69 protein-coding genes (1 of these 69 running past the window's edge) are annotated in these 52,559 nt (G+C 64.2%); 12 read left to right on the plus strand and 57 right to left on the minus strand.

Features of this window, described 5'->3' with window-relative positions; all coding sequences use genetic code 11:
- On the plus strand, positions 1–625 hold a 625-nt coding region (locus tag GPA27_RS13340; RefSeq protein ID WP_169141116.1), incomplete at its 5' end, for a pyridoxamine 5'-phosphate oxidase family protein.
- A gap of 153 nt (positions 626–778) precedes the next feature.
- Here GPA27_RS13340 and GPA27_RS13345 read toward each other — a convergent pair.
- The 55 genes from GPA27_RS13345 to GPA27_RS29490 all read right to left on the minus strand — a co-directional run bounded on the left by GPA27_RS13345 (position 779) and on the right by GPA27_RS29490 (position 46,406).
- Positions 779–2,104 (minus strand): MFS transporter, encoded by a 1,326-nt coding sequence (locus GPA27_RS13345; protein ID WP_169141117.1) that lies wholly within the window; start codon positions 2,102–2,104, stop codon positions 779–781.
- A gap of 304 nt (positions 2,105–2,408) precedes the next feature.
- The gene (locus GPA27_RS13350) at positions 2,409–3,653 is read right to left on the minus strand and encodes a M24 family metallopeptidase (protein WP_169141118.1); all 1,245 of its coding nucleotides are present in this window, start codon (positions 3,651–3,653) and stop codon (positions 2,409–2,411) included.
- Between the two features lie 186 nt (positions 3,654–3,839).
- Positions 3,840–4,928 carry an ABC transporter ATP-binding protein gene (locus GPA27_RS13355; RefSeq protein WP_169141119.1) on the minus strand — a complete coding sequence of 363 codons (1,089 nt, stop codon included), beginning with the start codon at positions 4,926–4,928 and terminating at the stop codon, positions 3,840–3,842.
- Between the two features lie 8 nt (positions 4,929–4,936).
- Positions 4,937–5,791 carry an ABC transporter permease gene (locus GPA27_RS13360; RefSeq protein ID WP_169141120.1) on the minus strand — a complete coding sequence of 285 codons (855 nt, stop codon included), beginning with the start codon at positions 5,789–5,791 and terminating at the stop codon, positions 4,937–4,939.
- Positions 5,788–6,630 carry an ABC transporter permease gene (locus tag GPA27_RS13365; RefSeq protein ID WP_169141121.1) on the minus strand — a complete coding sequence of 281 codons (843 nt, stop codon included), beginning with the start codon at positions 6,628–6,630 and terminating at the stop codon, positions 5,788–5,790. Before GPA27_RS13365 ends, GPA27_RS13360 begins: the two co-directional genes overlap by 4 nt.
- 60 nt (positions 6,631–6,690) lie before the next feature.
- Positions 6,691–7,845, minus strand: coding sequence for a polyamine ABC transporter substrate-binding protein (locus GPA27_RS13370; protein WP_169141122.1), 1,155 nt, complete (start codon positions 7,843–7,845; stop codon positions 6,691–6,693).
- A gap of 141 nt (positions 7,846–7,986) precedes the next feature.
- On the minus strand, positions 7,987–8,814 hold the full coding sequence (locus GPA27_RS13375; protein ID WP_246261092.1) for a hypothetical protein: 828 nt from the start codon (positions 8,812–8,814) through the stop codon (positions 7,987–7,989).
- 487 nt (positions 8,815–9,301) lie between these two features.
- A complete protein-coding gene (locus GPA27_RS13380; RefSeq protein WP_169141123.1) occupies positions 9,302–10,072 on the minus strand; it encodes a creatininase in 771 nt (256 codons plus the stop codon).
- 223 nt (positions 10,073–10,295) lie between these two features.
- A complete protein-coding gene (locus GPA27_RS13385) occupies positions 10,296–11,792 on the minus strand; it encodes a purine-cytosine permease family protein (protein WP_246261094.1) in 1,497 nt (498 codons plus the stop codon).
- 234 nt (positions 11,793–12,026) lie between these two features.
- Complete coding sequence (locus tag GPA27_RS13390; protein WP_246261096.1) at positions 12,027–12,923, minus strand: creatininase; 897 nt, start codon at positions 12,921–12,923, stop codon at positions 12,027–12,029.
- Positions 12,924–13,157: 234 nt separating this feature from the next.
- A complete protein-coding gene (locus GPA27_RS13395; protein WP_169141124.1) occupies positions 13,158–14,180 on the minus strand; it encodes a GlxA family transcriptional regulator in 1,023 nt (340 codons plus the stop codon).
- Positions 14,181–14,267: 87 nt separating this feature from the next.
- Positions 14,268–15,137, minus strand: coding sequence for a formyltetrahydrofolate deformylase (gene purU / locus GPA27_RS13400; RefSeq protein ID WP_169141125.1), 870 nt, complete (start codon positions 15,135–15,137; stop codon positions 14,268–14,270).
- A 470-nt stretch (positions 15,138–15,607) separates the two neighbouring features.
- Positions 15,608–15,847, minus strand: coding sequence for a hypothetical protein (locus GPA27_RS13405; protein WP_169141126.1), 240 nt, complete (start codon positions 15,845–15,847; stop codon positions 15,608–15,610).
- 3 nt (positions 15,848–15,850) lie between these two features.
- On the minus strand, positions 15,851–16,219 hold the full coding sequence (locus GPA27_RS13410) for a DUF1353 domain-containing protein (protein WP_169141127.1): 369 nt from the start codon (positions 16,217–16,219) through the stop codon (positions 15,851–15,853).
- A 23-nt stretch (positions 16,220–16,242) separates the two neighbouring features.
- The gene (locus tag GPA27_RS13415) at positions 16,243–16,395 is read right to left on the minus strand and encodes a hypothetical protein (RefSeq protein ID WP_169141128.1); all 153 of its coding nucleotides are present in this window, start codon (positions 16,393–16,395) and stop codon (positions 16,243–16,245) included.
- A gap of 9 nt (positions 16,396–16,404) precedes the next feature.
- Complete coding sequence (locus GPA27_RS13420; protein WP_169141129.1) at positions 16,405–16,866, minus strand: D-Ala-D-Ala carboxypeptidase family metallohydrolase; 462 nt, start codon at positions 16,864–16,866, stop codon at positions 16,405–16,407.
- Positions 16,863–17,195: a phage holin family protein gene (locus tag GPA27_RS13425; protein WP_169141130.1), complete on the minus strand. Its 333-nt coding sequence runs from the start codon at positions 17,193–17,195 to the stop codon at positions 16,863–16,865. The genes GPA27_RS13420 and GPA27_RS13425 overlap by 4 nt, the downstream gene beginning before the upstream one ends.
- 14 nt (positions 17,196–17,209) lie before the next feature.
- Positions 17,210–17,986: a phage baseplate protein gene (locus GPA27_RS13430; protein ID WP_169141131.1), complete on the minus strand. Its 777-nt coding sequence runs from the start codon at positions 17,984–17,986 to the stop codon at positions 17,210–17,212.
- A complete protein-coding gene (locus GPA27_RS13435) occupies positions 17,987–18,856 on the minus strand; it encodes a hypothetical protein (protein WP_169141132.1) in 870 nt (289 codons plus the stop codon).
- A 1-nt stretch (position 18,857) separates the two neighbouring features.
- Complete coding sequence (locus tag GPA27_RS13440; protein WP_169141133.1) at positions 18,858–20,744, minus strand: hypothetical protein; 1,887 nt, start codon at positions 20,742–20,744, stop codon at positions 18,858–18,860.
- A gap of 3 nt (positions 20,745–20,747) precedes the next feature.
- Positions 20,748–20,960 (minus strand): hypothetical protein, encoded by a 213-nt coding sequence (locus GPA27_RS13445; RefSeq protein WP_169141134.1) that lies wholly within the window; start codon positions 20,958–20,960, stop codon positions 20,748–20,750.
- Positions 20,957–21,964, minus strand: a complete 1,008-nt coding sequence (locus GPA27_RS13450) for a hypothetical protein (protein ID WP_169141135.1) — start codon at positions 21,962–21,964, stop codon at positions 20,957–20,959. The genes GPA27_RS13445 and GPA27_RS13450 overlap by 4 nt, the downstream gene beginning before the upstream one ends.
- 4 nt (positions 21,965–21,968) lie before the next feature.
- Entirely contained in the window at positions 21,969–22,622 is a 654-nt protein-coding gene (locus GPA27_RS13455) for a hypothetical protein (RefSeq protein WP_169141136.1), read from the minus strand.
- A 4-nt stretch (positions 22,623–22,626) separates the two neighbouring features.
- A complete protein-coding gene (locus tag GPA27_RS13460) occupies positions 22,627–23,076 on the minus strand; it encodes a hypothetical protein (RefSeq protein WP_169141137.1) in 450 nt (149 codons plus the stop codon).
- Positions 23,076–28,007 (minus strand): phage tail length tape measure family protein, encoded by a 4,932-nt coding sequence (locus GPA27_RS13465; protein WP_169141138.1) that lies wholly within the window; start codon positions 28,005–28,007, stop codon positions 23,076–23,078. The genes GPA27_RS13460 and GPA27_RS13465 overlap by 1 nt, the downstream gene beginning before the upstream one ends.
- A gap of 35 nt (positions 28,008–28,042) precedes the next feature.
- Entirely contained in the window at positions 28,043–28,309 is a 267-nt protein-coding gene (locus tag GPA27_RS13470; protein WP_169141139.1) for a DUF1799 domain-containing protein, read from the minus strand.
- Positions 28,310–28,356: 47 nt separating this feature from the next.
- Complete coding sequence (locus GPA27_RS13475) at positions 28,357–28,743, minus strand: phage tail assembly chaperone (protein ID WP_169141140.1); 387 nt, start codon at positions 28,741–28,743, stop codon at positions 28,357–28,359.
- A 93-nt stretch (positions 28,744–28,836) separates the two neighbouring features.
- The gene (locus GPA27_RS13480) at positions 28,837–29,484 is read right to left on the minus strand and encodes a phage tail tube protein (RefSeq protein WP_169141141.1); all 648 of its coding nucleotides are present in this window, start codon (positions 29,482–29,484) and stop codon (positions 28,837–28,839) included.
- Positions 29,485–29,562: 78 nt separating this feature from the next.
- The gene (gene gp17, locus GPA27_RS13485) at positions 29,563–29,919 is read right to left on the minus strand and encodes a tail completion protein gp17 (RefSeq protein WP_169141142.1); all 357 of its coding nucleotides are present in this window, start codon (positions 29,917–29,919) and stop codon (positions 29,563–29,565) included.
- A complete protein-coding gene (locus GPA27_RS13490; protein WP_211164987.1) occupies positions 29,916–30,437 on the minus strand; it encodes an HK97 gp10 family phage protein in 522 nt (173 codons plus the stop codon). The genes gp17 and GPA27_RS13490 overlap by 4 nt, the downstream gene beginning before the upstream one ends.
- Positions 30,434–30,766: a phage head closure protein gene (locus GPA27_RS13495; protein WP_169141143.1), complete on the minus strand. Its 333-nt coding sequence runs from the start codon at positions 30,764–30,766 to the stop codon at positions 30,434–30,436. The genes GPA27_RS13490 and GPA27_RS13495 overlap by 4 nt, the downstream gene beginning before the upstream one ends.
- Positions 30,766–31,338 carry a head-tail connector protein gene (locus GPA27_RS13500; protein ID WP_169141144.1) on the minus strand — a complete coding sequence of 191 codons (573 nt, stop codon included), beginning with the start codon at positions 31,336–31,338 and terminating at the stop codon, positions 30,766–30,768. Before GPA27_RS13500 ends, GPA27_RS13495 begins: the two co-directional genes overlap by 1 nt.
- A 61-nt stretch (positions 31,339–31,399) precedes the next feature.
- A complete protein-coding gene (locus tag GPA27_RS13505; protein WP_169141145.1) occupies positions 31,400–31,816 on the minus strand; it encodes a hypothetical protein in 417 nt (138 codons plus the stop codon).
- A gap of 64 nt (positions 31,817–31,880) precedes the next feature.
- On the minus strand, positions 31,881–33,332 hold the full coding sequence (locus GPA27_RS13510; RefSeq protein ID WP_211164988.1) for a phage major capsid protein: 1,452 nt from the start codon (positions 33,330–33,332) through the stop codon (positions 31,881–31,883).
- Positions 33,333–33,400: 68 nt separating this feature from the next.
- Entirely contained in the window at positions 33,401–34,051 is a 651-nt protein-coding gene (locus tag GPA27_RS13515; RefSeq protein WP_169141146.1) for an HK97 family phage prohead protease, read from the minus strand.
- 11 nt (positions 34,052–34,062) lie between these two features.
- On the minus strand, positions 34,063–35,280 hold the full coding sequence (locus tag GPA27_RS13520; RefSeq protein WP_169141147.1) for a phage portal protein: 1,218 nt from the start codon (positions 35,278–35,280) through the stop codon (positions 34,063–34,065).
- Positions 35,280–36,770: a terminase large subunit gene (locus GPA27_RS13525; RefSeq protein ID WP_256222942.1), complete on the minus strand. Its 1,491-nt coding sequence runs from the start codon at positions 36,768–36,770 to the stop codon at positions 35,280–35,282. The genes GPA27_RS13520 and GPA27_RS13525 overlap by 1 nt, the downstream gene beginning before the upstream one ends.
- A 176-nt stretch (positions 36,771–36,946) precedes the next feature.
- Positions 36,947–37,159, minus strand: coding sequence for a hypothetical protein (locus tag GPA27_RS13530; RefSeq protein WP_169141149.1), 213 nt, complete (start codon positions 37,157–37,159; stop codon positions 36,947–36,949).
- Positions 37,160–37,364: 205 nt separating this feature from the next.
- Positions 37,365–37,571: an HNH endonuclease gene (locus GPA27_RS13535; RefSeq protein WP_169141150.1), complete on the minus strand. Its 207-nt coding sequence runs from the start codon at positions 37,569–37,571 to the stop codon at positions 37,365–37,367.
- A 411-nt stretch (positions 37,572–37,982) separates the two neighbouring features.
- Entirely contained in the window at positions 37,983–38,561 is a 579-nt protein-coding gene (locus tag GPA27_RS13540) for a DNA-binding protein (protein ID WP_169141151.1), read from the minus strand.
- Complete coding sequence (locus tag GPA27_RS13545) at positions 38,561–38,755, minus strand: hypothetical protein (RefSeq protein WP_169141152.1); 195 nt, start codon at positions 38,753–38,755, stop codon at positions 38,561–38,563. Before GPA27_RS13545 ends, GPA27_RS13540 begins: the two co-directional genes overlap by 1 nt.
- Complete coding sequence (locus tag GPA27_RS13550; RefSeq protein ID WP_169141153.1) at positions 38,739–38,963, minus strand: hypothetical protein; 225 nt, start codon at positions 38,961–38,963, stop codon at positions 38,739–38,741. The genes GPA27_RS13545 and GPA27_RS13550 overlap by 17 nt, the downstream gene beginning before the upstream one ends.
- Complete coding sequence (locus tag GPA27_RS13555; protein WP_169141154.1) at positions 38,963–39,436, minus strand: hypothetical protein; 474 nt, start codon at positions 39,434–39,436, stop codon at positions 38,963–38,965. The genes GPA27_RS13550 and GPA27_RS13555 overlap by 1 nt, the downstream gene beginning before the upstream one ends.
- The gene (locus GPA27_RS13560) at positions 39,433–39,747 is read right to left on the minus strand and encodes a nuclease domain-containing protein (protein ID WP_169141155.1); all 315 of its coding nucleotides are present in this window, start codon (positions 39,745–39,747) and stop codon (positions 39,433–39,435) included. The genes GPA27_RS13555 and GPA27_RS13560 overlap by 4 nt, the downstream gene beginning before the upstream one ends.
- Complete coding sequence (locus GPA27_RS13565; RefSeq protein WP_169141156.1) at positions 39,744–40,193, minus strand: hypothetical protein; 450 nt, start codon at positions 40,191–40,193, stop codon at positions 39,744–39,746. Before GPA27_RS13565 ends, GPA27_RS13560 begins: the two co-directional genes overlap by 4 nt.
- Positions 40,190–40,777: a RusA family crossover junction endodeoxyribonuclease gene (locus GPA27_RS13570; protein ID WP_169141157.1), complete on the minus strand. Its 588-nt coding sequence runs from the start codon at positions 40,775–40,777 to the stop codon at positions 40,190–40,192. Before GPA27_RS13570 ends, GPA27_RS13565 begins: the two co-directional genes overlap by 4 nt.
- Before the next feature lie 28 nt (positions 40,778–40,805).
- Complete coding sequence (gene dnaB, locus GPA27_RS13575; RefSeq protein WP_169141158.1) at positions 40,806–42,137, minus strand: replicative DNA helicase; 1,332 nt, start codon at positions 42,135–42,137, stop codon at positions 40,806–40,808.
- Complete coding sequence (locus GPA27_RS13580) at positions 42,134–42,871, minus strand: hypothetical protein (RefSeq protein ID WP_169141159.1); 738 nt, start codon at positions 42,869–42,871, stop codon at positions 42,134–42,136. The genes dnaB and GPA27_RS13580 overlap by 4 nt, the downstream gene beginning before the upstream one ends.
- Positions 42,868–43,047 (minus strand): hypothetical protein, encoded by a 180-nt coding sequence (locus tag GPA27_RS13585; protein WP_169141160.1) that lies wholly within the window; start codon positions 43,045–43,047, stop codon positions 42,868–42,870. The genes GPA27_RS13580 and GPA27_RS13585 overlap by 4 nt, the downstream gene beginning before the upstream one ends.
- Entirely contained in the window at positions 43,047–43,976 is a 930-nt protein-coding gene (locus GPA27_RS13590) for a DNA-methyltransferase (protein ID WP_169141161.1), read from the minus strand. The genes GPA27_RS13585 and GPA27_RS13590 overlap by 1 nt, the downstream gene beginning before the upstream one ends.
- Positions 43,973–45,166, minus strand: a complete 1,194-nt coding sequence (locus tag GPA27_RS13595; protein WP_256222945.1) for a helicase-related protein — start codon at positions 45,164–45,166, stop codon at positions 43,973–43,975. Before GPA27_RS13595 ends, GPA27_RS13590 begins: the two co-directional genes overlap by 4 nt.
- 245 nt (positions 45,167–45,411) lie before the next feature.
- Positions 45,412–45,588: a hypothetical protein gene (locus tag GPA27_RS13600; protein ID WP_169141162.1), complete on the minus strand. Its 177-nt coding sequence runs from the start codon at positions 45,586–45,588 to the stop codon at positions 45,412–45,414.
- A gap of 5 nt (positions 45,589–45,593) precedes the next feature.
- Positions 45,594–45,719 (minus strand): hypothetical protein, encoded by a 126-nt coding sequence (locus GPA27_RS13605; protein ID WP_256222946.1) that lies wholly within the window; start codon positions 45,717–45,719, stop codon positions 45,594–45,596.
- Entirely contained in the window at positions 45,716–45,991 is a 276-nt protein-coding gene (locus GPA27_RS13610) for an XRE family transcriptional regulator (RefSeq protein ID WP_169141163.1), read from the minus strand. Before GPA27_RS13610 ends, GPA27_RS13605 begins: the two co-directional genes overlap by 4 nt.
- A gap of 178 nt (positions 45,992–46,169) precedes the next feature.
- On the minus strand, positions 46,170–46,406 hold the full coding sequence (locus GPA27_RS29490; protein ID WP_169141164.1) for a helix-turn-helix domain-containing protein: 237 nt from the start codon (positions 46,404–46,406) through the stop codon (positions 46,170–46,172).
- On the opposite strand from GPA27_RS29490, the gene GPA27_RS13615 reads away from it, so the two are divergent.
- Entirely contained in the window at positions 46,384–47,094 is a 711-nt protein-coding gene (locus tag GPA27_RS13615; protein ID WP_246261099.1) for a helix-turn-helix domain-containing protein, read from the plus strand. The two genes, GPA27_RS29490 and GPA27_RS13615, sit on opposite strands and share 23 nt — an antisense overlap.
- 106 nt (positions 47,095–47,200) lie before the next feature.
- Here GPA27_RS13615 and GPA27_RS13620 read toward each other — a convergent pair whose 3' ends face one another.
- Complete coding sequence (locus tag GPA27_RS13620) at positions 47,201–47,443, minus strand: hypothetical protein (protein WP_169141166.1); 243 nt, start codon at positions 47,441–47,443, stop codon at positions 47,201–47,203.
- Positions 47,444–47,489: 46 nt separating this feature from the next.
- The gene (locus tag GPA27_RS13625; protein ID WP_169141167.1) at positions 47,490–47,750 is read right to left on the minus strand and encodes a CCDC90 family protein; all 261 of its coding nucleotides are present in this window, start codon (positions 47,748–47,750) and stop codon (positions 47,490–47,492) included.
- A gap of 231 nt (positions 47,751–47,981) precedes the next feature.
- Here GPA27_RS13625 and GPA27_RS13630 point away from each other — a divergent pair, with 231 nt between their 5' ends.
- The 10 genes from GPA27_RS13630 to GPA27_RS13675 form a co-directional block, all read left to right on the plus strand.
- Positions 47,982–48,425 carry a zinc ribbon domain-containing protein gene (locus GPA27_RS13630; RefSeq protein WP_169141168.1) on the plus strand — a complete coding sequence of 148 codons (444 nt, stop codon included), beginning with the start codon at positions 47,982–47,984 and terminating at the stop codon, positions 48,423–48,425.
- Positions 48,426–48,443: 18 nt separating this feature from the next.
- Positions 48,444–49,019: a hypothetical protein gene (locus GPA27_RS13635; protein WP_169141169.1), complete on the plus strand. Its 576-nt coding sequence runs from the start codon at positions 48,444–48,446 to the stop codon at positions 49,017–49,019.
- Positions 49,020–49,199: 180 nt separating this feature from the next.
- Complete coding sequence (locus GPA27_RS13640; RefSeq protein WP_169141170.1) at positions 49,200–49,379, plus strand: hypothetical protein; 180 nt, start codon at positions 49,200–49,202, stop codon at positions 49,377–49,379.
- A 97-nt stretch (positions 49,380–49,476) separates the two neighbouring features.
- Entirely contained in the window at positions 49,477–49,671 is a 195-nt protein-coding gene (locus GPA27_RS13645) for a hypothetical protein (RefSeq protein WP_169141171.1), read from the plus strand.
- A 3-nt stretch (positions 49,672–49,674) separates the two neighbouring features.
- The gene (locus GPA27_RS13650) at positions 49,675–49,827 is read left to right on the plus strand and encodes a hypothetical protein (RefSeq protein WP_169141172.1); all 153 of its coding nucleotides are present in this window, start codon (positions 49,675–49,677) and stop codon (positions 49,825–49,827) included.
- Positions 49,824–49,994, plus strand: coding sequence for a hypothetical protein (locus tag GPA27_RS13655; RefSeq protein ID WP_169141173.1), 171 nt, complete (start codon positions 49,824–49,826; stop codon positions 49,992–49,994). Before GPA27_RS13650 ends, GPA27_RS13655 begins: the two co-directional genes overlap by 4 nt.
- 9 nt (positions 49,995–50,003) lie before the next feature.
- Complete coding sequence (locus tag GPA27_RS13660; protein ID WP_169141174.1) at positions 50,004–50,351, plus strand: hypothetical protein; 348 nt, start codon at positions 50,004–50,006, stop codon at positions 50,349–50,351.
- The gene (locus GPA27_RS13665) at positions 50,348–50,575 is read left to right on the plus strand and encodes a hypothetical protein (RefSeq protein ID WP_169141175.1); all 228 of its coding nucleotides are present in this window, start codon (positions 50,348–50,350) and stop codon (positions 50,573–50,575) included. Before GPA27_RS13660 ends, GPA27_RS13665 begins: the two co-directional genes overlap by 4 nt.
- A gap of 8 nt (positions 50,576–50,583) precedes the next feature.
- On the plus strand, positions 50,584–51,417 hold the full coding sequence (locus GPA27_RS13670; protein WP_169141176.1) for a recombinase RecT: 834 nt from the start codon (positions 50,584–50,586) through the stop codon (positions 51,415–51,417).
- Positions 51,414–52,559 carry the 5' portion of a YqaJ viral recombinase family protein gene (locus tag GPA27_RS13675; protein ID WP_169141177.1) on the plus strand. It continues 612 nt past the right edge of the window, so the window shows 1,146 of its 1,758 coding nt (coding positions 1–1,146); it begins with the start codon at positions 51,414–51,416; its stop codon lies off the right edge, out of view. Before GPA27_RS13670 ends, GPA27_RS13675 begins: the two co-directional genes overlap by 4 nt.

Here is a 52,559-nt window from a genome sequence, read left to right on the forward strand (position 1 = left end):
CCCCGAGCGCGCGCACTATGACAGCGACGCGATCGCCGCCATCGTCGACGCGACGATGATCTGCACCGTGGCCTTCCAGATCGACGGCGAGGTGCATGCCATCCCGACCCTGCATTGGCGCGAAGGGGAACACCTGTACGTCCACGGCGCCAAGGCATCGCGCATGCTCAAGGCGCTCATGCAGGGCGAGGCCTGCGTGACGATCGCCCTCGCCGACGGCCTGGTACTGGCACGCTCGGCCATGCACCACTCGCTGAACTACCGCTCGGCGGTGATTTACGGCCGGTTCGAACCGGTGATCGCCCCGGACGAGAAACGGCGCAACCTGCGAGCCTTCATCGACGGCCTTTACCCTGGACGCTGGGACACGCTGCGCCCGATCAGCGACAAGGAGCTGAACGCCACCAGCGTGCTGCGCATTCCGCTGGCCGAGACTTCGGCCAAGGTGCGCGACTCGGGCGTGAAGGATGACGAGGACGACCTGGGATGGCCAGTGTGGGCCGGAGTGATTCCGTTGCACACAGGACTCGGTACGCCGCGGATGGAAGACGATAGTACTGAGCGCAAGGTGCCGCCGACACGTTTTGGCAGTCCCCGGGACAACAACGACATGGAGGCTGCATGAATGGTCGCTCGACCCGCGGCAGAATGGGTTTCTCTGTGCGATTGGGGCGTCACCGGCGCCGAGCCGGTGACGTGGATCGAACATATGCAGTCGGCCTGCGCGTCGCTTGCCGGCCTGCGACCTGTGCTTCTCCGGCAGCGACGCGATTCCCGGTCAGCTTCTCGCTTCGATGAAGTCCTCGCCCGAGTGCGCGCGCGTTGCGAGGATCGCGACCAGCGACACGGCCGCGGCGCCGACCAGGTACCAGGCCGGCGCGAACGGGTTGCCGGTGTTCTTGATCAGCCACGTGCAGACGAACGGAGCGGTGCCGCCGAAAAGCGTGTTCGCAAGGTTGAAGCTCAACGCGAAGCCGCTGTAGCGCACCGAGGTCGGGAAGCTCTCGGCGAGGAAGCACGCGAGGGTGCCGTCGTTCATCGCGAGCAACAGGCCGAACATGATCTGGATGGCCAGCATCATCTCGAAACTCGCACCCGGCAAGGCCTGGAACAGCGTGACGCTCATGGCCATGAAACTCACCGACGCGAAGATCAGCATCGTCTTGCGCCCGAACATGTCGGAGAGCTTGCCCATCAGGAAGATGAACCCGATGTAGGCCGTCAGCGCGATCGTCGCAGCCCGGAACGACGCTGCTTCGCTGAGGCCCTGCTCGGTGCTCAGATAGGTCGGCATGTAGGACAGCAGCACGTAGAAACCGACCGCGTTGAGGCTCGCGACGCCCAGCGCGACGAGCACCGTCCGGCGGTAGCGAGTGAGCAGCAGCCCGATCGGCGCAGCCTCCTTGTGCGCGTGCTTCGATTCCATCGCGCGGAACGCCGGCGTGTCCTCGAGGTTGGTGCGGATCCAGCGGCCAATCAGTCCGAAGGGCGCGGCGAGCAGGAAAGGCAGGCGCCAGCCCCACGAGTGCATCTCCTCGGTCGTCAGCACCGTGTGCATCCATGCGACCAGCAGCGAGCCGAACAGCAGCCCGGCCGCCGTGCTGGCCGGGACCAGGCTGGTGTACAAGCCGCGCTTCTTCGGCGGTGCGTACTCCGCGATGAAGGCCGAAGCGCCGGCATATTCGCCCGACGCCGAAAACCCCTGCACCAGGCGGACGACTAGCAGGAGAACCGGTGCCCAGATGCCGACCATCTCGTAACTGGGCAGGAAGGCGATCAGGAAGGTCGATCCGGACATGATCAGGATCGACAGCGAGAGCGCATCGCGACGGCCGATACGGTCACCGATGTGGCCCCAGATCACGCCTCCGATCGGGCGCACGAAGAACGAAATCGCGAACACGGCGAAGGTCGACATCAGTGCCGTCGCGCGGTCCTCGCTGGGGAAGAACACCGCCGCGATGATGGTGGCGAGATAGCCATAGGCCGCGTAGTCGAACCATTCGACGAAATTGCCGATGAAGCTTCCGGCGGCGGCGCGACGCACGAGTCGCTGTTCGCTATCCACGGCGAACCCGCTCAGTACGGCTTGTTGTGTATTCATGTTGTCTCCACGAAACCAGGTGTGAATCCGTCCGACGCGCACGGCAAGCCACGGCGGGCCCGAAAGGCACGGGCGCGCGGAAGGTTGAATCCGGGTGGGCAGGCAGCGTCGGCCCTGCCGCGGCTGTGCGGCACGGAAGGCGGGTCGTCAGCGACCTCTTGGGAATCGACGCGAAGGGGGCTCTAGGACGAGACCCTGCGGCTTTTTTTCATGAACGTGTCTCCGGTGTGATCGCCGCCCTCTTGCGGGGCAGTCAGGTGTTTTGGCGGCCTGCCGCGGGCGCGGCAGGCCGGTTTCCGTCGTCTTAGCGGCGGATGATGTTGTGCTCCGGCCCGTACTTGAAGCCGGTGATGTTGTCGGCGCCGTTCTCGGTCACGACGAGGATGTCGTGCTCGCGGTAGCCGCCCGCGCCGGGCATGCCTTCGGGCAGCATGATCATCGGCTCGATCGACACGACCATGTTCGGCTCGAGCACGGTGTCGATGTCCTCGCGGAATTCGAGGCCGGCCTCGCGGCCATAGTAGTGCGACAGCACGCCGAAGGAGTGGCCGTAGCCGAAGGTGCGGTACTGCAGCAGGCCGTGCTCGGCGAAGATCTCATTGAGCTGGGCGGCCACGTCGCAGCAGCGCACGCCCGGCTTCACGAGCTTCAGGCCGGCCTCGTGCACCTTGACGTTCACCTCCCACAGCTTGAGCGAAGCGTCGTCACAATGATCGTAGAACATCGTGCGCTCGAGCGCCGTGTAGTAGCCGGAGATCATCGAGAAGCAGTTCAGCGACAGGATGTCGCCCTTCTGCACCTTGCGCGTCGTGACCGGGTTGTGCGCGCCGTCGGTGTTGATACCGGACTGAAACCAGGTCCAGGTATCCATCAACTCCGAATCCGGGAAGCGCGTGGCGATCTCGCGCACCATCGCCTGCGTGGAGGCAAGCGCGACTTCATGCTCGGGCACGCCCTCACGCACCGCTGCGGCCACCGCCGCACCGCCGACGTCGCACACCTGCGCGCCCTGCTTGATCAGCGCGATTTCCTCGTCCGACTTGATCATGCGCATGCGCATCGTCGGCGCGCCGATGTCGGTCAGCGTGACATTGGGCAGCGCGGCCTTGAGCTTTTCCAGGCGATCGACCGGGATGTGATCGTACTCGACGCCGACACGGCCCTTGTTGGCGATTTCCTGCTGGATCGCGCGGAAGTAGTTGTCACGACGCCAGTCGGTGTAAACGACGTTGTAGTCGCCCACCGTGCGGCGCCACGGCTGGCCGCCGTCGATGTTGGCGCTGATCGACACGACCTTCTCCTGCGTCACGACAAGGCCGTAGGGACGGCCGAACGAGCAGTACAGGAAGTCGCTGTAGTAGTTGATGTTGTGCATCGACGTGAACAGCACCGCGTCGATGTCATTTGCCGCCATGTAAGCGCGCAGCTTCGCCTGGCGGTTGTGGAACTCCTGAACGGAGAAGGTGTGCTTCACCTTTTCGCCGTTCTCGATGCGCAGCAGGTCCTTCATCTCCGTGATCGACTGAATGCCGGTAACCAGATTCGTCATGTCCATCCGCTCCTGTTATATGTAGTGGGGTGTTCCGGATACCATCGCCGGCTGCGTGAAAATTCGCGCATCAGCAACGTGAGTCCATGCTAAAGAAGGGGCGGGGCCACCAATTTCCGCACTTCGACGGGCGTTTGCGTGAAAACGACGACGGCGAAAATGAGCACGGAACGCGGCCCCCTGGGGTCAGGCGGCGCCGCCGAAAAAATGCGCCGCAGCGGCCGGCCAGGACGCCACGACCGAGTCGCCCGGCTGCATGCCGAGGCAGTCGTAGGTCCTTTCGGGCAGGATGACCTTGAGGTCGTCCTCGATGCCGGGCACCTCGAGGAACAGCGTGACCATGTTGCCGATGAACTTGTGGCTCAGGAAACGCGCACGCACGTGGTTCTCGTGCCGCGGCTCGTCGCCGATCGCGATCTGGTCGGCATTGACGTAGAAGTCCGCGTGCGCGCCGTGCGACCCGGCGAAGTTGCCGCGCGACACGCTCATTCCCCCGGTGGCCGTGTTCAGCCGCACGGACTGTTCCCCGACTTCCGCGACGCTGCCGCGCAGGATCGTCACGTTGCCGATGAATTCGGCGACGAAGCGGTTCGCCGGGTGGCGGTAGATCGCCTGCGGCGAGCCGATCTGTTCCACCTTGCCGCGGCTCATGATCACGACGCGGTCGGCCATCGAGAAGGCCTCAGTCTGGCTGTGCGTGACATACACGAAGGTGATGCCCAGCTCGCGCTGCAGGGAGCGCAGCAAGGCCTGCATGCGCACGCTGAGGTGGGCGTCGAGGGCGCTCAGCGGTTCGTCGAGCAGCAGCACCTTGGGCTCGGTGACGAGCGCCCGCGCCAGCGCGACCCGTTGCCGCTGGCCGCCGGAGAGCTGCATCACGTTGCGGCTCGCGAACTCGCCGAGTTCGAGCTTGTGCAGCCACGCCAGCGAGCGCCGGTCCCGCTCCGCTTTCGCGACGCCGCGCATCTTCAGGCCGAAGCCGACGTTGTCGAGCACGCTCAGGAAGGGGAAGAGCGCGAGGCTCTGCCACACCAGCGGCAAGTCCCTCCCCCAAGGCGGCAAACCCTTCTGCGACCGGCCCTCGAGGCGAATCTCCCCCTCGCTCGGCTCTTCTAGCCCTGCGAGCATGCGCAGCATGGTCGTCTTGCCGCAGCCGCTCGAACCCATGATCGCGAGAAACTCCCCCTCGCCGATGCTGAACGAGGTGTCGGTCACCGCCGTGTAGTCGCCGAACCTCTTCGATACGCGATCGATCTCTACCAGTGCTTCACTCATGATCACTCTCACAAAGACAAACCGTTGTTGGAGACCAGCGCACCCGCTGCCGGCTGGGCGGGGCCGTCGGCGGCGGCGCGTTTCGCCTTGCCCATTCCGGAAAACGCCATTCCGATTGCGACCAGGAAGATCGAGGAGGTAAATACCGCTGTGCCGATCGCGTTGATCACCGGGCTGACCTGCCCCTGTAGGAACACCAGCACGCGCACCGGCACCGTCTCGTTCAGGCCCGACACGAACCACGCGACGGCGAACTCGTCGAAGGACACCGCCGCGGTGATCAGGAAAGCCGCGACCAGGCTCTGCTTGCAGAAGGGAAGGACGACGTACCACAGGGTCTGCGCCGGCGACGCCTGCAGGTTCCACGAGGCCTCTTCCAGCGCGCTGTCCATCTGCGCCAGACGCAGCCGGATCATCGCCATCGCGAAGGGCAAGGCGATGACGACATGGCTGATCAGCACGGCCCAGACCTCCCCGGCGAGGCTGATGCGGGAGAGGTAGGACAGCATCCCCAGGCCCATGATGACCGCGGGGATCGTCGGCGGCAGCAGCATCAGCAGGCTGAACAGCGACTTGCCGCGGAAATCGAAGCGGAAGTCGCAGTAGGCCGCGCAGAAGCCGAGGATCGTCGACAGCAGCGCCACCGGAATCGACACCATCACGCTGCGCTGGAAGGCCTCGATGACCAGCGGATCGGTGAAGGTTCCGCCATACCACTCCGTCGTGAATCCTTTCAGCGGCAAGGACGGGAAGCGGTCCGCGTTGAAGGAGAACACCAGGCTGGCGGCGATCGGCGCCAGGATGAAAAGGAAGGTGTAACCGGTATAGGCCCACCCGAACCAACGGCCGAGTCTCAGCATCATTTGCGCCTCCCGTAGGCGAGCCGCACCGCCGCGAGGGAGGTGACGACGAGGGTGAGGATCATCACGATCGCCACGACCGCCGCGCGCGGCCACTGCTGGCCGGATTTGGTGGTGTCGATGATCAGGTTGCTCAGCGTCGGCGGAGCGCCGCCGCCGAGGTAGGTCGGCGCGACGAAATCACCGAAGGCGAGGATGAACGCAAACAGCGCGCCGACGACCAGCGAGGGTTTCGCCAGCGGCATGATCACCTCGAACAGCGTCCGCACCGGCCCGGCGCGCAGGTTATGTGCCGCCTCGATCAGATTGCGGTCGATCTGCGCCAGCCCCATCGTCTGCACCAGCGTCACGAGCGGCAGTGCCAGCGTCACGTAGCCGACGAGCGAGCCGAAGTCGGAATTGAGCATCGGCAGCCCGTCCAGGCCCACGAGCGCGAGCAAGGCATTGACGATGCCGTTGTCGGCCAGGAAGGCCTGCCACGAATACACGCGCACGAGGTAGCTGGTGAAGAACGGCACCACCAGGAACATCAACGCGAGCTTGCGCGTGCGCTCCGACACGGTGAACGCGAGGCTGCAGGCCGCAGGGAAGGAACAGCAGGTCGTGACGACCGCCGCGCCCAGCGCTAGTGCCCAGGTATGGCCGTAGGCCGACCAGAAGGAACTGCGGCTCAGCATGAAGTCCCAGTTCTTCAGGGTCATGTCCGGTTCGAGCCGGAAATTGACGACACTCCAGAACGAGATGACGAAAAGGAAAAGCAGCGGCAGCAGGAAGAAGGTCAACTGCCACAGCAGGGGTGGCAGCAGCAGCGGCCACCGCCGACGGCTGGTATTGGACGACATGGTGATGGCTCCGGGATGCCGCCGGACGGGCCCGAGGCCCGCCCGGCGAAGCGGGAAGGGTCAGGCTTTTTCCTTGTACTCGGACCAGAAGTCGTTCCAGTCCTCGATACTCTGCTGCACCGGCAACTGGCGGAAGACGATCTTCCCGGAGCGGATGTCGTCCATGACGCTATGCCCTTGCAGCACCATGCCCTGCCGGCGCGCCTCGGCCGGGTCGCTCTGCGCCAGCAGCTCCCAACCCTTGCGGTTCGGAATCAGCGCCGGATACGCCGCCATCTTCGCGGACTTCACCTGCCCCTGCGCGGAGGTGATGTACTGGATGAAGGCTTTGGCGAGATCACGGTTGCGCGTGCCCTTGCCGATCGACAGGGACTCCGTCCATTGCAGGCCGCCCTCGTCGGGAACGACCGAGCTCACCTTCGCCCCCGAACGCGCCAGCGTGCCGGTGATCCAGTCGCCGATGCCGCACACCAGCTGGAGTTGCCCGTTCTTCAGGCCGCTGAAGGTGCCGCCGTAGTCGAAGAAGCCCGCAACCTGCGGACGCAGCGACTTCATCACACCCTTCAGCTTGGCGAACTGATCCCCTTCCAGCCTGTAGGGCGCCTTGTGGCCCGCGTACAGGCTGATCTCGCCCATGTTCGGCAGATACCAGTCGAAGTGCCCCACCTTGCCCTTGTAGGCTGGATCCCAGTACACCTTGAACGAGCGTGCCTTGCTCTCCGGCACCGCATCCGTGTTGTAGGCGACGCCGAGGAAGCCGAAGCGGACCATCACCGCGTACAGATCGTTGCCGTCCCAGTGCCCCGGAAACTTCTGGAACTCAGGAAAGTAGTCGTCGAACGCGTAGTCCTTCGCCTCGAGCCGCTCGAGGTAGCCCGCCTTGCGCAGCTGCGGCACGTACTCCGCGTCGGACAGGATCAGGTCGTAGGTACCGGCCGGCGACTGCGAAATCAGCGCCAGCATGTTGTCGCCGCCGGTGTAGTACTTCGGCTTCACCTTGACGTTGTACTTGGCCTCGAACTCGGCAACGATGTCCGGTTCGGCATGTCCGTACCACGCCAGCATCGTCAGGGTGCGCGGCTGGCCGGCGGTTTGCGCACTGCTGCTCGCAGACACGAGCGACAGCGGCAAGGCGCTGCCCACTGCGAGGGCGCTGCTGCCCTGCAGGAAGCGACGGCGGAACGGCGACAGCAGGCTCTTGTCTTCCTCTTTCATTTCGGTCTCCTTTGGCACGAACGGATCGGCCGGTCGTGGCTGCTGAGGCAGCTCTCCTGACCAGACGACAAATCTTCGGAATACATTGCCGATCGGCCCCCAACCTGCATGCGGTGGCGGCCGATCGAGCTCAGCGGAAAATCAGAAGTTCCAGCGCACCTGCAGCGTCGGCGTGGTGCGCGAGTACGTACCGCCGCCTTCGCCAGGCGTCTTCTTGTACGTCGCGTATTCGTGCCGATAGCCGATGTCGAAATGCTTGTTGAGTTTCAGCCACAGGTCGGGCTGAACGAAGACGGTGGTGTCGCGCTGCTTGTTGTTGAAGTTCACGAGCAGCAACGGCGACCAGGTGAATTTGAACCCGCCGATCTCGAACGGCAGCATCGCGAAGGTGCGCCAGAACAGCGTGTGGATGTCCTTGCCGCCGTCGCCCGTAAACCTCGCGCTGCGGGCGTAGAAGTCGGTTTCGAAGAAACTGAAACCGGGCACTTTCAGGTCGAACGCAACGCCGAAATTGTTCGCACGGAAGTTCGCATAGGAGCCCCGCTCGAGGCGCGCCGCGAGATTCACATCGGCAATGAATCCGAACGAGAGATTCGCGCCGGTGATCTTGGAGAGACTCAGTCGCGGGTTCCACACACCGAAGTACTGGTCCTTGGTCTGCTCGCCGAAGGACCCTGCGCCGAAGCCAAAAAAGCTGCCGACTTCCTTGCCGTGATAGGTATCGAAGAAGAAATAATTGTCGCCGTATTCGTGCACGCCGAAGTGCTCGAGACGCACCGTCGTCAATTTCTTGTCGGCCGTGCCGGTACCGAATACGGGGTCGAATTTCGATTCCGTCGTATAGCCGACGGTAACGTTGGTGTTCTGCCAGCTTTCCGTAGCGAAAGCACTTTTCCCTGCGACCATCCCTAGAGCAACGCAGCAGCCCGCAACAAAGGCGGTGCCGGATTTCCGTCCAATGCTCTTCATTCGCTTTCCTTTGGTGTTAATTCATTGTTTTGATTACCGGGGCGTGACTGCTCTTGCAGTTCTCGATGGCCATCCGGGATGTATTGGCTCGACATGCGATTCGATCTGCGCAGATCCCTCCTCTATGAATTCGAGTCGCCAGGCGCCTGCGGCGCACCTCGACTGATCCGACGATTTGTTGCTGTACTTTTCTGGATCAGGTGGCGACAAGTATGGAAATGCGCAGCCCCGACGCATTTCCTGATATCGACAAGCCTTATCGTGCTGACGACATCGGGCCGGCTGTCGAAAATCAGCGAATAAATGGAAATCGATTACCAGTCCCTGATTCAGCGGAATGGCCTCGATGCCGGCTCCATGCGATCACGACGAATTGCCGATGGGTAAGCGGCGTGAACGACAATCGGCCCTGTCTTCGTCGTCGCATGACGCAGACAGGGCCGATTTCAATTCAGCGACAACGCCAGGGCGGCGCGCCGCCGCGGGATCACTCGAAGGCGGACATCAATTCCGTGCTGATGCCGTCGACACAAACCTTCAGCAAGGTTTCCCCATGCTGTGCGCTCGCGCGCTTCGCCGACGATAGGCAACCCGAAGCGGGCGTCCATTCGGGCTTGATCGGGAAGAAGTCATAGGGCGGGAACTGCGCCGGTGCATGGTCGCAGACCTTTTCCATATCGACGAGCTGCGGATGCAGATGGAGCATCAACGAGGTCTCCAGCACACCCCCGTGTTCGACCGCCCAGCCGGGAAACTCGCCCTGGTAAATCGCGTCGATCGCCTCCTGGGTCACGAAATCCCAATACGACAACACCACGGTCGAGAAATCGCGGATGCCGTCCCAGCGCAATTCCCGCTGCGCCAGATCCACCCCTTCGACGATGAAGGCAGAATTCTCATAGTGGCCATTGACCAGCACCGTGCGGCGCACACCATGACGTGCAAGCTCCTTGAGCACATCGCGGATCGTGCAGGTCACTGTCATGCCGTCGAGGCTCGTCGTGCCGGGCATGTGGTTCCCTCCGCCGCTCTTCTGCTGCGACTTGTATCCGTAGGCGATCGGAGGTGCGACCAGCGCGCCGATACGGTCGGCCACGCGCTCCGAAATGGCCGTGGGCAGCAACACATCCGGGTTCATCGACATGTGGGGGCCGTGCTGTTCGAGCGCTCCGACCGGAATCAAGACCGGGGTCCTGCCGTCGCGCACCCGCGCATCATATTCGGGCCACGTGAGCTCGGAAATGTGGACGCTTTTCATCGAATCGTCTCCTTCGGGTTATTGGCCCGATGTCGCTCGCTTCCCCGCGAACGCCCACCGGGCCACCATGTCAGTCCATCGCGCTCAGGCGTGCTTCGATACGACCTTCTTCCGGAGCACGCCGTTCATCGCCATCATCCGCAGATAGGTGACGGCCGTCGTCGCGGCGGCGGGTAGCGAAGCGGTCGTACCCTTTCCTAGACGATAGCAAGGGTATTTCAACTCAGGCTCGGCTCCTTGCTACTTGTATCCCTGCTACTTGCTCCTTTGCTACTTGCTCCCTTGCTACTTTTCCCCTTGCTACTTGTGAGTAACGCAGCGCGTACCGCCGGCCCAGCAAATAGTAGAGAATTGCAGAGCTCAGGCCACCGGCGAGCCAGGATAGATCGACCCCACCCATTGCCACGGCAATGGGGCCTTGAAACAGCGGAATGATTCCGTACATGAAAAGGTATGTGCATCCCAGGCCGCCAAAGAATGCCACCATCGCCGCCGGATTGAATTTTCGCATGTGCTTGGATTCCGGCCCCTCGAAGAGGAAGTCGAAATTCTTGGTATTGCGTTCAAAGACGAAGCAATGCACAGCCATGATGCCGCCCCAGGCGGCAACCCATGCCACGATGGAGATCAACCACGCATCAAGCGCGTGTGCGAAGTTGTCCTGTTTCATGAATAGCATGACCGCCAACATTGCGAAGATGCCAACCATGATCGACAGCTTGTGCCTGGAAATCTTGATATCCATGGCCTGAGCCGCCACGCCAAATGTATAGAGGTTGATGATGTTGGTCGCAATTGGGCCGTGAATGACGAGCGCCAGCACAGGGATCGCGAGTACCCCGAAGTTGGAGACGATCAGTGCGCCCGGGTCAGCGCTTCCACTCTTCGTTGCCAGGGTCGCGCCGAGCACACCCAACCACACCACGGGGATAAACTGACCAAGGGTACTGGCAAGATAAAGGCGCGTCTTGCACACGGTGATCGAAACAAAGCGCGAATAGTCCGGTGCATACGTGAACCAGCCAATGCCCCAGCCAATGCCGATAGCGGTCATCACAGCACTCATGGCTGCGAGTCGCGGCATGCCGGTCAGCACCTTGCCTTCGGGTCCTGCGTAGGCCCAGTTAATATCGAACTGAGTCCAGGCAACAACGCTCATCGCCACCAGCACCAACACCGTAGGCGGCACAGTCCATTTTTCGAAGGCTGCAATTGCCTGATACCCGATGTAGCAAATGACGACTTGGGTGGTCATGATGATCGCTGCGGTTGACAGGCGCCACCAGAAATTTTCCGCGGTCGGATCCACCCAGCCAAGCTGGCCGAAGAGTGCCATCACCAGATCAAGAATGATCCAGGTATTCACCGCCGACCAACCGACTGCCAACAATGCCTGGATGGCGGCCGGCAGGTACGCTCCATACCGACCGAAGGCGGCACGGGAAAGCACCATTCCGGTGACGCCGGTTCGTTGCCCAAGCAGCACAAAGGCGCCAAAGCCAAGCATTCCGAGCAGGTTGCCGACCACCAGGACGGTAATCGTGTCTGCGAGCGAGAGTCCGAGGTTTATCCCGAGTGCGCCCAGAATCCAGTTGATGGGAGCAACGTTTGCCCCCGACCAGATCCAAAATTGCCCCCAAACGTCTTTGGTTCGCCGATGCTCGGGGATCGGTTGCAGCATCTCTTCAAGGTCAGCGGTGTCGCTACCATGGTTACTCATTTTATATGTCTCCAATAATTCTTATAACTCGCGTGTTGCATCTGGACGACATCAGCGGTCCGACTATAGGAATCGGTGAGATCGCCCCGCGGTGACAACAGTGAACTTTGGTCGAGACCTCCTTAATACGAAACGGTTAGGCCCGAGCGAGTGCTTCTTCGACAGCCTCAAGAATAAGCGGGTTCATGGCGCGCGCTACGCGACTTTCGGCGTTCGGCGCAGGGCCGCCGGCATTCAGTCGAACGCGCGCGCGAGTTCGCGGCTGATGCCGTCGACGCAAACTTTCAGCAGCGTCTCGCCATGCTGCGCGCTCGCACGTTTCGCCGACGACAGACAACCGGATGCAGGTGTCCATTCCGGCTTGATCGGAAAGAAGTCGTACGGGGGAAACTGCGCCGGCGCGTGATCGCAGACCTTCTCCATATCCACCAGGTGCGGATGCAGATGGAGCATCAGCGAGGTTTCCAGCACGCCGCCGTGCTCGACCGCCCAGCCGGGAAACTCGCCCTGGTAGATGTCGTCGATCGCCTCCTGCGTGACGAAATCCCAATACGAGAGAACCACCGTAGAGAAATCGCGGATGCCATCCCAGCGCAATTCGCGTTGGGCCAGATCAACCCCTTCGACGATGAATGCCGAATTCTCATAATGGCCATTGACGAGAACCGTCCGCCGTACGCCATGACGTGCAAGTTCTTTCAATACGTCGCGGATCGTCGAGGTTACAGTGAGGCCATCCAGACTCGTGGTGCCCGGCATGTGGTTTCCGCCACCACTCTTCTGTTGCGACTTGTAGCCGTAGGCGATCGGGGGTGCGACGAGTGCGCGGATGCGGTCAGCGACGCGCTCGGAAATCGCAGTCGGGAGCAGCACGTCCGGGTTCATCGACATGTGCGGGCCGTGCTGTTCAAGCGCCCCGACCGGAATCAGTACAGGCGTCTTGCCGTCACGGACTCGGGCATCGTATTCGGGCCACGCGAGTTCGGAAATGTGAACACTTCTCGCTGTACCGTACTCCATCTTACTGCCTCCTTTGTAGTGGTCCTGCTGTCTTGTATTTGTTTTGCCGCTCCAGCCTCTCGGGGACTTCGCGGTGATGCCGGGCGCCTTGTTTACCGGTTCCTCGGTCATCCTGCACGGCTGGCGTGGTGCGTCGCAGAAGATCGCGCTCGGTACCGCCGCCAGACCGGCTGAATTTATGCCTATCCTAGTGACGGACAACCCGCGTCGATATCCGGCTGACGACAGTCCGTTTCGTGAAAACGACGAAAAAAAACCTCCGGCCAGGACCGGCAGGAGGCTTGCAACCCGGTCGCGCAACGACCGTGGGAGAGGGAGATCAGGAAGCGGCGCGCGTCCTGCCGGTCATTTCGACCCGGCCGCGTCCGCCGTATGGCGCCGCCGCTCGGCGCTCGGCGAGATGCCGAAGCCCGCGTGGTAGCGGTGCGAAAAATGTGCAAAGGACACAAATCCGCAGGCCATCACGATGTCGGCGATCGGCCGGTTGGTCCGCGTGAGGAGCTGGCGCGCGCGCTCGAGGCGGATCTGCAGGTAGTACTGCCGCGGCGTGCAGTTGAGCGTCTCGCGGAACAGGCGCTCGAGCTGGCGTGCCGAGAACTGCATGTGCGCCGCCAGCTCCTCCATCGACAACGGCTCCTCGATGTTGCACTCCATCAGCTTGATCGCCTCGACCAGCTTGGGATGCGACGCGTTGGAGACGTCGCGCAGCGAGGTCTTTTGCTTCTCGTCCGGGCCGCGGCACTCGTAGATCAGCAGCTCGGCCACCGCCTTCGCCACCTTGCGCCCTCCTCCGCCGAGGCCGATCAGGTGGATCATCATCTCCACCGGCGCGATGCCACCGCTGCACGAGCAACGGTTGCGGTCGACCTCGTAGATCTTGTTCGACACGACCAGACGCGGGAAGCGGTCGAGCAGCGCGTCCATGTCCTCCCAATGGATCGTGCTGCGATGTCCGTCGAGCAGCCCCGCGCAGGCAAGGAAATAGCTGCCCGTATCCACCCCGCCGATCGCGACGCCGCGGCCCGCAAGCGTGCGCAGCCAGCGCTGGATCGGTTCGGTGCCGGTAATCGGCAGCGGATTCGGGCCGACGACGAAGACGCCGTCGAGGTCGGTCGCATCGGCCGCCGCATAGTCGGGCTGAACGCAGATGCCGGCGCTCGAACGCACCGGCTCGCCGTCCATCGTGATCGTCACGAACTCGTACAGCTTCTTGCGCGCGACCATGTTCGCGAGACGCAAGGGATCGACCGCCGCGCCGAAGCCGATCAGCGTGAAATCGGGAACGAGAAGAAAGCCGAAGCGGATCGGCGCCTCGCCGCCGCGTCCGGCCCAGTGACCCGGCCCCTGGCCGGGAGTTGCGTTGCTCATCGGGATACCCTGAAAGTCGTAGTTTCTGTTCGAAGTCTATACGCACCGCCGGCGCCATCAAGACGCCGGCCGATGGTATCGACGCGATCAGGGCAGAACGACCGTACGGGTACCGTTGAGGAAGACGCGACGCTCGACGTGATACAGCACGGCCCGCGCGAGCGCCTGGCATTCCATGTCGCGGCCGACCGAGAGCAACTGTTCGGCGCTGTGCGCATGCGTCACACGGTCGACAACCTGCTCGATGATCGGCCCCTCGTCGAGGTCGCCGGTCACGTAGTGGGCCGTGGCGCCGATCAATTTCACGCCACGCGCATGCGCCTGATGGTAGGGCTTCGCCCCCTTGAAGCCCGGCAGGAAGGAATGATGGATGTTGATCGCGCGCCCATGGAGACGCTGGCAAAGATCGTCGGTGAGGACCTGCATGTAACGCGCCAGCACCACCAGCTCGGCACCCGACTCCTCGACGATCCCCATCAGCTTCGCTTCCTGCTGCGGCTTGGTCTCTGCGGTCACGGGCACATGGTGGAACGGCAGGCCATCGGCAGCGGCGAGAAATTCCAGGTCGGGGTGATTCGACACGACGCCGACGATGTCGATGGGAAGTTCCCCGATGCGCCAGCGGTAGAGGAGGTCGCGCAGGCAGTGATCGAGCTTCGAGACCATGATCAGTACTTTGGGCCGCTCGCACAGCGCGTGCATCGCCCAGTCCATGTCGAAACGCTTCGCCAGCGGCGCGAACTCATGGCGCAAAGTGGACACGTCGACCGCGCCCTCGGTTTCGCGGCTGAAGACGCAGCGCACGAAGAAGCGATCATTGAGGTCGTCGTCGAAGCACGAGAACTCGTTGATGTAGCAGCCCTGACGATCCAGGAAGCCGGAAATCGCTGCGACCTGCCCTGCAGCGCTGGCGCAGGCAACGGTCAGGGTCCAGCGCTTTTGTTGTGTGTTGTGCATGTCTCTCCTCCTGTAATGCGCACTCAAGTTACGTGAGCCGTCCGGAGGCCACTTGTCTGCACGCGACAACAGATCAACGGTTTTCGACGTCGCGCGCTCGCCCCGTCGCGGCTCCCGTCACGGCGGTTGCGTCCTCATTGACGCAGCGCTCGCGCGCGCCGTGCTCTTCGAAGACAATACGAGCTTTGCCGTCGTCGCCCGGATGGCTTCGCTTCCCGCCGACGGCGCGTCGCCACATCGAATGCCGCGGAGCAGACCCGGCCGGCTGAACTCCCAGCCTGACGACAGATGACGCAGGGCGATCGCGAAGGCGTCGACCGAATCAGACAAACTATTGAATGAAAAAAGAAACACTACCCAAGCCGCTTAACGACGACGAGTTCGCCGGACACACTCCGATGATGGTGCGGGGAAATGTCCAGTAACGGCGCGGCATTGCGCCGCGCACCACTCTGCACTTACGCCGGAATCTACGCTGCGCGGTCGTCCGTGCGAATCACGCCCCGGAACCACAGCGCCCGCCAAATCCGCCACGGCACCCGGCTCGGCTCCGTCGGAACGAAGTGCTGCACCGTCGCCGCATCCAGACCACCAGGCGGCGCCCACAGCACATGCGGCACCCACAGATAGCGCGACCGCCTGACGATGATGTAGCCGCCGTGGCGCCACCACTGGCGCAGGGCGTAGACGAAGCAGTTTCCCCGATCCATCGGTTACTCGCCGATCGCCGCGGCTGACGCCCCACCCGCGCGACGCGACCACGGCAGCCAGCCTCCGACTCGCACTCCGGCATACATCGCGTAGCGCTGCGCCAAGCCAACCCCGCTGTCCGCCATCGCGGCGAGGAACAGGCAATCGGATTGCGCACGGGTGAATTGCTGGGTTTCGTAGAGCCAATCGTGCAGGATTGCCGCGGCACGATGCGCGCCGTTGACCGGCATGACGGCATGCAGCAGGCGCGGGATGCTGGCCAAGTCCGTGACGAAGCCGGACGGCACGACGAGGTCGGCGCCGGACGCTGTCCGGTACCAGACCGGCGTCTCCAGTATCCATTCTCCGTCCTGCTCGCCCACTCGCAGCACCGGGACTGTCCTGAACGGCATCGTCACAGCCCCCACATCGCACGCCACAGCATCCGCTGCCAGGCGCTGATGATCTTCAGATTGCTGGCCGTGATGCTTTCGAACGCCTCGTGCCAGCGGCAGGCTTCGGAGACGGCTGGCTGCTGTGGCCGGATCGGAACGACGTTGAGTTGCACGACTGCCTCCTATGCGGCAACGATGCCGCGCTGGTACTTGACGCCATCCGGCCCGAAGTGAGCCGTCAGCACATCGCCGCGCGAGGGCTCGCCGACCTTGGCGATGCCGACGTGCACCCACGACCCTTCGAATATCAACTGATCGAGGGCGATGCCGGCCCCCTGGATGGCGCGCGCGACCTGCAGCGGCGTCATGCTGCGCACGACGATGTCGGCGGCGCGCCCGTCCATGTGCGCACTGGCGCGGCTGCCGCCGATGCGCTGGTTGAGCGCGGGCGACCGGTAGCCGCTCGTCACGGTCACGGTGCGATTGCCGACGGCGGCGCGAATGCGCTCCAGCACTTCGGCGAGCCGTGAGAGGTTGATCAGCGCGGAGCCGGGTGGCGTGTTGCCGATGCCGTGGCGCACCGCCTGCTGCGAGAACAGCAACTCTTCGAGGCAGAAGTGCGGAGTGAGCCGGGTTCTGTTCATTGATCCACCCCCAGCACCCGATCACGCCACCGCTCGTAGATCAGCATCGAGCGCGTGCCCATGTGGGCGGAGATCGCGACGAGCGCGGATCTTCCGTAGCCGGTGATTCCGGCGAGTTCGCACAGCATGTGGGTGCAGATGCCGACGAAGATGCACACGACAGCATCGAGGATCAGCGCTTGCAAGCTGAACGCCTCCCCCGACCGCACCTTCTGGGCGTACTGCGCAATCGTCGCCAGGGCGCTCAGGAACAGCGTCGAGATCCACGGCAAGACCGGCGGCAGGGAGTCGTAGAGCGATTGCCACAGACCAGCGTCTTTTTCGGGCATGGCGCCTCCCCTCGTCACGCCGTGCGCTGCCAGAAATACACGGCGAGGTACGGCATGCGGTTCTCGTGAGCAGCGCCGCTGCCCTCGGCGCTGATGGCGTGGGCGTGGTCGGCGCTGGCGCCTGCGGTCGTGAAGGTATGCGAATGCTGGCCGGCCTCGGCGATGCTGCTGCCGCCCTCGGTGATGCTGTTCAGCAGGCCGCCAGTGTCGTTGGTGCTAATCCTTCCAACGTCGATCCCGGCTCCATACTTGTAGCCGTTCAGGTTGAGGGTGTGCGAGTGCTGCCCATCGGCCGACGTCGTACCGGCGTGGTTGTGGTCCACGCTGGCGCCACCCGTCGCGCTGCCGTGGCTGTGCGACGGCATCTCGCTCGTGGTCAGCGTGTGACGCGCCTCGCCACCCGTATCGCCCCCCGCGTAGGTGTCGGTGCCCAGCGTGCCGACGCCGATCAGGGCCCGACCGGCAGCGGTCAGCGCCCAGGTGCCGCCCAGCCACGTGCTGGGGTTGGTGTTGCCCGCCGTGATGTAGATCGCGCCGACCGGAAAGGCATTGAGCAGCGGCACGCCGGCGTTATTCCCGGCGTCGATGGCCGATTGCGCCGCGGCGGCGGCCGAAGCAGCAGCAGCGGTAGCCTTGGTGACGATGAAGGCGGCCACATTGACCGTGTTCGTCAGCGCCGGCACGAACCGCACGCGGTGCCCGCCGCTCGCAAGGCCGGTCGTTGCGTTGCTGTCGTCCGTGACGGTCGAGCCGTCGCCGCCGACGGCTGAGGAAAACGTGACTGATGCCATTTACAGGATCTCCTTGAGTTCGACCGCCATGCGGCGCAGATTCAGGTACGGGTATTCGAGGGGCGTGAGCTGGCGCAACCTCGCGAGGAAGCTTTCCTGCCGTCGATAGGCGAGGTCGGCCGGATTCAGCAGGAACAGCACCTCGCCCCATACGTCCATGCGCCGCTGCAGCTCGAGCGCGCCCATCAGGGCCTCGTCTTCGCCCAGCGCATCCAGGGAGCCGCGGAACGTACGGTACGGCTGGCGCTTGTCGAAGTACTCGGCGCCGCCGGCCGCCTCTTCCACGGTGGTGCGGGAGTTCCACGCGAGTTCGACGCCATAGGAGAGGTTTCGCAGCGGCTGCCAACCGTCGGCGAAGAAGGCGCGGCCGATCTCGACGTACCCCGCGGGATTGCCAACGTCGTCGATGTCGACGCGCCAGTAGCGCGCATTGGTGCGTGCCGGCAGGACGTGAATCAGGGTCTGCCGGTAGCCGTCGATCATCTCGCCGCTCGGGCCGCCCATCCAGAAGCGGTCGTCCTCCCACTCCAGCCACGTGTCCGCCGGACCCCACGGCCCCATGCCGTCGGATGCGTAGAGCCAGCCCGAGTCGTACAGCACCGACGTGAAGGCGCTGTCGCTGGCACCGCGGACTCGGTACTTCGCCAGCACCGAGAGGTTGTGGTGGGCGAGCGCGACGACGCGAATGGGGTAGTCGATCGCGAGGGCCGCCCGGAACCACGTGTTCGCGGGGTCGTCGTCGAGCGTACGGGCGCGTAGCGCGAGGATCCGGTTCTGCATCTTCGTCACGGGCATCGTCGTCGCCCACCCGCCGCCGTCGATGGCCGCGGTGTCGATCCGGTTCGGCCACGCGAGCATCATGTTTGCCATGTCAGCCCCACAAGGTCAGATCGACGGCATCGCCGCCGAAGTCGAGTCTCATTCCAATGACGACGAAGAGCCTCCCGCCGTCCATGCCGTAGCGCGGCCACGTGACCCGCACGACGTCGCCTAGGTCGAGCAGGTCCGCTTCGCCGCCCGACAGCCGCGCGCCGACGAGGAAGGTGTCGCGCCGCTGCGAATGGAGCGCCAGCAGGCGCGCAGACTCGGCGGTGGCATCTGCGGACCAGACGATCGCGCTGTCCCGCAGCAGCTCGCCGGACAGGCGGTGCTGCAGCTTCACAGACGGATTCGCCGCAACCGCGGTGCGCCACGTCTGCGCGAGCCAGGCGCGCCGCTCGGCGCTCACCGAGCCGGCCAGGTCAGTCGCCTGGTCCGTGGCGTTGCGGTCGTAGCTGAGCGCCACACGCCACACCGGAACCTCGGCCTGCGAGGTGCGCTCGATGCTCGTGATCGACAGATCCGTGATCTCGACCACAGGCGTTCCGGTGGGCGTCGCGAGCCGGCCGATGCGCAGATAGTCGAGCCGATCGAAGCCGAACCACGCGCCCACGCTGGCCGCAACGCGCGCCATGACGCTCGCCGCCGACTCCTGCGCATCGACCACGATGCCGAGCTCGTAGGGCGCCGCCGCGTCGAGCGCGTACGCATCGACCATGTCGATGTTGGTCACGCCCATCCGGCCGGCAATGCGCACCAGCAGCGCACCGGCGTATCGGTCGGCCAGCATCGCCCCCTCAAGGGCGTCGCACGTCACCTGCCCCGTCGGCGCACCGCCGAGGCGGAAACACCCGCCGGCCAGCCATGCGCGATACTGCCCGGCGGCCGGCGCAGTCGCCTGCATGTCGGCCTCGCTGGCGTAGTCCGCGCCACGCGACAGGGCCGCGCCACGGTCATAGACGGCCGGCAGATCGGCCAGCGCACCGTCGTTCGCCTGGTAGATCAGGCGCGAGGTATTCACGGGCGCCGGGGCCATGTTGAAGACCCGGCCGTAGATCAGCGGCTTCGGGTTGCCCTTCAGATCCTCGCCGCCGTCGATACCGGCCGGCAGGACGTTGCTGCCGCCGTAGCGCGCGGTCTGCAGCGGATCGCCAAACAGCGCCATGCGGTCGCGCATCTTGAGGCGCACGGTCGTCGCGGCGAACTCCGGCTGCTCGAGCGTCGCCACGAGGCGCAGCGGGAAGTCATCCGGATAGACGCCGTCCTGCGGGCCGCGCCGGATCAGGATCTGCTGCCCGTCAAGACCATAGTCGAGCAGCCCGTCGAGGTGCCCCGTCGACGCCAGGATCACTTCGCCGAAGCTCGTCTGCGCCGCGCCCACGGTGATGTCGCGCTGCACGTAGCCGGGCTGCTGCAGGCTGGGATCGTACTGCGCATTCCCCGGTGCCTCGTTCGGTCGCGTGGCGTAGCCCATCGAACTATCGGTGTAGCGCAGCGTTTCTACTGTCACGCCTCCGCCGGCATCGCCGTTCAGCGACGCGCCATTGAGGTCGAAGCCGTTGACGACGGCGCCGGGAATATCGGCAAGCCCAGTAACGGCCCCGACCTCGACCAGATAGATCCACGACTCGTAATCGACCTCGGGCGACAGTCCCGGCGAGGACGAGATAGCGTCGAACCAGACGTCGGGCTGACCGCCGAAGAAGGCAATGTGCGCAGCCACCGGATTGACGGTCGGCAGGAGGTACCGAACGACCCACGGCTGCTCCGACCCGAAGGTCAGAAGACCCGCCGCCGGATCTACGATCGGCATGCGGTAGAGGACGACATCCGGCTGCGACGCCCCGAATACCAACATGCCAGCGGACGGGCTGACGCTGACAACGAGGTACTCGGGCCCGTTGAGCGTGACTCCGTTGAGGGTTTCGCCGTTCAACATGGCTCAGGTGCAGACGAAGATCTGCGGCTGCGTCGATGATGACGCAATGGCATCGACGTTCGGGCGCAGCACTTCGATTGCCAGCTGGCTGGTGCGAATCTTGACGTCCGTCTTGATGCGCAGGACCTCGATTGCCAGCTGGCTTGCGCGCGCCTTGACGCCGGTATTGGTCCGCAGGACCTCCGTCGCGACCTGCGAGATGCGCGCGACCGTCATGCGCTCACCAGCACGCCGACCTCGACGGCGTTGACCGTCGCCTCGGTCCAGGCGACGCTGCCATTCGGGTTGGTTTCATAAACCTGCCGCACATATCCCTGCGACGTGCCCAGTGCCGCAGCGGTGCCGTCGCCGTTGGTGCTGCCCGAGCGCACAAAGACCGCGGCACTCTTCGCGCCTGCATCGTCCTTGAGCATTGCGGCGCTGACCTGCACGCCGTACACGGTGCTGTTTGTCAGCGCGCTCAGGTCGCCCAGTGTGTAGCTATCTCGGTCGCCGACGTTCGCGCCGGCGTTGTAGTCGCTCGTGTTGGGCGCGGCTTCGTCGACCATCGCGTAGTGGCTGGTGCCGGTGGACGGGGTCCACTGGCTGTAGGTGCCGTCGCCGGTCGGGTAGATCGTATCGACCCGGCAGTCACCCAGAAAGTCGTTGTTGGCGCTGCCCGAGGTATCGCACACGTAGAAGTCATCGAACAAGCTAGTCGCATATTGGTTCGCGCGCAATGCGACCTCGTTGACGTAGGCATTGCTGCCGTTTTTGGTGTCCTGCGATGTGGCTGACAGCACGCTTGCGCCGTTGACCCGCACCTCAAACGAGCCGGTGGTGTCGTGAATGGTCGCCTTCAGCTCGATGTAATGCCAGGCCGACAGCGCAAATGTCGCGCTGGTCGTGCCCAGCACTGTGCTGCCGCGCACGACTGACAGGGTGGTGTCCATGTTGTAACGCATGAACAACTGCACCGTGCCCGCGTCGCGCAATTCGCAAATGGTGGTGCTACCATTAAGCGCCCCGCTCGGGTTGTATGCGAACCCAACCACCAGCGTGGCCGCGTTGCCGAGCCCGGACTTAACCATGCTGCTGGATGCATTGGCAGGAATCGCCGCCGCGCCGCCGGCGCGCCGCCCGGCCGCCGCGCTGATCGACGCCGAGGCGCTAGTCGTCCATTTTTTCGTGATGTCAGCCGTCGCGTAGTGGTCGAACCCGTCCACAAAAAGCAGTGTCATTTCGTTACCTCGTCCCGAAGATCGTCAAACCAATGTCCGCCAACGTCGCGTCCTGAGTCCCCGGCGCGACGATGTCGATGGAATCGCCCGCGGCAAGACTCGTCTGGCTCGCCATGATGAAAGTCGGCACCGTGCCCGCCGCCGCAAAGCGGATCGTGCCGACCGAAGCGCCGTTCTTCTGCACGTCGAAGTCCGTCTGTGCCGTCGCCGCCGTGCCGGCCTTGCCCTGGCTGCCGGCCATCGCCGCCGCGAGCGTCACCGTGATGCCGGTCGGGATGACGTGGCGCAGCAACAGCACGCTGGCTGCCGGCTTGCCGTTGTAGGTCGTGCCCATCACATAGGGCTGCCCCGCCTTCGGCTGCAGGTCACTCGCCGCCCCCGCCGTAAATCGCGCCTCGACCTTCGCCCCCGTCGAGAACGCCACCCCCGTCGTACCCTCCTGCGCCCGCGTCACCGTCAGCGTGTCGCCCGAGCGCGCGGTCAGATGCACGATCTCGATATTCACGCCATCATCAAGCGTGATGTCCTGCCAGTCGCCGCCAGAGGGGGAAGCGAACAGCGCGCCCTCGCCGGTTGCCACGGAAAGCGTTGTCGCAACGTCCGAAATGCCGCTCGCGAGCGTCGAGCGGGCGTTGTTCGTGAAAAGCCGGTTGCCCATACCGTCAGCTCCAGGTGAACCAGCCCGCGGCCGGTTGATTCAAGATGAAGGCGTAGCCGGCGCTGATCACCAGCTCGGCCTGTGTGGTTTCGAGATCGACGTAGGCGATGAGCGGGTCGGTCAGTGCGCCGACGGCGGCGTCCATGTAGAACACGGCCCACTTCGCCGCGGCATCCGTGCCAGTGAAGGGGATCGAGACGCCATTCGAGGTGAATTTCCCGACTCCGCCCGAGCGCGAAACCGCCGGGCTGACCAGCGCCACCCCGCCCGCCGTGTAGCTCGCATGCGAAAGCTCGTGCGCGACGATGTCGGCCAGCACGCTCTGCGTTGCCGCGTTCGGCGTCAGGGCCTGCGTGAAGAGCGCTACCTTGATGTTGCCGTTGTCGAGCGGGATGCCGTCGTCAAAGCACCAGCGCTTGAACTCGTCGAAATGCGTAATCGTTCCAGCAGCCATCAGGCCACCCTCCTGTCGTTGGTCATGCGCGCCTGCCGCGCCTGTTCATTGCCCGAGCGCTCCAGTCGGGCGAGCCGCTCATCGAGCGCACTCATGCCGGCGGAGAGCACCCGCACCACTACCTTCAGTTCGTCGATGATTTCCTGATCGCGACTGGTGGCCGCCTGCGAGCGGTCACCCGAGAGGAAGCCGCGCGTCTGCTCGGCCGTCCAATACCGCGCCGGCCCCGTCGCTTCGATCTCGGCGCCTTCCTCGCCCACCAGGCGCAGCCCGCCCGTGTGGAAGCCGCCGTCCGCGAAAGCCGGCATATCGACGCCGCCGGCAATCGCCGCGAGCTTGCGATCGGTCAGGGAAAGCCCCGCATCGACCACGCCCTGCACGCTCGCGAGGTCGGCGAAGTAGCTGGCGCCGCTCGCGAAATACTCCCGCGACGCATCCAGGAAGCTGCGACCCACTTCGGAGAGCTGCGCCAATGCGTCCTGATTGCCGATCGCGGCGAGGCGGCTCGTTTGCTCGAACTGCGTCTGCGCCGCGAGATAGGCGGACTCCGGCGAGAGGCCCGCCAGATCTCCGCCCGTGATCTCGTTGCGGAACTTGGTGAGATCGGCGCGCAGAGCCTCCCAGGCGCGGCCCGCTTCTTGCGCGGCGTCCGATACCCCCTTGAACGCCGGCACCAGCGCGAGCAGCTCGGCGCGCATCGTGCGGCCCGCCTCGGTCGATTGGTCCTGTGCGTCGATCAGGGTGCGCAGCGTGTCGGCGCCCTGCGGGACGGCCACGCCGAGATCCGCGAACTTGGCGGAGAGTTCGGTTTGCGCACGGGCGAGCTTTTCCGACTCGGGCACGAGCATGTCGTAGAGCTGCTGCTGCGCGACCTGCAGCTGGCCGAAGCCCGCCGCGAGCGGCGCGAGCTGCATGTAGAGCTTCTGGCCGGCCGCGGTCGTCAGATCGATGCCGCCGATGAGCGCCTTGAAACCGTCGATGCTCGTCGGCATGGACGCGCCCAGCGCATCGAACTGCATCACCATCGCCTTGACCTGCGCGGCCAGTGCGTCGCCAGCATCCATGCCGACCACCGCCTGCAGCTGCTGCGTGGCGGCGGCGATCTCGTTGAAGCCCGAGATCTGCACCTTCTCCTTCTTGCCCTTCGCGTTCGTGACGGTCTCGGTGCGGTTCAGGCTCTGCATCCAGGCCATCGCGGCATCGTCGGACAGCGAGGCCCCCAGGGTGCCGATCATGTCGGACAGCTCGTCCGTGCGGATGCGGTCAAGCACGTACTGCGTGAAGGCCTGCACGCCCTTGTTGCCCTTGGCCTGGCCGGAATCGACGAATGCTTGCGCGTCGGCGAACACGTCACCGCCGATGCCTTCGGTGATCGCCAGCATCCGCTCCCGCTGCCCGGCCGCGGCATACTTCGCAGCGACGCGCGTCGATTTCCACCCGTCCATGCGCGCGCGCACCGCCTCGATCTCGCGCGCGGACAGGAATGCCGCCATCGCGCCGTCGAAGGCCGCAATCGCTTCCAGAGATTTGCGGAAATCCTTGGCGTCGACGTCCTTCGAGTTGCTGTTCAGGCCGAGCTCGCCGAAGACGCTGGAGACCTTGACGCCGTCTTCCCAGTTCTTGTCGAACCCGCCGCCCTGCTTCGCCATCTGGAACGCAACTTTCGGGTCTTTCTTGTCTTGCATCAGGTCGCCGGCAATCGCCAGCACCGCGAGCGCCGCCCATCCCCACACGGGGATCGCAGCGAGGCCTGCGGAGGCGCCCGCCATTGCTCCGGCGCCGACCGACGTGCCGGCCGCAGCCGCCCCCATGCCGCCGGCAACCGCGCCGGCTCCGGCCATCCCCGCGGCGCCGCCTGCGACGCCTGCGGTGTAGCTGCCGGTCTGGTTGTACGCCCAGAGGCCGGTCCCAAGCCCGGCGGCGTATGTGCCCAGGGTTGAGCCATAGCCGCCCGCAGAGACAAGCTGGCCGCCCTCATACACGGGAGCGGATGTCATCGCGAACGGCGACATCGCTGCTGATCCGCTCACGACCCCGCTGGAACCCAGCGTGTTGTACATGTTGTACGCGGACGAGCCCATCTGGAACAGATTGCCGATCCCACTGGCTCCGCCGCCGACACCACCAAGCCCGCCGCCCATCCCGACCGCCTGCAGCACCAGGCCGGACATGCCCTGCGCGATCGGCTGGATGATCGGCCTCAGGACCAGCGTCGCGAACATGTTCTTCAGGGTGTTGCGGAAGTTCTCCGCGAAGTCCTCGCCCGACTCGAAGCCTCGCAGCAGCGCATCGGTCAGGGACTGCTCGATCTGCTGGGAGGTGCGCTCCCACTCCTCGATGACCACCTTGTTCGCGGTGTTGGTCTTCTCGACCAAGGCGTTTGCCTGTGCCTGCGCCTTCAGCTCCTCGCGCTTCGCTGCCGCTTCCGGGCCTTCGCCAAGATTCAGCTTCTCGATGTCCGCCAGATCCTTGGCGAGCTTCAGCTCGACGCGACGCTGGGCGATGATCTTGTCGCGTTCGACCTGACTGCGACCAAGCAGGCTCAGCTGCAGGTTGAGCGTGTTCGTCTCTTCACCGGCCGACCGCGACTCCTCCGCGAGCCGCATCGACATCTGCTTGAATTCGGCCTCCTGCAGCGCCTTGACGTAGCGCTCCTCGGCCGCGACCTTGCGCTCCAAGGAGGCGACATAGGCGGGGTCGAAGCGGTCCGAACTGTCCGCCTCGACGAGCTGCTGACGCATCAGGGCAAGCGTCGCCTGCTCGATGGCGGTCTTGCTCTTGCCCATCGCTTCGTTCGCCGCTTCCTGGCCGATCGCGCGCTCCATGATGGCGTCGGCGGACTTGCTGGCTGCGTCGATCTGCTTGTCGAGCTCGGTGCGCGCGTCTTGCAGCGCCTTGATGCGACGCTTCTCGACGTCGACGGCCTTCTCGGCTACGACGAGATGCTGTGCCTCGGCAAGTGCTTTTTCCTTCTGCGCGCGAGCGACGCCGTGAACGTCGGTGGCTAGCTCCTTCTGCAGCTTGATGACGAGCCGCTCGCCCTCGGTCATCTTGTCGGCGAGCTCGCCCTGCTCGCGTAGGCGACCGAGGTATTCTTCGGTAGCCGCGACCTTTGCGCGGATCGCGGCGACTTCGTTCTGACCGGTGCCGGCGGCGCCACTCTTGCCGGTTTCCTTGTACTTGTCCGCAATCGCGGCCAGGCGGTCACGAAGATCTTTTTCCTTCAGCAGGCCGGCATTGACCAGCTCGCGACCGCGAACTGCGGCGGAGATCATTTCCTGATCCCGCTTGGCAGACTTGTCCTTGTACTGGTCGGCCTCCTTCTGCCAAGCCATGCTCAGCTGGGTCTGTCGCTGCTGCTCTGCAGTGATCGCCGCGCCGCGCTGCTGCATGCGCTGCAGCTCCTGCAGGCTGCCTTGGCGCGCCTTCAGATCGTCCAGGCTCGACCCGAACAGCGACAGCGGGTTGTGCGATTCGATCTGCGAGGCGACGTCAGCAAGCTGGTCGGAGAGTGTCGCCGGTCGCCCGACGTTGAGCATCGCGTCCCATCCTGCCTTGGCGGCATCTGCAACAGCCGCCCACCCGCGTTCGATTGACCCAAGATTCCCAGTGACCTGTTTCGTCCGGTCGTCGAATGCCGTGGCGTAGGCGTTCTGCGCCGCCGCAGCCGCCTCTTCCGTGTGCCCCTGCTCCTGCAGGGCCTTGATCTGCTCATAGACGGCCGCGGTGAGGTAGCGGTACTTCTCGTTCAGCCGCTCCGAGGCCTCCACGGGCGCCTTGCCGAGTTCAGCGAATTCCTTGGCGGTTTCCTCGATGCTCTTCCCGACGGTGCGCTCCATCTGCACCGCGACACGGCTGAAGTATTCAAGGTTGCCGGCGGCCACGCGTCCGGTGCCAGCCATCTCAGCCAGCGCTTCCGCGGCCTTGCCCTGCGTGCCGACCACGTCGCCGATCCGCTCCGCCATGCCGGCCATCTGGCCAGCAGTCGTGCCGGCAACGTTGCCGGTCATGATCAGGGCGCGGTTGTAGGCGTCGGCTTCCTTGCTGCCCTGGTAGTAGGCCAGCGCCACCGCACCGGCCGCCGCGGCGAGTAGCGTGAATGGGTTGATCAGCCCGACGACGTAGCCGCCCAGTGCGCGGGCCGCGTTGCCCGTGCCGCCGAACATGTCCTTGAGCTGGCCGCCCTGCTGGATCATGACCATCATCGGGTTCTGGCCGGCAGCGATGGAGGTCCAGATGTCCGTGAACTGCGCCGGCACGCCGCGCAGCGCCCATGCGGTCTGCTTCGCCGCCGCGTTCATGTCGTGCGTCGATCGCTCTGCTGCGCGAATCTTCTGGATATACGGGTCGGCAGCCTGCGCGACGCCGAGCTGTGCCGCGCGCATTTCCAGCCACGCGGCCTTGCCGTCAGTGAGTTGCACCGACTGCCGCTTGAGCGATTCCAGCAGACGCGACTGGCTCGCCGACATCCGGTCGGCGCCGTCTGCAGCCGCCGTCGCGGCCTGCTTCTGCGCCGCAGCCGCCGATTGCATCTCGGCCTTGTAGCGCCCCCACTCCTCGGAGAGCTGCCGGATTGCGCGCGTATGCGCCTCGGCCTTCGTCGCCCCTTCGTCGCTGAATTGCTTCATCAGCGGGCCCATGCCCTGCTTGACGAAGTCGTTCCACGTCATCGATGCGCGCGCCGCCTCGTCGGCCGCAGCCGACACGCGCTTGATCGAGTCGGTAATGCTGCGGGTGGATTGCTCCACCTTCTGCGCAGCCGCCCCGGTGCCGGCGCCGATGCCGTCGACGCCCTTGGCAGCCTCCTGCCCCGCCTGCGCGACACCTTGCGCCATGTCGCGCGCGGCATCCTTGACGTCCTGGAAGCCGGCTCGGGCTTCCGTGGCATCAACTCCGATGCCGAGCTGGACTTTGCGCTGGTCAGTGGTCATGGCGTCCCAGAAATGCAACGAGGCCCCGCAGGGCCTCAGTCGTTGTTTTCGCGCATCACGGAGAGCGCTTCGCGCTCCAAGACACGCACATCATCAAACATGCGATCCCATTCCGGGCCGACATGGCCGGCGCGGTCCAGGAGATCGAACAGCACGAGGTAATTCAGCCCGGTCGGGCCGGACATCCCCACAGCCCACTGCGTATTCATCCGCACGAAGACTTCGACGGCCGGCCAGTTCTCGGGCCAAACCTCGACGTCGTCGCCTTCGTAGTCTTCCGGCCGGAGTCCGGCCGCTCGCATCTCTTCGGGGCTGGGGGGCCTCTCGTAGAGTCCTCGGGCGGCCTCCTTCAGTTTCCCAGGCGGCCCTCGACGGCCGCGGAGCGGTAGCGCTCCATCATCGACGTCACCGCCGCGGGCAGTTCGTCGGAAAGCTGCGTCAGCGTTTCGAGGCTGATCGGCTCATCGAGGTCCCAGCTGTCGAGCGCATCCATCAGGTACTCGGCGTTCTTGCCCTTCGTTTTCTCCATCAGCCGTTCCATGGAGAACTTGTCGTCGACCGGACGCTCTTCGCCGGCCTCTTCGAACAGGCGGTCGATGAACTGGCCGAATTCGGTACGCGTGCGGTACTTGAAGCTGCAGCTGATCGTTCCTTCGCCACCTTCGGGCATCGGAAAGGAGACGGCCATCGGCTTGAACGACTTCGGGCGCTGCCCCAGCTTGACTTTGTTTGCCATGATCTTGTAGTTCCTTGAGCGCTAAAAAGGCCCACCGAGGAGCGACCTCGCGGGCATGAAAAGGCCCGCCGAAGCGGGCCTCATGGCTACCTATCAGGCGGCGTAGCGGGTGATGCGGCCGTTGCCGTTGATGGAAACGACGTTGGTCAGAATCGCGCCGTTCGACATCTTCGGGTTTTCATTCAATGCCAGCGTGCAGGGCGTGAAGATCATGGCGCCGCTCTTGAGCGTCTTCTTCAGGACCGTGTCGCTCTGCACGTCGGTCAGCGTGCGCATTGCGGTGTAGGACGCAGAGCCGAACTGGTCGGAGTCGATCTCGAAGGACTCGATCACGGCGTTGAACCCGTCGTTGAGGTTCAGGTCGGTGTCTTCATCCATGAATCGCACGGTGACGTTCTTCGGATCGCCGCCCGACTGGCTCGGGTTCAGGTACTTCGGGATCTGGGTGAAGGTCGTGACCTTGCGCACCGTGCCGCCGCCCGAGCCCGCCGGGAAGAACTCGGTGTTCGTGGTGTCGATGCTCTCGGCGACGAACGAATCCGTGAGCACACTCTTGACGCGAACAGCGCGGCGATTCAGCCGGCCCCAGCCCGAGTAGATCTGCACGATGTCGTCCACGCTGTAACCGTGTGCAGTGCAGGACACGACGGCCTCGGCGGCGTTGCTGATGTCGCTGACGGTCTTCGCGGCGGCGAATGCCGTTGCAACCGAAATGATGGTGCCGGAAGGAAGGGTTGCCATGTTACGGGTCTCCTGAAAAACAAAAACCCGCACGAGGCGGGTATTGGGGGGGATGCCCTTGCGGGCGGAATCAATCGGTCAGCGGGCTGACCAGATGCTGAAGTCTTGAATCGTTCCGTACAGGTCCAGGTCAGGGTCATGCGTGGCGATCGGCGCCGACTGCGGCTCCGCCTGGAATGCGCTCGCGGCCCGGAGGGCGGCATCAACCTGCAGGGCAAGCGCCGCAGCGGAAGCCCGGGAGGTCGCCCAGACGTTGATCTGGAAATAGCCGTTTTGCTTGTCCGGCAGCTGGGCGTCGGTGTAGTTGATGACCTCGCCGCCGATCTGCTGGTAGGTGATGTACGGCCGCACCGTACTGAACGGCGCGACGTCGGGGAACACGCGCCCGCCGACGAAGCCCTGCAGCAGGGTGTAGATGTCCGCTTCGACGGTCACAGCACACCGATCCGGCGCAGTAGCTCATCGATTGCCGCCGCCTCGGCCTGCGGGAAATGGGCCTGTGCAGGACGCACGAACGGCCGCGCAGCCACTTGGCGCGGGACTGGCAGCGGGTGATTCTTGTCCGTGTGCCACTTGCCATCCTTGCCGAGGTACGTCGCAAACTTCTGCAGATGGCCGTACTCGACAAGATGGCCGTGCGGCGCCTTCGCGGCGTTCCAGCTGATGTGGTAGGTCGCGCGCCCCTCGCCGCTGTTGTCCTTCGAATACGCCTGGTAGATCGAGCGGGCGAGGTTCCCGCTGACCTTGCCGATCGCTGCGACGTTGCGATGCACGGCTTCATAGAGCACCTGTGCAGCCGCCTGCGCCGCCGGGCGCACCGCCTCCTCGACGTCGGTCGCCAGCGCGTCGATCATCCGATCGATTGCATCAGTGGGCATCATGATCGTGAGTGACGGCTTTCTCGCCGCGTAGCTGCGCGCGCGCCCCGCAGAGGTTCGGCTGGGCTTCGTCATCTCACCGCCTCGCAAACCAGATCCACGTACTCGCGCCGCACCTCGTCGGGCAGCGCCGCCTTGATGTCGTACACGACCGCCCCATGCATCACCCGCATTCCGGCGTCGACGTCGGTGCGGTAGCGGATACGGATCGACGCGCGCACCGTCGATGCGTCGGCGTTCGCCTTGATCGACTCCGATCCGCTCAGATGGAGGATGTTCGCCCAGACCTTGCCGTCCCCAGACGCGATCAGGTTTCCCCACGTCGTCAGCGGCTGGCCGGCCGCGTCCTGCTCCGCCGTCTGGCGCTGGATCGTCACCTTGCGATTCAGGCGGCGCGAATCCATCAGAACCCCCACACCTTGACCGTATTCAGCAGCGAGTCGCGCGCCCTTTCCTTCGCTTCGCGCTCAGCCGGCGTATGCGGATTCAACGGCGACTCGACCTCGATATGCAGCAGCATGGCGGCCTTGACCGCCTGCGGCAGCGCCGCGGCAGCGTAGCCGCAGTCGAAGCGCACCCGTACCGCATCCGGGATTTCCCGCGTCGCCGGCCACGCGCTTCCGTAGGTCAGCGCAACCTCGCGCGGCGGGACGCCGTACGGGCTGAGTGCGTAGGCGGATGCGGATAGCGTCTGCTCGGCTCCGGCCGTGTCCGTGTATTTGATGCTGGTCAAAGCCGTGACCGGCGGCATCGGCAGGCAGATCGCGCCGGCCGGGAACTCTTCAAGAGCCGCCTCCAGCGTGCGCGGCGCCAGCGCGAGGCCCGTGTAGTGCTCCGCGTATTCGCGCGCCGCCGTGATCAGCGACGTCAGCAACGCATCGTGCGACGTGTCATCGGAATCGACCTTGCACTGCAGGCGAGCTTCTGCCAGGGATACGGGCTCGATGGCAACGGCGGTGATGACCTTGAAATTCATGTGTGCGCGACCTCCGCAAAGAGGGCTCGTGGTGACACCCTCTTCACGCAGTGGCCTGGTATCAGGCCGGCGGGTTGGCAGTGGGCTGCAGGTTCGGGCAGATCACGCAGACCGCCGCCAGCAGCGACGCCGTCGCGTTGTTTGCCGGGGTAATGGTCAGACGGGTGTAGCGCTTCGTGCCCTTGTAGCCGAGCTTGAAGCACTTGTCGTCGTCGCTCTGAATGAAGCTGGCGAGCGCTTCGGTGCCGAGCAGATCGGCATCCGCAACGGCGGTCGCGCCGCTCATGTCGGAGGCGTCCGACTCCTCCAGCAGCGTCGTGAACTCGGCGCCAGCATCGCCCAGCGATCCGGTGGCGATGATGTAGGTCGCCGCGCTGACGTTCTGGTGATCGATGATCTGGCCGACTTGGGCGGTGTTGTCCGCGACCGAAGCAGGAGAGATAACCCGCTTCACGTTGATGCAGTTGAACATTTCCATGGTGATGATTCCTTGAAGAGGATGGGGCAGAAGGAGGCGCCACCCGCAGGCGGCGCCGTGCCGATCAGGCAGCGAACTTCAGGAACTTGACCGCCTCGAAATTGACCGCGCCGCCGCCGGTCCGCTTGGTGCTGTAGAACACCACGTAGGGCTTGGCGGTGAAGGGGTCGCGCAGCGTGCGGATGCCCATGCGATCGACGATCTGGTACGCCTCCTTGAAGTCGCCGAGGGCGAGCGACAGGCTGTCCGTGGCCAGCGCCGGCATGTACTGATCGATGCGCACCGGGTAGCCGTTCAGGCGATCCGGCGTGCCGGCCTGCATGGAGGGCTCCCACAGGTAGCGATCGGTCGTCGCCTCCTTCAGTTTGCGGATCTTGGTCCGCACCTCGCGGCGCATGACGAAGTTCGCGTTCTGCAGGTACTGATCCTTGAACGCGCCGATCAGGTCGTGCAGCGGGTCACCCTTGGTCGTTGCGTTGAAGTCGCCGTTCGTGCCCGTCTTCACGTGCTCGAAAGTGCCCCATGCGCGGCTCGCGTCGGCAGTGGCTGCCGTGGCGTAAGACGCCAAGCCCATCGGCTTGCCGGCGCCGTTACCGGTCCAGAACGCGGTCCCCTCAACGCGTGCGAACTTGTCGGCGATCTTGCCGGACAGCCAGGCTTCCACGTCGGTGGCGGCGTCGTCGAGGATCTTCTGCGACGCCTTGGGCATGGCGTACATCTCGAAGGCCTCGATCTTCCATTTGCCGACGGTGGGCGTCGCGGAGTCGGAGCGAGTACCCAGTTCGGACACCCACCCGGCCGCGGCCTCGTCGTTATCGACGATGCCCTCGATGTCGTTGGTGCTGATGGTCTGCACCGATGCGAGCTGGCGCATCACCGACTGCTCATAGACCTTGCCCACGACGCGGCCCATGGTGGCGTGGGGGAGGAAGTAGCCGCCGTCCGGATCGGAGCCGGCCTGCAGCGCCTTGCGCTCGCTCGACTCCAGGCTATCGACAGGCACGCCGGCCACCAGCTTGAAGAAGGCCGACTTGTACAGTCGGTAACCCTCGGCGTCGAATTCAGCCGGAACCGCCTTCCCCTTGCTCGCGCAGTCGGCGCGCAGGGCGATGTTGAACGATTTCAGCTCGGCGGCGAAATCTGCTTCGGCCTTCACTTCGCTGTCGGTCTTCGGGCGCCCGAGCTTCTTTTCGATCGCATCGAACTGCTCTTTGAGGTCGGCGAGCTTTTCCATGTCGGCGCTGATCTTGGCGAGCTTGGTTTCGAGGTCGCCGACAGCCTTCCCTTCGGCTTTCGCCTTCAGGATCTCGTCGTTGGTCTTTTTGAACTCGCTCCACGCCTCGCCTTGCTGGTCGATGATCTTCTTGATCTCGATCAGCTCCACATTACCGACGACGCCGAGCATCGCGAGGCCTGCCATGATGTCGGGCGAGAAAACTGGAACGCCAGCAAGGGCGGAGCCCATCGCCAGCAGGATGGTGGCAGCGATGCCGAATTTGAAGTGCGTCGATTTCATTTTTCCGATCTCCAGAATGAAAAAACCGCCTTGTGGCGGTCGTTTTGGTTGATGCTGTTGGCAGGCTTTCAGGCCAGCGCCGCGCCTCTGCGCCGTAGCGCCTCGACGATTTGCTGCATGTCGCCCCCATCAGAATCGCTCTGTCCGAGGCCTTTCACCCTGGCGATGAACGCCTTGGCTTCCGTGCGGCTCAAGCCTGCATCGCGCAGGTATTGCTCCGCGGATTTGAGATCTTCGAGCGTTTCGATCTGGCCTTTTACCGACGACACGCGCGAGGCGTCATTCATCGGGAAGGTGACCAGCGAAAGCTCGATCAGATCGGCTTTCTTGATGGTGCGCACGCCCGTAACGCGGTCCCAGCTGTCGTCACGGACGCGATAGCCGATCGACAGGCCGCTCAGCGCGCCCATTTTCATCAGTTCGTACGCTTCGGCCCCGCGGGCGGTCTTCAGTGCGAGCTGCCCCTTCACGCGCAGCCCGACAGAATCCTCGTCCATCGACGTATAGACGCCGATCGGCTCCGTCTGACGGTGCTGCCACAGCAGTGCGGGCAGCCGGCCGGAGGATTTTGAGGCTGCCAGCGTTTCGGTGAACGCTCCCGGAGCAACGATGTCGCCGCCGCGGTCCTCGATGCTGAAGACCGAGCCGTAACCTTCGAAGGTGCCGGTGTCGCCGGTAGCCTTGAGGTCGTAGGCGAAGTCGATAGTCTTGGTGGTCATGGTTTCTTCCTTCAGTCCGCGGGGGATGGGGCTGGCTGGCTCCCGGTGGGCTCATGCAGCACCGCCGCATCCCCTCCCATCGGGTTGAATTCGAGTAGCGCGCGGATTTCGTCTTGCGTCAGCACCTGACGGGTACCGCCCGCGCCGAGCATGCGGGCGAAGAACTCGCCCTGGTCCTTCATGGAGCCGCGCAGCAGGCCGGCGGCCACGAACTTGAAGTACAGGCCCTGCGCCCGTTCTTTATCGGTGAGCAGGTTCGCGTCGGCCGATTGTTCAATGCGTGCATACCACGGGCTCAGCGTGTGCACGACGTGCTGGATCTGGAACTGCTCGGCGCTCGCGTAGGTTGGCGCCTTGTCGGTGTGGAACACCATGAATGGCGAGACTCCCGCGAACCGGCAGACCTCTTCGATCTGGAAGCGCCGAGTCTCGAGGTGCTGCGCATCCATGCCGGACATGGTCGTCGAGATCCACTTGGCGCTGCGGTCCAGCACCATCGGGGCGCCGATGTTCTCTCGCGCCTCCTTCTTCAGCCATGCAACCAGCTTCGCCTGTTGCTCAACCGACAGATTCCCATCCACCGAATAGACGCCGGACGATTTGACGCCGTTCGCGTGCAGGCCGGCGTGACTCTCCTCGGTAGCAATGGCCAGTCCGAGCGCTTCGCGCGCCAACTTCAGGACGTCCATGCCGGCGTAGCCGACCCACGACGATCCGCGTACGTGCCAGATCTGATCTGCGGGGAACAGCAGCACCTGGCCGTTGCGCAGAGAATACTTGTACTGCGCCGGCCCGAACTCGTCAGGCTGCTCCACGCACATCCGCCCCGGATCGAGCAGGATCATCTCCGCGATGCCGCGGGAGGTCCGGTTCTTCCATGCGTAGGCGTTGCCGTGCATGGCGTGAATCACCAGTTGCTCGCGGAATTCGAAGCTGGTCTGCCATTCGTTCGGCTTGGTCGCGAGCCGGTCGTAAAGCGGCAAGTCGCGCGCGGGCTTGATCTTCGTCAGGCCGTTTTCATTCGACTCGCGGAATAGCTTGAACGGAACCTGCGCGCAGCCCTGCGAGACGATCTTTACGCATGCGAACCACGTCGCCACGCGAAGCGCGGTGTCCAGATTGATTGTCGCGCCAGACTTGGACGATCGGCCAGACTTGGCGATCTCGGCCCACAGCGCGAGCGGATCGCTCGCCTTGCGCCCGAAACGAATCCAGTCGAAGAGTCCCATCAAGCCATTTCCCAAAACGATCGACCTGAAGCGGCCGGATTAAGTGCCATCAGCGACACCGCGTCAAACAAACTCATCAGCGGGTCAATCTTTGCTGTGCCGCTGATCTGTTTGTTGATGGAAATGGCGTTCTTCTGCTGCTCGACCCGGGCGTTGCTCACGCTCCACGGCATCAGGTCGGACTTCGCCACCAGCAATTCGCCGCCGGCCAGCTTCCGCTCAGTCGTCTTGATCGCCCCGGTCAGTCGCCATCCCTGCGAAATCGCGACGATGTCGCGCTCCACTTCGAACTCCCTGGCGGCCAGCTCATCGACGATGTCGCCAATCCCTGCGGCGTCGACGCCGATACCCTTCTCTTCGGGCAGCAACCCGGCATCCCGCACGCGACACACGTTGTCCGCGAACTCCTGCACGTCCTGCCCCGGCCTCTCGACGATGGTCAGCGTGCCGTCGCGCTCGAAATCGCGAAGCCTAGGGGCGATCTCCTTCCGTCGCTCAAGCGCGATCTTGTGCGCCCAAGCGTGGAACCATGCCAGCCAGCGGCCAGTCTCGCGCTCACGACCGACGACCGCCTGACCAAGCAAGTCGTCCAGTCCGCCGCCGTCGCCGCCAACCACCGCCACTTCGCACCGGGCCAGTAGGTCGTCCAACGTCAGGGCGATCTCGGCCTGTTCCCAGAAGTCCGCGCCGGCCCAACGGTCGGAGCGGAGGTTCAGTCCGATCTCGACGTTCAGGTGCTTGGCGAGGAACTGCTGAAAGGTGCCGTCCGTCTTCGCCTGGTTCTTGCGAAGCTGGTCTTCCAGCCACTCCGCCGACACAGACCGGCCGATGTTCGGGTTCGTGATGTAGAAGTTCTGCGGTAGCAGATACCCCTTCGACTCGATCATCTGCGGCGGGAACTCGTACAGCACGCCCAGCGTCTTGCGGTCGGCGATCTTGCCGTCGCGCACGTCGCGCCAGTAGTCCAGCCGTTCCTTGAAGGATCCGGCCGGCGGCTCGTCGCTCTGCGTCGTCAGGTAAATGACCCAGCCTTCATCGCGCGAGACCTGCCCGCCCAAGGCCTCCATGAACATGGCCGAGGCGTTCGCACGCTTACCGAAGATCCACAGCTCATCGACCAGCACCTTTCCGGACTTCTTGCCGGAAACCGTGTCCGTGTCGGCCGCGACCACCTTCAGGCTGTTCCGGGTCACGCGATGCGTGATCGTCCGGACATGGTCCTGAATGTGGAACAGGGCGCTCAGTTCGTCGTCTTCGCGCACCATCGCCGCGGCCGGCTTGTAGCTGTTGTCCGCGACCTCTTTCGTCGGGGCAAGGATCAGGTGCTCTTCTTCCTCGCGCCAGCACAGGATCAGCGCCGTCAGCATGATCCCGGCGGCGATCGTGCTCTTCGTGTTCTTCTTGCTGATCAGCAGCCCGTATTCACGGATCAGCTGCTTGCCGGTCTCGGCGTCGTACGCGCCGAAGATGGCGGCGACGTAGTCGAACACCCACTGCTCGGCGCACTCGCCGAACGCCGGCTTTCCCGGAAGGTCCACGACCTTCAGTTGCCGGAAGATCGCCAGCGCTTGCTCTGCCTGGTCGGCGAAGATCGGCGCCGGGATGATCGAGCGACCGTCGATCAGTCGCTGCCCCCAATCGGGGCAGGCGGTCGTCCACTCCACGGTCAGACCTTCTTACCGCCGGCCGCGACCAGCTTCGGCGGCGCAGCCGGAGCGAACCGGCCCGCGACCTTTTGCGCGTCGGCCTGCCTCTGTTCCTTCTTGCCGCCCTCGCCAACCTTCGGGTGCGTGTATTGCACCGCGGCGATTGCTGCCCTGACCTGCAGCGGCGTCGCCTCGGTCCGCCCGAGCGCTACGTCCTGCAGCAGCTGGAGCATATCCCTGTCGCCCTGCGGCACTGGCGCGGGTGCGCTCGCCTTCGCTTTCGGCTTACGGCCGGCGCCAGGACGGGCACCGCCGCTCCGCCCTTTGACTCCGGCCATGATTTGAATCCTATTTGATACGGGGATTTAATCTGCGCGTGGGGAACCTAGTGGTTTCTGACCCCCAAGGCCCCAGAGATTTACCCCCCCCCTACCGGGGTCAGCCTGGCGCTCGCGCCTGGTTCTCCGCCGCCGTCTTGGCCTTGTGGCAGCCATCGCACAGCGACTGGAAATTGCTCTCATCGTCCGCCCCGCCATCGGCAAGAGGAAAGATGTGATCCACCTCAGAGGCTGCCGTCACTCGGAACTCGCGCTCACACTCGACGCACAGCGGGTGGCAGCTCAGCCACCTGGCGCGGCGCTTCATCCATCCGTATCCCCGCTGGCGCGGCGTCGCTCCAGCTCGAGGCAGCGCGCCGAGACTCCGCCCGACCAAGGCCGGAACGCTGGACCTCAGAGTCTTGAGCTTCATTCGGTATCCAGCTGCGGGATGAATCGCCTCGCGGCGCTTGCAGGCCTTGCAGCCCGCCGGATCGGATCACCTCCTTGACGGGGTGGCGCATCCTTGAAACAGCCTGCTGAGTTGGGATCTGGCCTCTTCGGGTTTCAGGCCGCTGCGGTAGCGGCTCGGTGTTCCCGCCTCAGTCCCCGCAATGCGGGTCCGCGCTTGCTTCAGGCAAAGAAAAAGCCCGCGATCCTTTCGGAGGCGGGCTGCATCGGGATTTCTCCCGTGTATCTACTTCGGGCTTATACAGTGCGTTGCTCACACAGTCAAGGGCTACCCATCTTCCCCTACCATCCCGCAGTTCCGCAGCCGCTCGTCGATCGCCCGCACCGCCTTTGCTTCAATCTCCCGCATGCACTTCTGCACGCGCTGATTCTGGTCCGACACGGTGTTCCGATGCACGGATGCGATCTCAGCCAGCGCATCGAGGCTCACCGTCTTCCGCCCGAACGCCCGCATCACAAGCGCCTGACGCAGACGGTGATGTGACACGCAGCCCGCCAGCGCAGCCCGCATCGCGTAGCTGGTGAGCCACTCGACCGCCTCGGCCCATTCCTTCCCGGGCGTCTTGCCACTGCAACAGACCTTGCCGCACTCGCACTCCTGCATCGCCGGGGCGAAGCGTGCGGCAATCGCCATCTGCTGCTCGATCGGCAGCCGCTTGACCTCGGCGCGCACGAACCCGGACTGCCCTGCCCCATCCAGGCCGACCAGCCCCTTCCCGCTCCCGATCGCCCCGCGCATCAGCTTTGCCATCGGCGGAGCGTCGTACTGCTGCAGGCTATAGTTGAATGCGAACGTCAGTGCGGCATGGGCGCTCACGAAGACCGGCGCTACGGTGTCCGTCGTCATCAGGCAGGATCCCTTTCTTTGGTGTTGGTAATGGTCGGCGTCTTCGCATCGAACCACGCGCACGGCTCGTGCATCGGCTTCTTTTCGACGCACCGGCAGCGCTCGACACCCAGCGTCACGCGCTCCTCGATGTGCATGCACTCACGGCACCGTGGAGGCGGCGGCACCGTCAGCAGTTCATCGGCCGTGTTCATCGCGCTTCCCCTTGCTGGTGAATACCTTCGCCTTGCCGTACAGCTGCTCGCCGATCTGCCGCACGAACTCGCGCTGCATGAAGTCGAGCCTCTCGTCGTCGAGTCGCACGACCAGGATCTTGTCCTCGCGCCATGCGGCCTGTTTCACGCGCTCGGCTTCCGGGGCGTTCGGGCCGAGCCTGCCGAGGGGTGACGTGTAGCCGGGCATCAAGCCTCCTCCACAAAGTTCTCTGCCATCTCTGCGACGGCGTCCTCATCCATCTCCGGCCAGTAGCGCTGGGCGATGTGCCGGCAAAAGGCCCTCGTCACGACCCTGAACTCGCCCTCGTCCATCGATTCGAAGCTGAGCGAACGCGGCGTGCGGTGCGTCATCACGCCAATGCCCGGGATTACCGTCTCCGAGACATCGCACTCGATGTTCGCGTCGAACTGCAGCTTCTTCAGGACCGCGTGCGCATCCATGCCGGAGAACTCTTCGACGTTCCGCGCACACAGCATTCCGATACGGTGAGCAAGGCGCCAGAAGCCGGGGCTGCGCGGTTTCGTGAGATCGGCCGCAAGCAGGTCGCCGACCTTGTATCCGCGCTCGCGCAGGCGGGCCAGTGTGTAGGTGTCGGCCGGCACCAGCGCGCCACGCTCGACACGGAACATGAGGCGCTCACGGCGACGTGGCACGCTCACGCCGACACCTTCAGCTTGCCGGCCTTCAGGAGATGCCGGACAGTTCGAATCACGCCACGGCGCCAGTACCAGATCTTCTCGTCGCGCGAGAGATTGGCCTTGTCGTCGATCTCCATGTGGCAGCGGTGGCAGCCGGCGGCGAAGATGTCGTCGGCCTTGATGCCGATGCCGATACCCTCTTCCTGCCAGTTCGAATGGCATGGCTCGAGCCCTTCGACCGAATAGTCGACGCACACGCCCGGGATCTGCAGCGTGCATTCGTGCATGTCGTGCGCCAGGTCGAGGAATTTGCGGCTGCGGAATACGCTCACGATCCTGCCTCCATCATCACCATCCGCGCCCGCGAGCCCTTGTCGTCGCAGGCCGGCGAGTTCGACCACTTGCGGCCCTTGGTCGGCCGGCGCCAGTTACCCGGCTCGGCGTACCAGGCGAGCGCGTTGCGCATCGGCTCGGTGGCGCCGGACTGCTGCTCGATCGCATCTGCAGCCTCTGCGGCGATCTGCACGCCGAGGGCGGCGAGCTGGCGCAGGCGCGGAACGAGGCTGTTCAACGGCCGTCCTCGCACAGCGACGCGAGAGGCCTGCGAAGGTGCAGGCGACGTTCCGTACTGCCATCCATGCGCGGCCCTGGGCTCGCCGGCCATCGTCAGCTCCTCCTGCAGCGGGATGCACTGGACGGACTCCTTGCACGAGCGGCAGGCCCGGTCGGCACGCATGGCGCGCTCGTACTGGCCGAAGCACAGCTTCTCCACCGTCACCGTGCCGGCCTCGCATGCAGCTCCACCACGCGCACGAACACGCCCGGCCGCTCGCCGTACTGTTTGCTCATGCCGACCCTGCAGACCTGCGCGTCATCCTTCACGACGATCTTGTTCAAACCGTCCAGGACAGCCTTCAGGCCGTTATCAAGGTCGGGCTTACCCGTCGGCATCACCTCGCCCCTGATCGCGGCGTGGCGCTTCTTCTGCGACCAGCTGGCGGGCACTGAGCAGGTCGCGACCATCTCGACCAGCACCGGCAGTTCGCTCGGCGCGCGGCCGTCCATTGCATCGCTTGCGGCCATGCGCACGAGGTTTTCGTACTCGACGGTGTCCTTGGGCGCGTAGTTGGCGATGAACTGCTTCCCGTTGCCCATCTTCGCGATGCGCGAGCGGTGCCGGCCCTTGCCCTTGGGTTCGCCGGGGATCAGGAAGCTGATGTCGAGCGGTGCGCCTTCTTCACGTCCTCGAGCAGCGCCAGTGCCGACGCCTTCCCGTGCCGTTTCGCCCACAGCTCGTAGAACGCTTGCCGCGCTTCCTTCGGCTGCCGCGCGATCCAGCGGCAGAGGCAGGTTCGTTTCCATTGCTCGGTCCATGTCGGTCGTTGCTCCCTCATTCCTCATCGAAGCCTCTGCTGCGGCGGCGCATCGGCTGGCTCTCTTCGCGTGACCCCTGGTAGCTGCAGTCGGCGAACGATGTGTATTCGCCCAGCCATGTCAGCCGCACGTCGCCGATCTGGCCCTGCCGGTTCTTGCGGATCAGCACCTCGGCCGTGCCCTTGTCGGGCGAGTCGGGGTTATAGACCTCGTCGCGGTAGATCATCATCACGATGTCGGCGTCCTGCTCGATGGCGCCGGAGTCGCGCAGGTCGGAGAGCATCGGGCGCTTGTTCGGGCGTTCCTCGCACTTGCGCGAGAGCTGCGACAGCGCGATGACCGGACAACCGAGTTCCTTGGCGAGCGCTTTCAAGCCGCGGCTGATCTGCTCGATCTCCGCGTTGCGGTTCGCGCCGTCGCCGGCCATGAGTTGCAGGTAATCGACCACGACCAGCGCAATCGGGTGCTTGCGCCGCACGCTCTGCGTTTTCGCGCGAATGTCGCTGATGCGCTGCGCGGGCTGGTCATCGATGTAGAGTCGCATCCCCTGTACGCGGCCCACTGCACCTGCGAAGCGGTCGTGATCGTCGGAAGTCATGCCGCCGCCGATGATGCGGTCCAGCGCGACATGCCCAGCCGAGGCGAGCAGCCGGTCGGCCAGTTCCGTTTCGGCCATTTCCTGCGAGAAGGCGACGACGACGCCGCCGTGCGAAACGTTCGCGGCGATCTGCATCGCGAGCGCCGTTTTGCCCATCGCGGGACGCGCGGCGATCAGGACGAGGTTCCCGGCGCGCAGGCCGCGCAGCTTGGCGTCCAGATCCGCGAAGCCCGTCATCAGACCGTCGTTTCGGCCTTCCCACCGGGCGCCCATCTCGGGCATGTAGTCGCGCAGCACGTCGCCGATGAGCCTCGGGCCGCGGGTGACCGTGCCGTCGACCAGCTTCGACACCGCGGCAGCGGCGCTGGCGACGTGCTCGCGAATGTCGCCGTTGCCGTGCGCGAGGCTCGCGATCTCGTCGGCTGCGGCGAGCAGTGCGCGGCGCGTGGCCTTGTCGCGCACCGTCGAGACGTGCGCCGGCAGCATGGCGAGGCTGTAGCCGTGTTCGGCGCACTCGACCCAGTACGCCAGGCCGGCGCTATCCGATCGCCCCTTGAGCGTGTCGTCCAGCGATACCGGATCGACGGGGCGCCCCTGATGCCACGCCGCGAGGATGGCGGAGAAGGCTTCGCGGTGCGACTCGACGGCGAAATGCTCGGGCAGCAACCCGGCGACGCGATCGGCCAGGATCTGGCCCTGCAGGCAGCAGCCGATGATGGTTTGCTCGGCAGCGGGGGACGTGAGGCTCATGCGGCCACCTCGTCGCGGTGGTACTTGCCCTCAACGACCTTGGCGAAGTTCTGCGGGCGCACCAGCCACTCCAAGTCCGCGACAAACGGGTCACGACCGGGTGCGCACTGCCCCCGACCGGTCAGGAACTCGGACTGCCCCACGTAGGCAAAGAAGCGACGCCACCACTCCATGCGCTGCCGTTTCGCGTCTTCCCGCCACCGGGTGCGCAGAAGCGTTTTGCGCATCTCGTTCCACACCTTCACCGGTGTGCAGGTCGGCAAGAGCTCGTGGTAGGCAGCGATTATTTCTTGGTGCGGGCAAGGGTCGGCAGCGGGAACGCTGGCGACTACCAATGCGTTAGCATTGGTTAACTCTGTATCTGTATCTGTATCTAGAGCGTTAGTTTGCCGTTGCTGTAACGTTACATCGCCTGCAGCCTCCTTTTTCTTCCTCTCGCGATGCGCTGCAACCCGCGCTGCGCTTGAATCCGAGCGGAATTGTCGCTTATCCCACGCAACGGGGCATGCGTTCTCGTCGATCAGCCCTTTGGCCTGCAGGACACCCTTCGTGCGGGACCATTCGTCGCCAGAAATGCGAAGCTGAAACGCGACTTCTTCATCGTGTAACGTTACATCGCCGTTACTGCACTTGAGGCATAACAGCATGATGTAACGCCGCTGGTCGGCCTCGCTCAGCATCTGCACCTTCGGGTCGGTGGCGAACTCACCGTAGAGGCGGAACCAGTCCATCATGTGAGCCCCCTGTCCCGCTCCATGCGCGCGACGCTATCCGGGCTGCGCTGATTGATCAGATCGCGCATGCGCGCCGCGTGTATGCGCCTCGCCTCGAATGTCGTCGCAGCGAGCAGAGCGACCTTTTCTGCGGCGATGCGGCGCTCGTGGAGGTAGTCACGAAGGCGGGCGAGCATCACGCAGCTTCCATCGAATCAAACAGCCCGCCGTGCGTTTCGCGCGCCTGTCCGATGTTCTTGCATGCCTGCTTGAAGTACGCGGATTTCAGTTCCGATCCGACGAACTTGCGGCCCGTCTTGATCGCCATGTAGCCCGTGCTGCCGATGCCGCTGTAGGGGTCGAAGATCACATCACCCGGATTGCTCCACAGGTGTATGGCGCGCTCGATAAGGTCCAGCGCCATCGGGCAGACGTGGCGTTCGTCCTCGGCTTCGCGCGCCGCCTTGGCGTTCAGTGTGTTGCTGAAGTTGATGTCCATCCACACCGGCGAGGCGTAGCGACGCCACCGCTCATGCGACAGCGTGCCGTGTGTCGGCTCGTTCTCGCCGACGAAGTATTCGAGTCCGTTCTGGTGGGCGACCGGCTCCGGGTTCTCGCCGTCCTTGCGGAAGGCAAGCAGGTATTGCGGGATGCCGGCGCGCGAGCGCGTCGAGTCCTTGCACAGCTGCTTGTGCATCAGCCCGAGCGCCTTGGTGCGCGTCGCCTCGATCAGCGGGTCTTTCCAGGCGCAATGCTCGGAATGGAAGATGAAGCCTTGTCGCGTGAAGGCGCGAATGATGTCGCCGCGGAAATCCTTGAGGCCGATGAACCCGTCGCGCTCTTTCATGGCCGGGATGTTCATCACGTCGACGCAGACGATGCGCCCCGGCATGGTCGCGCGATGCAGGCCAGCGACGAGGTAATCGAAGTGCTCGTAGAACTGCGCATCGCTGGCTGAATTGCCCATATCTCGGTCGCTGTTCGAGTACGTGTAGAGACTCGCGTAAGGGGGCGAAAAGATGCTCAGGTGCAGCGAGTTTTCCGGCAGCGCATTGACGACTTCGATGCAGTCCGCATTCCACAGCGTCCAGTTCTCGCCGCTGGCTTGATCCAGTACCTTGTTCATGCCGCCACCCCCATCCATGCCGGAATCGCCATCGGGACGGATGGCTGATAGTTGGTCTTGTTGCGCAACGTCGCGCCGTGCAATGCCGCGGCGTTCAGGTCTTTCATGTGCGCAATCATGTTGTTGTACGTTTCTTCCGCCTCGCGCTCTTTGCGCTTGATGTTCGAGACGACCGCGCCTTCCGTTTCTGCGGTGATGACATGCACGTTCACCGGCCGCGTCTGCCCGAAACGCCAGCAGCGGCGGATCGACTGATAGAGCTGTTCGTAGGAGTCGGAGAGCCCGACGAATGCCATGTCGGCGCAGCGCTGCAGGTTCAGGCCCAGGCCGGCGATCTTCGGCTTGCTGACCATCACGCGATGCCGGCCCTCGAGGAATCCGACGATGGCCGACTCCTTGCGCTCGTCGCTGTCGCTGCCGGTCACCTCGATGGCGTCAGGGATCGCCGCCGCAAGCTGGGCGCTCTCTTCGTTGAGGTTGCACCACACAAGGAACGGGCGATCGCTGGCGTTCACGATGTCCGCGCATGCCTTCACGCGGTCGCTGATGCTCTCGCGGCGCGCCTGCTGGCGCTCCTGCAGGGTTTGCGCTTCCAGCGCGAACAGGAAGCCGCTCGTGGCTGTTTGCACCTTGATGCAGTGCTCGTGCATCGCCAGCGGCGGCAGCACGAAGCCCTCATCCGAATAGCCGAGGTCGGACGGCTTGCGGATCATCACGGACCACGATGCCATCCACTCCCAAAACGCCCGCTGTGCGTGACCCTTCACCCGCCATTTCGACGTGTCGCCGCCGTCGTGGGTGAAGTACATCGCCAGCATTTCGCTGCGCGTCATCACGCCAAGGAATTCCGCTTGCGTACCCAGCTCCATCACGTCGTTCGGGGCTGGCGTGGCGGACGAGCAGAGGCGGAACGGCGCCGCCTTGAACGCGTCAATCATCCAGGTGCTGTACGCGCCTGAGCTGTTTTTCAGGATCGAAGATTCATCCAGCGCGACCGCGCCGAACTGCTCGATGTGAAAGTTTTCCAGCCGCTCGTAGTTCGTCACCGTGATGCGCTTGGTGACACCGGCCTGATCCTTCGCATACGCCAGATCAATCCCGAACTTCTCAGCCTCGCGCACGAACTGGTGCGCCACGGCCAGCGGCGCAGCGATCAGGCACTCGTGCGGCTGCTTGTCGGCCCACTCCATCTGCATCGGACCTTTGCCGATCCCGCAATCTGCGAACAGCGCAGCGCGCCCGCGGCGCAAGGCCCACCGAACCATATCCGCCTGGTGCGGGTACAGCATCGGATTCAGCGCAGGCACATGCGACAGGCCGGTACTCGGGTCCGTCGTCGCCTTCTGCTTGAGGAATTCCGTGTAATCGTTCATGATTCTCCCGTTTCTCCGACGGCTCCCGAGGTGTTCGCGCACCGATGACGGAGCCGTTTTCATTACCGCGCCACCAGCGCGCGGACCACGCCAGAGCCCGCGCGAGCGGCCCGGCGATTCGGGGCCATCGACCCCATCCAAAAGCTGAACCACGCCCGCCACAGCACCAGCGGGTCGAAGGTCAGGCGCAGCGATGCCCGCGCGCGGTATTCGGCCAGAACCACGATCTCGGCAGTCATGGCGATCACCAGAACAGCCGTGCGGCCGTTTCGAGGCCAACGGCGACCGCCGCGACGACGACGCCGACCAGGACGAGGCAGGCCGCGAATTCGAGGGGCTTGAAGGGGTCTTCGTGATCGCGCTTGCTCATTCGTCACCTCCGATGTGGCGTAGTCCGTCGCGCGCCAGCACCTTCAGGGCGCGCAGTTTTTCAGCCGGGATCGTCACGCTGTCGCCGCCGACCTCGACGACCTTCAGCCCGAGCGATTCGAGGAACGCGCCCAGCTCTTCCAGCCGCAGGCCCCGCTCGCCCCTCCCGATCCGGGAAACGTGGCTTTCGTCGTGACCAATGGCGCGCCCGACCTCTTCGTTTTTCACGGACGCCAAGCGGCGCAGAATCAGGGTCTGCAGGGGGTCGGTCATCTCGTGGCCAGCGTGCCCGTGGTGTGGTCGCAGTTGCTCGCAGAATTTCGCGTGCGAATCTGCTGGAATCTGCGTGTAGCGCCCGCCATGCTGTCTCTAAGGAAAAGAACGCCGACCCCACTCGGGGCCGGCGCAAGCCCGGAGGAGGCCGGGAGGGAGACAACGATGGAACGGGAGGTCATGCGGCACCTGATGGCGACGTTATGTCGGCACCTACGCCCTCGCTTGTGACGGGCGCTGCGTCGACTTGTGCAAGCAGGTTCGCCAGTTTCAGGGCGTCATCAGCGGAATCTGGCGCCTCTCCGCGCTCCCATCTTGAGATGCGAGGCTGGGGCGCGCCAATCTCATTCGCGATGCGCGTTTGCGAATAACCCGCGGCACGGAGGCGCAGGATGATTTCTTGTACGGTCGGCATGGATGCACTCTATACGCATCCGTATAACTCAGTCAATACGCACGCGTTTAATACGCTGTTGCATAGTGACGATATGAGCGCGCGAGACACAATTCGGGAGCTGGTAGAGCGGCGCAAGGAAAAAACCGGCCAATCGCTCACAGCTCAAGCCAGAGAGATGCTGATGACGCAGGCGACCCTGTATCGCATTATCAGCGGGGATATCCAGCACCCTAGCTATGACAAACTGAAGGTCATCGCCAAGTTCTATGGGTGCTCGGTTGAGGACTTGGAATCCGGCGCCGCCCTTGCGCTAGAGGCTCCTGCGGGCGAAAAGTCGGATAAGGCCCCACCGGAAAATGAGCCCCCATCTGGCGAATCCGTGAATTACGACACGGTCGTATCACCTTCGTCCAATTCCCCCGCGCACGAGCCTGTACCAGAATATGCCTCCCCCGCGATCACGTACGAGGTGATCCGGGATGTCGTAGCCGGGGCCCTGCGAGGGTTCGGGGTCAGCTACGAAGCCTTGGTCAATGACGAGCCTGCAGCCAGGCGGCGCATCGAAGCAATGCTGCGGACGGACAGCGCGGAAACGCCTGCGCCGCAAAGCTTGCGGATGCCCGCAGGAAGCAGGTTTGTTAAGTCCAGGGGCGGAATGATCTCAGATCGCAGATCTGGCGACAGGCGCAAAAAAGAAACCCGCTGAATGCGGGTCGAGTGGGGATGCAGCGCGCCTGTGTCGGGGGGCTCTTCGGGGCCCCGCAGCCGTCTGGACGCAGACTACGTGGAGCGGGCACTCCGCGCCTGCATTTCTATGATTCGGGGCAGCCGTTGGCGATGTCGGAGGCCTTGCGGAACGACGACAGCAACGCCAGACCTTCGTCGCGCTGCATCACGCCGGCACGTCCAGACAGGATCTCGCGCCCATCCGTAACGGCCGACCAATTCAGGCCGGAAATTCGCCCCGCTTTCGCCAGCGCAAGCAGTTCGCTCAGAACCTGCTCGCACTCTCTGGCGTTCCTGGACTGAATGCTGTAGAGGCGGGGCTTACGCATCGGCCTCGGCAGGGGCGGTACGGGACGAAGCAACCACAGGGGAATCCTAGATCAGCTTGACGAGCGCCGCGACCGCGCCTACAGCAACGACCATCATCGCGCCGAGTTTGATCGTGAGCTTGAGCTCGAGCTGCTCGATACGGTTTTCAAGGCGGTCGACGTCGGACTTGGTCGCGAGCTGCGTTTCGAGCGCTTCGGCGAAGACTTCCTTCTGCGCTTCGGCCATCGCCGAGGCCTGTTCGCGCGTGAGCCCGGCTTTTTCCAGCCGTTCTGCGTACTTCAGGGTATCAAAGGTGATCGTGCTCATGGGTGAAGGATAGCACGGCGAAGATTCTGCTCATTACCCGAGGTCAAGGATCAGGTCGGCGTGCCGCAAGGTGGGTGGCGGCCAATGGCAGGCATCTCATTGCCCCGAGTCTCCCATGTTTCGCCCATGACATTTGTCACGAGGGTAGCGTTACGATAATGCCATAGCCGTTTTGCCTTCACGACACTAGGGTACAGCCAAGCCCGCTGCATTGGGCATAAGGAGGATGAAATGGCCATCATTGCATGCCCTGAATGTAGGAAGGACGTCAGCGACAAAGCAAAGCTCTGCCCGTCGTGCGGATATCGCATTCGAAAGTCGAAATTTCTTAAGGTACTCGCAACGTCGATCATCGGAGGAGTTGCGATCCTCGTCGTTTCTGGCATTGCGGTCGGAAGAATGTCGAGCATCTCTGCTAAGAACGCCGTTCTGAATCGTATCGGAAACAACCACGGCTCATCTGTCACTATTACGAAATACAGCGACAACAACCGCACCGGAGAGCATTACGTGTGCGGTGTCGCTGGCCGATGGGACGCCTCGACTGGAAAGCTCGATGCTCCGCAACTGTTCTTCGTAGTACAGAAAGGCTGGCTAAGCACTACAGAAAAGGCGTACATCCAAAGCGACCAGAACTTTTGGGATATCTACTCGAAGATCGCACGATGTAGTTGAAATACATGGAGATTCGCTATGAATCTAACAACTTGCTCCGCCATCGCCGCTTTCGTCCTTCTATCATCCGGAAACTCACTTGCTGCAGAATTCCAAATCAAAGGGCATCGACTCGGCGAGGACGAGTCGTCGGCCTGCCAGGACGGGAAGGTCGTCAGGCTTCAAGAATTACTTACAACAATTGGGGTTGGCGGCTTCGATTTCCCTGCCACAAGCTGTGATGTGCGATTCGATAGCGTGGCCGGACTAAAGCCATCCGAGCCAGCCAAGCTCTTATTTTGGAATGGCGCGCTTATTCGCATTGTGATCCGTTTCGATGGGCTTGATTGGTCTGACGCGGCAGGTTTCAGGACGGCGTTCACGGACTTGTATGGCAAGCGACCTTCCTTGAAACGAAGCCCTCCATTCATGACAGAATCGTGGCGCAACGGCGGACAGAGCCTGCAGCTTGAATGGACTACCCGTTTGAAGAGCGTCGGCGTCTATTTGACAGATGACCGAGCATGGGAGGAGTACGAACGGGCCCGCAGACGTGCCGACGGCGCGGTGGAGGCGGCCGAAAAGAAGCGCAGAAGTAGAGACGTTCTCAATTAGCGCCGACCGCTGATTTAACCCCCACCCCGAACAGCCGCCCACGAGGCGGCTTTTTCTTGCCTCCGCGAATCTGGCGCGCGGCGTCGTGCGCTTTTTTATACGCGTACGTATTGACTAATTTATACGTGTGCGTATAGTTCAGTCAGCAGCAGGACAGCTAAAGCCCACCGGGAGCCCGACATGCCGAACCTACCCCGCCGCCACATCGAATCCCGCCGCACCGAACGCGGCCTGTTCGTGATCGTCGCCGTTCTGGCTGCGCTAGTCGTCGCCGGGGTGATCGGTTCCGTGCTGGTCGATCTGTACGCCGGCCTCGCTACGGCCGTCGGCGACGTTCTGACCCACACGCCGGGGCGCTGACATGCGCGCCCTTACCGATCTAGCAATGAGCGCCTGCGCGGCCGTCCTGATCCTGCTCGGCGAAGCGCTGGGCCTGTCGATCGGCGACGAGTGAGCCATGACGCTCCGGGGTGACGCGACCGACTCGACGGCGACCTGCTACGGCAAGCACCGCTTTCCGTCGCTCGCTCAGGCCCGGAAGGTCGCCAAGCGCAGCGCGAGCACGCACTGCGAACGCATCAACGCTTACCACTGCCCGCACTGCGCGGGCTGGCACATCGGCAGCCATCTGCCGCGACCGAGGAGGAAGTGAAACATGTTGCTCAGGCACACGAAGGAACGCCCCGACCTCAACGACGGGCAGAGGCACGAGCCGGAGCACCGGCAGGCGACGGCGCTGCATCTGATGCTCGCGCTCAAGCAGGTCCGCCAGCGCGGCCCGTTCCGCACGGCGAAGGGCCTGAAATGACGGCACGGTTCATGGAGATGCGCAGCGACTGGGTGATGCGCGAGTTCTGCAACGTCGTCCAGTTGCGCGTACAGCGCGGCGAGATGACCGCGCGCGCCGCCGCCGAGCATCTCCGGGCGCACCTCGTGCCGCTGCACGTCGCGCTTCGCATTGTCACCAGCAACTAGGAGGAATCCATGCTGCACACGAACTACCACCACATCACGGCACCGATCGAAGCGCCGGAGCCGCCCGACACGGCAGCGCGCGAGCAGGCCGTCGAGCTGCTGACACCTGTCGTGCTCGACGAGTACATGCAGGACATCGTTCGCGTCGATGAGGCGCGCGGCTTCTTCCTGCGCAGCGAGGATGCAGCGATCTGCGCCGCGATCATGGCCGGCGATGCGATGCGCGTCGGGCAGATCACCATCGAGGCCTGCCGGCGCGTGGTCGAGATCGCCGCCGAGGCCGAAGCCGAGCGCCGCGTGGATGCGATGGATCGCGAGGATGAGGCGGATTACTACGCGGCGCGGGTGGCGTCATGAGCGCCGCCAAGCCTCTCAGCGCCGGCCGCACCGCGACCTACATCGCCGCGATCTTCGGCCTGTTCGCGCTGCTGCAATGGCACGACGCCGCCACCGCCGAGCGGATCGCCGCCCGCGAGCAGGCCGACCGGCAGCAGATCGCCGACTCGATCCGCGACATGGACTGCGGCGAGAGCCCGGTGAATCTGGCGCAGTCGCCGCACACCCCCAACACCCTGAAGTGAGGACCACCATGAGCAACGTCACCGCGCTGCAAGCGCAAAAGCAGAACTTTTCCCTCGCGCCCAAGGATATCGACGAGGCTTTGCGCTTTGCCGACATGCTGGCGAGTTCAGTCCTCGTGCCGAAGGACTATGTCGGCAAGCCCGGTAACTGCCTCGTCGCCATCCAATGGGGCATGGAACTCGGCCTGCAGCCGATGCAGGCGATGCAGTCCATCGCCGTGATCAACGGACGCCCGAGCCTGTGGGGCGACGCGATGCTCGGCCTGGTGAAGTCGCATCCGGCTTTCGAGTGGATCAAGGAGGAGTGCGACGGCAACGTCGCGACCTGCACCCTCAAGCGCCGCGGCGAGCCGGAGGTGAGCCAGACCTTCACGATGGAAGACGCGAAGCGCGCCGGCCTGACGGGTAAGCAAGGCCCATGGACGCAGTATCCGAAGCGAATGCTTCAGATGCGTGCACGCGGCTTCGCGCTGCGCGATGCGTTCCCGGATGCGCTGCGCGGCCTCATCTCTTCCGAGGAAGCGCGCGACCTTCCGGCCGAGCGCGACATGGGCGCCGCCGAGGTCGTCGCTTCGGAGCGCCAGCCGGCGCCGCGTGCGCACGAGCCGCAGGCACTGCCGCCCTACCCTGCCGACGAGTTCGCCGCAAACCTCCCGAAGTGGCTCAACGCCATCGAGGCCGGGAAGGTTTCCGCCGATCAGGTCATCGCCCGCAGCTCGAGCAAATACACCCTGAGCGAAGCGCAGAAGAGCGCGATCCGCAACCCGCCGAGTCCTGAGCTGCAGGCCGGCGATGTCGCCGACGCCGAATGGACCGCCGCCTATGAAGGAGAGCAGCAGTGATCGAACTGAACGTACAGCAGGGCACGCCCGAATGGCATGCGGCCCGCGCCACTACCCACAACGCATCCGAGGCGCCGGCCATGATGGGCGTGCATAAGCAGTGCTCGCGCACCGAGCTGCTCTTCATGAAGAAGACGGGAATCACGCCGGACGTGTCGGATTGGGTGCAGCGCTTCCTCTTCGACAAGGGGCATGAAGTCGAAGCCATCGCTAGGCAGATGATCGAGGACTCGCTCGGCGAGGAGCTGTATCCCGTCGTTGCGACGGACGATTCCGGCAAGTACCTCGCCAGCTCAGACGGCGCGACGATGCTGTTCGACGTCGGCATGGAATGCAAGCTCTGGAGCGAGGAGACTGCCGCCTCGGTACGTGCCGGCCAAGTGCCCGACTACCACGCATGGCAGCTCGACCAGCAGATCGCCGTCTTCGGTCTGGAGAAGATCATCTTCGTTTGCTCCGACGGGACGCCCGAGCGCACCGTCTGGTGCGAGTACCGCACGACGCCCGAGCGCATCGCTCGCCTGATGGCGGGGTGGGAGCAGTTCGACCGCGATCTCGCCGACTACGTGCCCGAGGCGCCGAAGGCCGACGCGCCGATCGGCCGCGCCCCGGAATCGCTGCCGGCGCTGCGCATCGAAGTCACGGGCATGGTCACGGCCAGCAACCTCGCTGCGTTCCAGGAACACGCGCTCGCCGTCTTCCGTAGCATCAATACCGACCTGCAGACCGATGCCGATTTCGCCGACGCGGAGAAGGCGGTGAAGTGGGCGAAGGAAGTTGAAGACAAGCTCGACGGCGCCAAGCAGCACGCGCTGAGCCAGACGGCCAGCATTGACGAGCTGTTCCGCACGATCGACACCATCAAGGACGAGGCGCGCGCGGTGCGCCTGAAGCTCGACAAGCTGGTGAAGACCGAGAAGGAAGCTCGGAAGCTGCATATCGTTTCGCAGGCGTATCAAGCACTGCTGGATCACATTGGCAACCTGAACCAGCGCCTCGGTGGGCAGTTCATCCCGTCGGGCGCGTACAGCGCCGCGATGTTCGGCGAGGCCGTGAAGGGCCTGAAGTCGCTCGACAGTATGCGGGACAAGGTCGGCGTTGCACTGGCGAACGCCAAAGTCGACGCGAACGCGCTCGCCGAC

The organism is Aromatoleum toluolicum, from assembly GCF_012911005.2.
In the GTDB taxonomy this organism is placed as follows: Bacteria; Pseudomonadota; Gammaproteobacteria; order Burkholderiales; family Rhodocyclaceae; genus Aromatoleum; species Aromatoleum toluolicum.

Bases quoted from the DNA above. Each gene is read 5' to 3' on its own strand.
- GPA27_RS13445 (WP_169141134.1), bottom strand. From the start codon at position 20,960: ATGACGGTCGCGCGCATCTCGCAGGTCGCGACGGAGGTCCTGCGGACC.
- GPA27_RS13375 (WP_246261092.1), bottom strand. From the start codon at position 8,814: ATGAAGAGCATTGGACGGAAATCCGGCACCGCCTTTGTTGCGGGCTGC.
- GPA27_RS13630 (WP_169141168.1), top strand. From the start codon at position 47,982: ATGGCCATCATTGCATGCCCTGAATGTAGGAAGGACGTCAGCGACAAA.
- GPA27_RS13660 (WP_169141174.1), top strand. From the start codon at position 50,004: ATGCTGCACACGAACTACCACCACATCACGGCACCGATCGAAGCGCCG.
- purU (WP_169141125.1), bottom strand. From the start codon at position 15,137: ATGCACAACACACAACAAAAGCGCTGGACCCTGACCGTTGCCTGCGCC.
- GPA27_RS13540 (WP_169141151.1), bottom strand. From the start codon at position 38,561: ATGACGACGGACACCGTAGCGCCGGTCTTCGTGAGCGCCCATGCCGCA.
- GPA27_RS13515 (WP_169141146.1), bottom strand. From the start codon at position 34,051: ATGACCACCAAGACTATCGACTTCGCCTACGACCTCAAGGCTACCGGC.
- GPA27_RS13650 (WP_169141172.1), top strand. From the start codon at position 49,675: ATGTTGCTCAGGCACACGAAGGAACGCCCCGACCTCAACGACGGGCAG.
- GPA27_RS13360 (WP_169141120.1), bottom strand. From the start codon at position 5,791: ATGATGCTGAGACTCGGCCGTTGGTTCGGGTGGGCCTATACCGGTTAC.
- GPA27_RS13605 (WP_256222946.1), bottom strand. From the start codon at position 45,719: ATGAGCAAGCGCGATCACGAAGACCCCTTCAAGCCCCTCGAATTCGCG.
- GPA27_RS13365 (WP_169141121.1), bottom strand. From the start codon at position 6,630: ATGTCGTCCAATACCAGCCGTCGGCGGTGGCCGCTGCTGCTGCCACCC.
- GPA27_RS13495 (WP_169141143.1), bottom strand. From the start codon at position 30,766: ATGGATTCGCGCCGCCTGAATCGCAAGGTGACGATCCAGCGCCAGACG.
- GPA27_RS13470 (WP_169141139.1), bottom strand. From the start codon at position 28,309: ATGCGAGCGGCCGGACTCCGGCCGGAAGACTACGAAGGCGACGACGTC.
- GPA27_RS13520 (WP_169141147.1), bottom strand. From the start codon at position 35,280: ATGGGACTCTTCGACTGGATTCGTTTCGGGCGCAAGGCGAGCGATCCG.
- GPA27_RS13345 (WP_169141117.1), bottom strand. From the start codon at position 2,104: ATGAATACACAACAAGCCGTACTGAGCGGGTTCGCCGTGGATAGCGAA.
- GPA27_RS13670 (WP_169141176.1), top strand. From the start codon at position 50,584: ATGAGCAACGTCACCGCGCTGCAAGCGCAAAAGCAGAACTTTTCCCTC.
- GPA27_RS13475 (WP_169141140.1), bottom strand. From the start codon at position 28,743: ATGGCAAACAAAGTCAAGCTGGGGCAGCGCCCGAAGTCGTTCAAGCCG.
- GPA27_RS13405 (WP_169141126.1), bottom strand. From the start codon at position 15,847: ATGGATCGGGGAAACTGCTTCGTCTACGCCCTGCGCCAGTGGTGGCGC.
- GPA27_RS13465 (WP_169141138.1), bottom strand. From the start codon at position 28,007: ATGACCACTGACCAGCGCAAAGTCCAGCTCGGCATCGGAGTTGATGCC.
- GPA27_RS13580 (WP_169141159.1), bottom strand. From the start codon at position 42,871: ATGATGGACTGGTTCCGCCTCTACGGTGAGTTCGCCACCGACCCGAAG.
- GPA27_RS13570 (WP_169141157.1), bottom strand. From the start codon at position 40,777: ATGGAAACGAACCTGCCTCTGCCGCTGGATCGCGCGGCAGCCGAAGGA.
- GPA27_RS13430 (WP_169141131.1), bottom strand. From the start codon at position 17,986: ATGGCATCAGTCACGTTTTCCTCAGCCGTCGGCGGCGACGGCTCGACC.
- GPA27_RS13425 (WP_169141130.1), bottom strand. From the start codon at position 17,195: ATGCCCGAAAAAGACGCTGGTCTGTGGCAATCGCTCTACGACTCCCTG.
- GPA27_RS13435 (WP_169141132.1), bottom strand. From the start codon at position 18,856: ATGGCAAACATGATGCTCGCGTGGCCGAACCGGATCGACACCGCGGCC.
- GPA27_RS13620 (WP_169141166.1), bottom strand. From the start codon at position 47,443: ATGCGTAAGCCCCGCCTCTACAGCATTCAGTCCAGGAACGCCAGAGAG.
- GPA27_RS13420 (WP_169141129.1), bottom strand. From the start codon at position 16,866: ATGAACAGAACCCGGCTCACTCCGCACTTCTGCCTCGAAGAGTTGCTG.
- GPA27_RS13665 (WP_169141175.1), top strand. From the start codon at position 50,348: ATGAGCGCCGCCAAGCCTCTCAGCGCCGGCCGCACCGCGACCTACATC.
- GPA27_RS13545 (WP_169141152.1), bottom strand. From the start codon at position 38,755: ATGAACACGGCCGATGAACTGCTGACGGTGCCGCCGCCTCCACGGTGC.
- GPA27_RS13595 (WP_256222945.1), bottom strand. From the start codon at position 45,166: ATGGAGTGGGCCGACAAGCAGCCGCACGAGTGCCTGATCGCTGCGCCG.
- GPA27_RS13530 (WP_169141149.1), bottom strand. From the start codon at position 37,159: ATGCTCCAGCTGCTGCAGGACGTAGCGCTCGGGCGGACCGAGGCGACG.
- GPA27_RS13390 (WP_246261096.1), bottom strand. From the start codon at position 12,923: ATGACCGAGGAACCGGTAAACAAGGCGCCCGGCATCACCGCGAAGTCC.
- GPA27_RS13640 (WP_169141170.1), top strand. From the start codon at position 49,200: ATGCCGAACCTACCCCGCCGCCACATCGAATCCCGCCGCACCGAACGC.
- GPA27_RS13395 (WP_169141124.1), bottom strand. From the start codon at position 14,180: ATGAGCAACGCAACTCCCGGCCAGGGGCCGGGTCACTGGGCCGGACGC.
- GPA27_RS13510 (WP_211164988.1), bottom strand. From the start codon at position 33,332: ATGAAATCGACGCACTTCAAATTCGGCATCGCTGCCACCATCCTGCTG.
- GPA27_RS13500 (WP_169141144.1), bottom strand. From the start codon at position 31,338: ATGAATTTCAAGGTCATCACCGCCGTTGCCATCGAGCCCGTATCCCTG.
- GPA27_RS13600 (WP_169141162.1), bottom strand. From the start codon at position 45,588: ATGACTGCCGAGATCGTGGTTCTGGCCGAATACCGCGCGCGGGCATCG.
- GPA27_RS13440 (WP_169141133.1), bottom strand. From the start codon at position 20,744: ATGTTGAACGGCGAAACCCTCAACGGAGTCACGCTCAACGGGCCCGAG.
- GPA27_RS13480 (WP_169141141.1), bottom strand. From the start codon at position 29,484: ATGGCAACCCTTCCTTCCGGCACCATCATTTCGGTTGCAACGGCATTC.
- GPA27_RS13535 (WP_169141150.1), bottom strand. From the start codon at position 37,571: ATGAAGCGCCGCGCCAGGTGGCTGAGCTGCCACCCGCTGTGCGTCGAG.
- GPA27_RS13460 (WP_169141137.1), bottom strand. From the start codon at position 23,076: ATGGCTGCTGGAACGATTACGCATTTCGACGAGTTCAAGCGCTGGTGC.
- GPA27_RS13370 (WP_169141122.1), bottom strand. From the start codon at position 7,845: ATGAAAGAGGAAGACAAGAGCCTGCTGTCGCCGTTCCGCCGTCGCTTC.
- GPA27_RS13550 (WP_169141153.1), bottom strand. From the start codon at position 38,963: ATGCCCGGCTACACGTCACCCCTCGGCAGGCTCGGCCCGAACGCCCCG.
- GPA27_RS29490 (WP_169141164.1), bottom strand. From the start codon at position 46,406: ATGCCGACCGTACAAGAAATCATCCTGCGCCTCCGTGCCGCGGGTTAT.
- GPA27_RS13655 (WP_169141173.1), top strand. From the start codon at position 49,824: ATGACGGCACGGTTCATGGAGATGCGCAGCGACTGGGTGATGCGCGAG.
- GPA27_RS13590 (WP_169141161.1), bottom strand. From the start codon at position 43,976: ATGAACAAGGTACTGGATCAAGCCAGCGGCGAGAACTGGACGCTGTGG.
- GPA27_RS13455 (WP_169141136.1), bottom strand. From the start codon at position 22,622: ATGGGCAACCGGCTTTTCACGAACAACGCCCGCTCGACGCTCGCGAGC.
- dnaB (WP_169141158.1), bottom strand. From the start codon at position 42,137: ATGAGCCTCACGTCCCCCGCTGCCGAGCAAACCATCATCGGCTGCTGC.
- GPA27_RS13610 (WP_169141163.1), bottom strand. From the start codon at position 45,991: ATGACCGACCCCCTGCAGACCCTGATTCTGCGCCGCTTGGCGTCCGTG.
- GPA27_RS13350 (WP_169141118.1), bottom strand. From the start codon at position 3,653: ATGACGAATCTGGTTACCGGCATTCAGTCGATCACGGAGATGAAGGAC.
- GPA27_RS13635 (WP_169141169.1), top strand. From the start codon at position 48,444: ATGAATCTAACAACTTGCTCCGCCATCGCCGCTTTCGTCCTTCTATCA.
- GPA27_RS13450 (WP_169141135.1), bottom strand. From the start codon at position 21,964: ATGACACTGCTTTTTGTGGACGGGTTCGACCACTACGCGACGGCTGAC.
- GPA27_RS13615 (WP_246261099.1), top strand. From the start codon at position 46,384: ATGATTTCTTGTACGGTCGGCATGGATGCACTCTATACGCATCCGTAT.
- GPA27_RS13505 (WP_169141145.1), bottom strand. From the start codon at position 31,816: ATGGAAATGTTCAACTGCATCAACGTGAAGCGGGTTATCTCTCCTGCT.
- GPA27_RS13355 (WP_169141119.1), bottom strand. From the start codon at position 4,928: ATGAGTGAAGCACTGGTAGAGATCGATCGCGTATCGAAGAGGTTCGGC.
- GPA27_RS13385 (WP_246261094.1), bottom strand. From the start codon at position 11,792: ATGAGTAACCATGGTAGCGACACCGCTGACCTTGAAGAGATGCTGCAA.
- GPA27_RS13625 (WP_169141167.1), bottom strand. From the start codon at position 47,750: ATGAGCACGATCACCTTTGATACCCTGAAGTACGCAGAACGGCTGGAA.
- GPA27_RS13490 (WP_211164987.1), bottom strand. From the start codon at position 30,437: ATGACGAAGCCCAGCCGAACCTCTGCGGGGCGCGCGCGCAGCTACGCG.
- GPA27_RS13380 (WP_169141123.1), bottom strand. From the start codon at position 10,072: ATGAAAAGCGTCCACATTTCCGAGCTCACGTGGCCCGAATATGATGCG.
- GPA27_RS13645 (WP_169141171.1), top strand. From the start codon at position 49,477: ATGACGCTCCGGGGTGACGCGACCGACTCGACGGCGACCTGCTACGGC.
- GPA27_RS13585 (WP_169141160.1), bottom strand. From the start codon at position 43,047: ATGCTCGCCCGCCTTCGTGACTACCTCCACGAGCGCCGCATCGCCGCA.